Source organism: Pseudomonas sp. LSJ-87 (genome assembly GCF_032971465.1).
Taxonomy (GTDB): domain Bacteria; phylum Pseudomonadota; class Gammaproteobacteria; order Pseudomonadales; family Pseudomonadaceae; genus Aquipseudomonas; species Aquipseudomonas putida_Z.
This window is the reverse complement of sequence record NZ_JAWJYQ010000019.1, coordinates 170015-213150: the sequence shown is the minus strand read 5'-3', so window position 1 is coordinate 213150 and position 43136 is coordinate 170015. Positions and strand designations below refer to the sequence as shown.

At 64.9% G+C, this 43136-nt stretch carries 38 protein-coding genes and 1 riboswitch (1 of these 39 cut by a window edge); of the genes, 25 read left to right on the top strand and 13 right to left on the bottom strand.

Going from position 1 to position 43136, the window contains the following annotated elements:
• Positions 1-252: 252 nt before the first annotated feature.
• The 11 genes from RYH74_RS13285 (at position 253) to RYH74_RS13235 (ending at position 13676) form a co-directional block, all read left to right on the top strand.
• The gene (locus RYH74_RS13285; protein ID WP_317409529.1) at positions 253-1419 is read left to right on the top strand and encodes a DUF1624 domain-containing protein; all 1167 of its coding nucleotides are present in this window, start codon (positions 253-255) and stop codon (positions 1417-1419) included.
• A 28-nt stretch (positions 1420-1447) separates the two neighbouring features.
• A riboswitch (cobalamin riboswitch) is annotated at positions 1448-1646 on the top strand.
• Positions 1647-1756: 110 nt separating this feature from the next.
• Positions 1757-2767, top strand: a complete 1011-nt coding sequence (locus RYH74_RS13280; RefSeq protein ID WP_317409528.1) for an ABC transporter substrate-binding protein — start codon at positions 1757-1759, stop codon at positions 2765-2767.
• Entirely contained in the window at positions 2767-3783 is a 1017-nt protein-coding gene (locus RYH74_RS13275; protein WP_084785139.1) for a FecCD family ABC transporter permease, read from the top strand. The genes RYH74_RS13280 and RYH74_RS13275 overlap by 1 nt, the downstream gene beginning before the upstream one ends.
• Complete coding sequence (locus RYH74_RS13270; RefSeq protein WP_317409527.1) at positions 3780-4568, top strand: ABC transporter ATP-binding protein; 789 nt, start codon at positions 3780-3782, stop codon at positions 4566-4568. The genes RYH74_RS13275 and RYH74_RS13270 overlap by 4 nt, the downstream gene beginning before the upstream one ends.
• A 16-nt stretch (positions 4569-4584) precedes the next feature.
• Positions 4585-5925, top strand: coding sequence for an OprD family porin (locus tag RYH74_RS13265; protein ID WP_317409526.1), 1341 nt, complete (start codon positions 4585-4587; stop codon positions 5923-5925).
• 213 nt (positions 5926-6138) lie between these two features.
• Positions 6139-6618, top strand: coding sequence for a hypothetical protein (locus RYH74_RS13260; protein WP_085663195.1), 480 nt, complete (start codon positions 6139-6141; stop codon positions 6616-6618).
• 77 nt (positions 6619-6695) lie between these two features.
• The gene (locus RYH74_RS13255; protein ID WP_317409525.1) at positions 6696-8267 is read left to right on the top strand and encodes a diguanylate cyclase; all 1572 of its coding nucleotides are present in this window, start codon (positions 6696-6698) and stop codon (positions 8265-8267) included.
• A 264-nt stretch (positions 8268-8531) separates the two neighbouring features.
• Positions 8532-9308, top strand: a complete 777-nt coding sequence (locus tag RYH74_RS13250) for a ParA family protein (protein ID WP_025338510.1) — start codon at positions 8532-8534, stop codon at positions 9306-9308.
• Positions 9309-9443: 135 nt separating this feature from the next.
• Positions 9444-9854, top strand: a complete 411-nt coding sequence (locus RYH74_RS13245; protein ID WP_075044660.1) for a DUF2946 domain-containing protein — start codon at positions 9444-9446, stop codon at positions 9852-9854.
• Positions 9855-9924: 70 nt separating this feature from the next.
• Positions 9925-12075, top strand: coding sequence for a TonB-dependent receptor (locus RYH74_RS13240; protein ID WP_317409523.1), 2151 nt, complete (start codon positions 9925-9927; stop codon positions 12073-12075).
• Positions 12076-12338: 263 nt separating this feature from the next.
• A complete protein-coding gene (locus RYH74_RS13235; RefSeq protein ID WP_075044658.1) occupies positions 12339-13676 on the top strand; it encodes an MFS transporter in 1338 nt (445 codons plus the stop codon).
• A gap of 131 nt (positions 13677-13807) precedes the next feature.
• Here RYH74_RS13235 and RYH74_RS13230 read toward each other — a convergent pair whose 3' ends face one another.
• Genes RYH74_RS13230 through RYH74_RS13220 form a run of 3 tightly spaced genes read right to left on the bottom strand, consistent with a single transcriptional unit; the run spans position 13808 to position 19416 of the window.
• Positions 13808-16954 (bottom strand): CusA/CzcA family heavy metal efflux RND transporter, encoded by a 3147-nt coding sequence (locus RYH74_RS13230; protein WP_317409522.1) that lies wholly within the window; start codon positions 16952-16954, stop codon positions 13808-13810.
• Between the two features lie 16 nt (positions 16955-16970).
• The gene (locus RYH74_RS13225; RefSeq protein WP_075044656.1) at positions 16971-18170 is read right to left on the bottom strand and encodes an efflux RND transporter periplasmic adaptor subunit; all 1200 of its coding nucleotides are present in this window, start codon (positions 18168-18170) and stop codon (positions 16971-16973) included.
• Entirely contained in the window at positions 18163-19416 is a 1254-nt protein-coding gene (locus tag RYH74_RS13220) for a TolC family protein (RefSeq protein WP_084785137.1), read from the bottom strand. The genes RYH74_RS13225 and RYH74_RS13220 overlap by 8 nt, the downstream gene beginning before the upstream one ends.
• 282 nt (positions 19417-19698) lie before the next feature.
• Between RYH74_RS13220 and aroQ the strand changes: the two genes are divergently transcribed.
• Both aroQ and RYH74_RS13210 read left to right on the top strand, forming a co-directional pair.
• Positions 19699-20148: a type II 3-dehydroquinate dehydratase gene (aroQ, locus tag RYH74_RS13215; RefSeq protein ID WP_025338505.1), complete on the top strand. Its 450-nt coding sequence runs from the start codon at positions 19699-19701 to the stop codon at positions 20146-20148.
• A complete protein-coding gene (locus RYH74_RS13210; protein ID WP_075044654.1) occupies positions 20145-20993 on the top strand; it encodes a shikimate dehydrogenase in 849 nt (282 codons plus the stop codon). Before aroQ ends, RYH74_RS13210 begins: the two co-directional genes overlap by 4 nt.
• Before the next feature lie 119 nt (positions 20994-21112).
• Here the strand turns inward: RYH74_RS13210 and RYH74_RS13205 are convergent, their stop codons facing one another.
• Together RYH74_RS13205 and RYH74_RS13200 are read right to left on the bottom strand one after the other, a co-directional pair.
• Positions 21113-21649, bottom strand: coding sequence for a thioredoxin family protein (locus tag RYH74_RS13205; protein ID WP_075044653.1), 537 nt, complete (start codon positions 21647-21649; stop codon positions 21113-21115).
• Positions 21639-21914, bottom strand: coding sequence for a DUF2790 domain-containing protein (locus RYH74_RS13200; RefSeq protein WP_025338502.1), 276 nt, complete (start codon positions 21912-21914; stop codon positions 21639-21641). The genes RYH74_RS13205 and RYH74_RS13200 overlap by 11 nt, the downstream gene beginning before the upstream one ends.
• Positions 21915-22134: 220 nt before the next feature.
• Between RYH74_RS13200 and RYH74_RS13195 the strand changes: the two genes are divergently transcribed.
• The 4 genes from RYH74_RS13195 to RYH74_RS13180 all read left to right on the top strand — a co-directional run bounded on the left by RYH74_RS13195 (position 22135) and on the right by RYH74_RS13180 (position 25525).
• Positions 22135-22875, top strand: coding sequence for a response regulator (locus tag RYH74_RS13195; protein ID WP_003250463.1), 741 nt, complete (start codon positions 22135-22137; stop codon positions 22873-22875).
• Complete coding sequence (locus RYH74_RS13190; protein ID WP_075044652.1) at positions 22872-24158, top strand: sensor histidine kinase; 1287 nt, start codon at positions 22872-22874, stop codon at positions 24156-24158. Before RYH74_RS13195 ends, RYH74_RS13190 begins: the two co-directional genes overlap by 4 nt.
• A 246-nt stretch (positions 24159-24404) precedes the next feature.
• Entirely contained in the window at positions 24405-25022 is a 618-nt protein-coding gene (locus RYH74_RS13185; RefSeq protein WP_025338500.1) for a ferric reductase-like transmembrane domain-containing protein, read from the top strand.
• 14 nt (positions 25023-25036) lie between these two features.
• Positions 25037-25525 (top strand): DoxX family protein, encoded by a 489-nt coding sequence (locus RYH74_RS13180; RefSeq protein WP_075044651.1) that lies wholly within the window; start codon positions 25037-25039, stop codon positions 25523-25525.
• A 150-nt stretch (positions 25526-25675) separates the two neighbouring features.
• On the opposite strand, the gene RYH74_RS13175 is transcribed toward RYH74_RS13180, so the two are convergent.
• From RYH74_RS13175 to RYH74_RS13145, 7 genes are all read right to left on the bottom strand, one after another.
• Positions 25676-26374: a DUF2063 domain-containing protein gene (locus RYH74_RS13175; protein ID WP_075044650.1), complete on the bottom strand. Its 699-nt coding sequence runs from the start codon at positions 26372-26374 to the stop codon at positions 25676-25678.
• Complete coding sequence (locus tag RYH74_RS13170; protein ID WP_075044649.1) at positions 26367-27215, bottom strand: DUF692 domain-containing protein; 849 nt, start codon at positions 27213-27215, stop codon at positions 26367-26369. Before RYH74_RS13170 ends, RYH74_RS13175 begins: the two co-directional genes overlap by 8 nt.
• Before the next feature lie 76 nt (positions 27216-27291).
• Positions 27292-27783: a hypothetical protein gene (locus RYH74_RS13165; protein WP_084785136.1), complete on the bottom strand. Its 492-nt coding sequence runs from the start codon at positions 27781-27783 to the stop codon at positions 27292-27294.
• A 163-nt stretch (positions 27784-27946) separates the two neighbouring features.
• On the bottom strand, positions 27947-28501 hold the full coding sequence (locus RYH74_RS13160) for a DUF4174 domain-containing protein (protein WP_084785135.1): 555 nt from the start codon (positions 28499-28501) through the stop codon (positions 27947-27949).
• 199 nt (positions 28502-28700) lie between these two features.
• Complete coding sequence (locus RYH74_RS13155) at positions 28701-33242, bottom strand: NEL-type E3 ubiquitin ligase domain-containing protein (RefSeq protein ID WP_317409521.1); 4542 nt, start codon at positions 33240-33242, stop codon at positions 28701-28703.
• 27 nt (positions 33243-33269) lie between these two features.
• Positions 33270-35630 carry a DNA polymerase II gene (locus RYH74_RS13150; protein ID WP_317409520.1) on the bottom strand — a complete coding sequence of 787 codons (2361 nt, stop codon included), beginning with the start codon at positions 35628-35630 and terminating at the stop codon, positions 33270-33272.
• A 309-nt stretch (positions 35631-35939) separates the two neighbouring features.
• A complete protein-coding gene (locus RYH74_RS13145) occupies positions 35940-36860 on the bottom strand; it encodes a LysR substrate-binding domain-containing protein (RefSeq protein ID WP_075044647.1) in 921 nt (306 codons plus the stop codon).
• Between the two features lie 159 nt (positions 36861-37019).
• On the opposite strand from RYH74_RS13145, the gene RYH74_RS13140 reads away from it, so the two are divergent.
• The 8 genes from RYH74_RS13140 (at position 37020) to RYH74_RS13105 (ending at position 42836) form a co-directional block, all read left to right on the top strand.
• Positions 37020-37808: a YqcI/YcgG family protein gene (locus RYH74_RS13140; protein WP_025338492.1), complete on the top strand. Its 789-nt coding sequence runs from the start codon at positions 37020-37022 to the stop codon at positions 37806-37808.
• Between the two features lie 2 nt (positions 37809-37810).
• Positions 37811-38437, top strand: coding sequence for a LysE family translocator (locus RYH74_RS13135; RefSeq protein ID WP_025338491.1), 627 nt, complete (start codon positions 37811-37813; stop codon positions 38435-38437).
• 39 nt (positions 38438-38476) lie between these two features.
• On the top strand, positions 38477-39559 hold the full coding sequence (locus RYH74_RS13130; protein WP_075044646.1) for a hypothetical protein: 1083 nt from the start codon (positions 38477-38479) through the stop codon (positions 39557-39559).
• A gap of 138 nt (positions 39560-39697) precedes the next feature.
• Positions 39698-40393 carry a sel1 repeat family protein gene (locus RYH74_RS13125; protein WP_317409518.1) on the top strand — a complete coding sequence of 232 codons (696 nt, stop codon included), beginning with the start codon at positions 39698-39700 and terminating at the stop codon, positions 40391-40393.
• 309 nt (positions 40394-40702) lie between these two features.
• Complete coding sequence (locus RYH74_RS13120) at positions 40703-41395, top strand: AzlC family ABC transporter permease (RefSeq protein WP_013971958.1); 693 nt, start codon at positions 40703-40705, stop codon at positions 41393-41395.
• Positions 41392-41706, top strand: coding sequence for an AzlD domain-containing protein (locus RYH74_RS13115; protein ID WP_046615691.1), 315 nt, complete (start codon positions 41392-41394; stop codon positions 41704-41706). Before RYH74_RS13120 ends, RYH74_RS13115 begins: the two co-directional genes overlap by 4 nt.
• Entirely contained in the window at positions 41703-42536 is an 834-nt protein-coding gene (locus RYH74_RS13110; protein ID WP_025338486.1) for an AraC family transcriptional regulator, read from the top strand. Before RYH74_RS13115 ends, RYH74_RS13110 begins: the two co-directional genes overlap by 4 nt.
• Positions 42537-42608: 72 nt before the next feature.
• Positions 42609-42836 (top strand): hypothetical protein, encoded by a 228-nt coding sequence (locus tag RYH74_RS13105; RefSeq protein WP_003260451.1) that lies wholly within the window; start codon positions 42609-42611, stop codon positions 42834-42836.
• A gap of 127 nt (positions 42837-42963) precedes the next feature.
• Here RYH74_RS13105 and RYH74_RS13100 read toward each other — a convergent pair whose 3' ends face one another.
• Positions 42964-43136: the final stretch of a copper chaperone PCu(A)C gene (locus RYH74_RS13100; RefSeq protein ID WP_317409517.1), read on the bottom strand. The gene runs 310 nt beyond the window's last position; only the last 173 of its 483 coding nucleotides appear in the window; the start codon falls outside the window, past its right edge; the stop codon is at positions 42964-42966.

Here is a 43136-nt window from a genome sequence, read left to right as displayed (position 1 = left end):
GATGGGGATGCCACGGTCGTACTTTGCGACGGTGGATTACAGCTTCTGACCTGAACTGCCTGCACCGGCCTCTTCGCGGGTAAACCCGCTCCCACAGGGATATCACAGAATTCGAATACGGTGAGGTACCTGTGGGAGCGGGTTTACCCGCGAAGAGGCCGGCACAGGTAGCACAAAAACATCTACCGCCCCGTCACAATTTAGTTATAAGATAACGTTTCAGTTGACATCCATTCCTATCAGCGACCTCCCATGACAAGCGCCAGCGCCACCCCCACCCTGCTCAACCAGCGCCTGCAGAGCATCGATGCCCTGCGCGGCCTGGTGATCCTGTTCATGCTCCTGGACCATGTCCGCGAAACCTTCTTCCTGCACCGCCAGGTCAGCGACCCGATGGCCATCGATACCACCGAGCCTTCGCTGTTCTTCAGCCGTACCCTGGCCCACCTGTGCGCGCCGGTGTTCGTCATGCTGACCGGCCTGTCGGCCTGGCTGTACGGCGAGAAACACCAGGGCCGCGGCGATGTCTCGGCGTTCCTGTTCAAGCGCGGGCTGTTCCTGGTGGCGCTGGAATTCACCCTGGTCAACTTCGCCTGGACTTTCCAGCTGCCGCCCAGCGTCATCTACCTGCAGGTGATCTGGGCGATCGGCGTGAGCATGATCGCCCTGTCGCTGCTGGTCTGGCTGCCACGTGCCGCCCTGATCGCCCTGGGCGCAATCATCATCGCTGGCCACAATCTGCTCGATGGCCTGCACTTCGGCGCCGAATCCGCCCTGCATGTGCCATGGGCGATCCTGCATGACCGGGGTTGGCTGGAGTTCTCCGAAAACCTGCGCCTGCGCACCTCCTACCCGGTGCTGCCGTGGATCGGTGTCATCGCCCTGGGCTACGGCCTGGGCCCGTGGTTCGCCCGTGGCAGCGCGGCCGGCCAACGCCAGCATCGCCTGCTGCTGGCCGGGCTGATCGCGCTGCTGGGCTTTGTCGTGTTGCGCCTGGTCAACGGCTACGGCGAGGCGCCGTGGAGCGCTTACCCGACCGTCACGCAAACCCTGATGAGCTTCTTCAACATCACCAAGTACCCGCCGTCGCTGCTGTTCCTGGCCCTGACCCTGGGCTGTGGCCTGCTGTTGCTGCGCGCCTTCGAACGCGCCGGCCAGGCCCGCTGGATCAGTGCCCTGGCGGTGTTCGGCGCGGCACCGATGTTCTTCTACCTGCTGCACCTGTATGTGCTGAAGCTGCTGTACCTGGCCAGCGTGGCGCTGTTCGGCCGCAACCATGGCGACTACTTCGGCTTCGACGGCATCGCCGCGGTGTGGCTTGGGGCAGTGCTGCTGGCGGTTTCGCTGTACCTGCCGGTGCGCTGGTTCGCCCGCCTGAAGGCGCGGCGGCGCGACATCACCTGGCTGAAGTACTTCTGAAAAGCGTTTTCACCCGGCGGCACGATGGTCTACCATGCCGGCCGCCGGTTTCCACCACGGAATCAATAGGGAATCCCAGGCCCGCCAATTCGGGCCAAACGGAACTGCCCCCGCAACTGTAGGTGCCGAGCCTGCTCCATCGATGCCACTGGGCCACGAACCCGGGAAGGCCGGAGCCAGGCCATGACGCACCAGTCAGGAGACCTGCCGGCCTACATTCACCAACCGGCGGGGTGTCCGGGATTGGCCATCAGTGTTGCCCCTGCCGCCAGCGGGGGCTCGGCGATGCCTGTCCGTGCGTTCCTCACCCGAACTGTCCGATAGGAGATCGCCCAGCATGCTGCCCCGTTTTGCCACCCTGCTCGCCGGCCTCGGCCTCACCGGCCTGGCCCAGGCTGCTGCCACCCATTACCCGCTGACGGTCGACAACTGCGGCAAGCCGCAAACCTTCGCCCAGGCGCCGCAACGCACGGTCACCATTGGCCAGGCCGGAACCGAGATGCTCTACGCGCTGGGGCTGGGCGACAAACTGGCGGCCACCTCGCTGTGGTTCAACAACGTGCTGCCCGAGTACCAGGTGCAGAACGCCAAGGTGCCGCGCCTGGCCGACAACGAGCCCAGCTTCGAGGCGGTAGTGGGCAAGCGCCCGCAACTGGTGACGGTGCAGTTCGAATGGATGGTCGGTGCCCAGGGCGTGGTCGGCACCCGCGAGCAGTTCGATGAACTGGGCATCCCCACCTACCTGCTGCCGTCGGACTGCGAAGGCAAGGACAACCTGGTGGGCGCCGATGGCACCCGCCTGCAGGCGTTCCAGGTCGACACTATCTACAAGAGCGTCAGCCAGCAGGCGGCAATCTTCGATGTGCAGGACCGTGGCACGGCCCTGAATGCCGAGCTCAGAGGCCGCCTGGACAGTGCCAAGGCGCAACTGGCCGACAAGGACCTGTCCGCTACCTCGGCGCTGTTCTGGTTCTCCAGCGCCGACCTGCACATCGACCCCTACGTGGCGGGCCGCCAGGGGGTCGCCGACTTCATGCTGCGCACCCTCGGCGTGCGCAACGTGGTCGAGTCCAGCGAAGAATGGCCGACCGTAGGCTGGGAAACCCTGGCCAAGGCCAACCCCACCTGGCTGATCATTGCCCGCATGGACCGCCGCCGCTACCCCGCCGACGACTACCAGAAGAAGCTGGCATTCCTGCGTAGCGACCCGGTAACGCGCAACATGGACGCGGTGAAGCACGATCGCATCATCATCCTCGACGCCGACGCCATGCAGGCCGGCATTCGCTTGTTCAGCGGCCTGCAGACACTGGCCACCGCCTTCGCCAGCGGCAAAGCAGCCCAGTGATGATGCGCCTGTTACCCTGCATCGCCGTTGCCCTGGCCGCCCTGTTGGCGGCCCTGCTGGCCGGCACCGCCATCGGCGAAACCAACCTGTCGCCCGGCGTGGTCGGCCAGGTGCTGGCCAACCACCTGTGGCAGGCCGGCTACCCGGTCGACCCGATCGACGCCGGCATCGTCTGGAACTACCGCCTGCCCCGCACCCTGGTTGCTGCGGCCTGCGGTGCCGGCCTGGCCACCTGCGGCGTGATCCTCCAGGCACTGTTGCGCAACCCGTTGGCCGAGCCTTACCTGCTGGGGCTGTCTGCCGGCGCCTCGACCGGTGCGGTGCTGGTGGGCCTGCTGGGCTTCGGCAGCCTGGCGCTGAGCATGTCCGGCGGTGCCTTCATCGGCGCCCTGGCAGCGTTCGCTTTGGTGCTGGTGCTGGCCCGGGCAGCCGGCCCCAGCAGCAACAACGCCCAGGTGATCCTTGCCGGGATCGCCGGCTCGCAACTGTTCAACGCCCTTACCGCCTTCCTCATCACCATGTCGGCCACCGCCGAGCAGGCGCGCGGCATCCTGTTCTGGCTGCTGGGCAACCTCAGTGGCGTGCGTTGGCCTTCGGTGTGGCTGGCCGTGCCAGTTGTACTGTTCGGGCTGTTGGTGTGCCTGTGGCATCGCCGTGCCTTGGATGCCTTCACCTTCGGCGCCGACTCGGCGGCATCGCTGGGTATCCCGGTGCGGCGTACCCAGTTGCTGCTGATCAGCTGCGCGGCGCTGGTGACCGCCGTGATGGTGTCCATCGTCGGCGCCATCGGTTTTGTCGGGCTGGTGATCCCCCATGCCCTGCGCCTGCTGCTCGGCCCCGGGCACAGCCGCCTGCTGCCCGCCAGCGCACTGGGCGGGGCACTGTTCCTGATTGCCGCCGACATCCTGTCGCGCACCTTGATCCCGGGCCAGGTGATCCCCGTTGGCGTGGTCACCGCGCTGCTCGGCGCACCGGTCTTCGCGCTGATCCTGGTCAGCCGCCGGGGGCGCCCATGACGGTCATGACGGCGCTACAGCTGGCCCCCTTGAGTTGCCAGCACCTGGGGCTGCAACTGGCCGGCAACACCGTGCTCAGCGATATCGAACTGAGCGTTGTCGCGGGTGAAACCCTGGGCATCGTCGGCCCCAACGGCTCCGGCAAATCCTCGCTGCTGAAGGTGCTGGCCGGGCTGCGCAAGCCAGGCAGCGGCAGCGTGCAACTGCTGGGCGAACCGCTGGCACGGTTGCCCCGACGCCGTGTCGCCCAGGCCTTGGCGCTGGTCGAACAACAGGCCGACACCCTCGATGCGATCAGCGTGTTCGATGCCGTTGCCCTGGGCCGCACCCCCTGGCTGTCGGCGCTGGCGCCGTTCTCCCGGGAGGACCGCACGATCGTCGAGCAGGCCCTGGCCGACCTCGACGCCCTGCACCTGCGCACCCGCCTGTGGGGGTCGTTGTCCGGTGGCGAGCGCCAGCGCGTGCACATCGCCCGTGCCCTGGCACAGCGGCCGCAGGTGCTGCTGCTGGACGAGCCGACCAACCACCTGGATATCCAGCACCAGCTGAGCCTGTTGCAACAGGTGCAGGCCCTGCCGGTGACCACCCTGGTGGCCTTGCACGACCTCAATCAGGCGCTCACCTGCGACCGCGTCGCGGTGCTCGACAAGGGCCGCCTGGTCGCCCTCGGCAAACCGCTCGATGTGCTTACACCCGAGCGCCTGCTGAACACCTTCGGCGTGCACGCCCATTACCTCATCGACCCCTTCGACGGCGCGCACATCCTGCGTTTTCGCGCCCCCTGAACAGGAAGTTCTGCCCATGCCGCGCCCTGCCGTTTTGCTGCTCGCCAGCGCCCTGCTCGCGCCCCCTGCGCTGGCCGACTCCGCCCAGTCGCAAAGCAACGGCTTTGTCGAGGATGGCCGCTGGAGCCTGCTCAACCGCAGCGTATTCGACCAGCGCGACTACAAGCATGGCGGGCGCAACAGTGCCGGGCGCAACGCCTACAAGCCGCGCGATGAACGTAGCGGCAAGGCCGAGGAATGGGCCTATGGCCTGATGGGCACCTTCCGGTCCGGTTTCACCCAGGGGCTGATTGGTGTCGGGGTCGACGCCCACGCCTACCTGGGCGTGCAACTCGACAGCGGCGGCGGGCGCGTGGGCAAGGCACGCTTGCTCGGGGTGGATAACGAGGGGCACCCGAAGAACGAATACAGCCGTGCCGGCGCGGCGCTGAAACTGCGCATGTCCGATACCGTGCTGTCCTACGGTGAGCAACGGGTCAAGACCCCGGTGTTCAGCTCCTCCGACAGCCGCCTGCTGCCCGAGACCGCGACCGGGTTCTTCCTTGACAGCACCGAGTTCGACCACCTCAGGCTGGTGGCCGGGCACTTCAACGAAAACGCCGACCGCAATGCTTCCAGCCACGACCAGGGCTTCGTGGTGAACTACTCCAATGGCCCCCAGGGCAACAGCTTCGATTTGGCCGGCGTGGTGTGGAACCCCGGCGCCGCCTTCAGCGGCAGCCTGTACACCTCACGCTACCAGGACAGCTGGAACCAGCATTACCTGGGCAGCACCCTCAGCCATGCCCTGGATGAGCGACGCAGCCTCATCCTCGACCTCAACCTGTACCGCACGACCGACACCGGCAAGGCGCTGTCCGGGCACATCGACAACACCACCTGGAGCCTGGTCTCGCGATACGACCACGGGCCGCACGGTTTCAGCCTGGGCTGGCAGCAGGTGGACGGCAACACGCCATTCGACTACGTGACGCGAGGGGCGATCTTCATTGCCAACGCGGTGCAGATGTCGGACTTCAACGCGCCGAACGAGAAATCGTGGCAGGCGCGCTATGACCTGAACATGGGCGCCTACGGCGTACCGGGGTTGAACCTGACGGCGTTGTACGTGCGCGGGTTCGATATCGACGGCAGCCATGTCGACCCTGCGGGCGGGTATGCGTACCTGGGGTATGGCAAGGGGGGCAAGCATTGGGAGCGCGACCTGGAGGCACGGTATGTAGTGCAGAGCGGCAAGGCCAAGGGCACCGCGTTTTCGCTGCGGCATAACGTGCATCGGGGCAATACGGCGCAGGCGGAGCTGGATGGGGACCAGATACGGTTGGCGGTGGAATGGCCGTTGGGGGGTGGGTTCTGATGTTTCGCGTGACCTGAAAAATCCTGGGGCCGCTGCGCGCCCCTTTCGCGACACAAGGCCGCTCCCACAGGTGCAATGCACCTTCAGAAACCTGTGAGGGTCTTGTGGGAGCGGCCTTGTGTCGCGATGGGCCGCACAGCGGCCCCCAAAATCCATCAGGCAACCACAACTGCCGTATAATCGGCAGCACTCACTGCCCAACCAGGCCACGCCATGCCTCGCCTCCAGAAGTTGCTGCTGCCCCTGCTGCTGACTGCAGCCCTCACCGCCTGCGACCAGAAACCCTCCCGTGAAGAACAGATCCTGGCCCAGCTGCCGCTGCAGGATGCCTACACGCACAACATCGAGCGCATGGCCGCGCTGCTCGGCCGCACGCACCCGCAGCTGCCGCAGGCGACCATCCAGGGCGTGCTGCGCAAGCACCTGACCGTCGAGGACCAGCGCCAGGACCTGTTCCGCCTGTACAGCGAAAAGAACTTCAGCGATGCCGAGTTCGCCACCATCGTCGAGGCCACCCAGGACCCGGCCAAGGCCCGCGCCCTGGAAGACACCGAGGCCGGCAAGCGCCTGAGCGAGAAGCTCACCGCCCTGATGCGCGAATCGGCCCGCGACGCGAAGGTGCAGGCCCTGGCCGAGCAGCGCATGCAACAGGTGGAAGACGAACTGGACGCGCTGGAAAAGGCAGGCTCCTGAACGCGGTTCCCCACTGCGCTCATAAGGCGTAAGGTTGTTCCCATTTCGTAGCTGTTTTCGATCACCCGAGGTCAGGATTGCCACACGCCAAGCACGGACTGCGCCTGGATCTACGCACACTCATTCTGGTGCTTTGCGCCCTTACCGCCGTGGTCATGCTGTGCGCCAGCTACTTCGCCAGCTACCGGGTGCAACGCCAACTGCTGATCGACCATGCCCTGGAAGCCAACCGGGTGTATGCGATGAAGCTGGCAAGCATCACCGAGACCTTTATCGACAACGCCTTGCAGCAGCTGTCGTTCAGCGCTGGCGTGCAAGGCCGCCAGCTAGGTGACGCCGTCGCCCTGCAGGTGGAGGCCGAGCGTGTCCTGAGCCAGAGCATGGCCTTCAATTCCACCTTCGTGATCGATGCCAACGGGGTGCTGTTGGCGATTTCCCCCGCCCCTTTGCGGCACCTGGTCGGCAGCCACATGCATTCGCCCGGTGTCCAGGAGGCGCTGCAGGCGCGCCGCCCATTGGTGTCGACGCCCTACATATCGGCGGCCAAAAACCTGGTGGTGGCGCTGTCGCAACCCATTTTCGACAGCAATGGCCGCTACCTGGGGTATGTCGGCGGCAGCCTGTACCTGCGTGAACGCAACATCCTCAACAGCCTGCTGGGGGAGCATTTCTACAAGGATGGTTCCTACCTGTACGTGGTCGACCGCAACCGCCGTCTGCTGTATCACCCCGATAGCCAGCGCGTGGGGACGGTGGTTGAAGGCAATGAATTGATCGATCAGCTGGCGAGCCTGGGCAGTGGTACCCGGCAACTGACCAACAGCCTCGGCGTGGAAATGCTCGCCGGATACGCCACCGTGCCCAGCGCCGGTTGGGGCGTGGTGGCGCAGCAGCCGCTGACCCAGACAGTGACGCCGCTTAGCCACCTGATCCTCAACGTGGTCGGCACCTCCGCACCGTTGGCGCTGGTGGGCAGCGTGCTGCTGTGGTGGCTGGCCATGACCATCGCCCGGCCGCTGTGGCAGCTGGCCGCCGGCGCCCGCTCGATGGACCGGGCCGGCACTGCCGAGCGCCTGCATCGGGTACCGGCCTGGTACTTCGAGGCGGCCGAGCTGAAGCGCGCGCTGCTGTTTGGGCTGAACCTGCTGCATGAACGCATCGGCCGGCTCAACCGCGACGCCCAGACCGACCCGCTGACCGGCCTGGGCAACCGCCGCAGCCTGGAGTTCAACCTGTCGTTGCTGGAAGCCGAGGGCCGGGCATTTGCGGCCATCGTGCTGGATGTCGACCATTTCAAGCGGGTAAACGACCGCCACGGGCACGAGGTGGGTGACCAGGTACTGCGCCGGCTGGCGGAACTGATGCGCCGCTGTTGCCGCGAGGGTGACCTGCTGTGCCGCACCGGCGGCGAGGAGTTCCTGATGCTGCTGCCGGGGGCCGGCCTGGACGTTGCGGCAGTGGTGGCCGAGCGGCTGCGGGTGACGGTGCAGGATACGCCAGTGGAGCCGGTGGGGGCGGTGACCGTTTCGCTGGGGGTGGCGCGTTGGGATGGCGAGGCCGAGAGCGAACCGGGGGATGCGTTGAGCGAGGCTGACCGGGCGCTTTACCGGGCCAAGCAGGAGGGGCGTAATCGGGTGGTTGTTGCCTGAACGCCCTTGCTTGCCTGTTCCGGCCTCTTCGCGGGTAAACCCGCTCCCACAGGTACCCCGCAGCCCTCAAGGGCGGTGCATAACCTGTGGGAGCGGGTTCACCCGCGAAAGGGCCGGAACAGACACTACACAGCTCAAGGCAAACCGATTGCCACATGACGGAATGAACTTGGCAGGCCGTAACATTCCTTGTCATAAAACTGTCTTGTTCCAGTCATAGGATTGACCCCAACCTGACATTTTCACTTCATGGATGAGTATCTAATGCGTCGTGTGGTTTTCAATCAGAAAGGTGGCGTCGGAAAGTCCAGCATCGCCTGCAACCTTGCCGCCGCCAGTGCCGCCGAAGGCTACCGGACCTTGCTGGTCGACCTCGACCCGCAGGCCAATGCCACCTACTACCTGACCGGTCTGGTCAATGACGCCATTCCTTCCGGCATCGCCGATTTCTTCCGCCAGACCTTGTCGCCAGTCACCGCTGCCGGCAAGAAGCACCGGGTGGCTATCACCGAAACCCGCTACAGCAACCTGCACCTGGTGACCGCCAGCCCCGACCTCAGCGACCTGCAAGGCAAGCTGGAGAGCAAGTTCAAGATCAACAAGCTGCGCAAGCTGCTGGTGGAACTGGGCGAGGACTACGAGCGGATCTACATCGACACCCCGCCGGCGCTCAACTTCTATACCTTCAGCGCGCTGGTGGCGGCCGAGCGGCTGTTGATCCCGTTCGACTGCGACAGCTTTTCGCGCCAGGCCCTGCACTGCGTCATGGCCGAGGTCGAAGAACTGCGCCAGGACCACAACCCGGCGTTGCAGGTGGAAGGTGTGGTGGTCAACCAGTTCGCCGGGCGCACCGCACTGCACCAGACCCTGGTCGAGCAATTGCGCGGTGAAGGCATGCCGGTGCTGCCGGTGTACCTGAGCAGTTCGATCAAGATGCGTGAATCGCACCAGGCCTCGGTGCCGCTGGTGCACCTGGCGCCGCGGCACAAATTGGCGCTGGAGTTTGTTGATTTGCTGGATGTACTGGAGCGTGCGGCCTGATAGAACCCTGGGGGCGCTTTGCGCCCCTTTCGCGACACAAGGCCGCTCCTACAAGGCATCGCGTCAAATTGCAGCCCCAAAATATCAAGCCCGGACCACTACCCGACCATTCGTCCGGATGGTAGATTCGCCGCCATGAAAACCACCCGGCAAACCCGCACGCTGACCGCCTGGACGCTCTACGCCAGTGTCCTGTTCAGCCTGGTTCTGTGCGGCCTGCACCATGGCCAGATGGGTGGCCTGCGCCTGGCCGGCCTGGAAAGCGGTTTCTGCTCGATCAACAGCGAACACGGCGTTGCCATCGACCTGGATGGCGCCGGCGGTGATCAGCACATGGCCCAGCTCGACTGCCCGGTGTGCTCCTCGTTCGGCCTGGCCGTGCCGCTCAGCAGCAGCGGCTGGTCGTTCACCCCTACGCAAGCCGTGGCCACCTCGCCCATCGTGGTGCGCAGCTGGGCGCAACCGCCGCCGCGCTATCAACGCCCCGCCCTCAACCCCCGCGCCTCCCCCGTCGCTTTCCCCGCAGCCGTACTTCATTTCGCCTGACCTCAGCCGGGCGCGCCTGACTGCGCGCGCTCGCGGTCAGCCATGACCTTTGCGTGGAAGACACACCAACATGCTTCGCAAAACCTCCCTGGTGCTCCTCATGGGCACCTGCAACCTTGCCTGGGCGGATGCTGCCCCGGTGGAACTGAGCGCCACCACCATCGACGGTGAACGCGACGCCGCCAGCGGCGTGCAACTGGACGAGCCGATCCGCACCGGTTCGCGCCTGGGCCTCACCGCGCGGGAAACGCCGGCCTCGGTCAGTGTCTCGGACCGCCGCCTGATCGAGGAGCGCGGCGCCAAGGACAGCCAGGACGTGATCAACGCCATGACCGGTGTCAACGCCTCGGCCAACCCCGGTTTTGGCGGCTTCGTCGCCTACCGCGGCTTCACCCAGAACCAGGTTACCCAGTTGTACAACGGCATCAACCTGGGCTACAGCAGCGCCACCCGGCCAGTGGATGCCTGGGTGCTCGACCGCGTCGAACTGATCGGCGGGCCATCGTCGTTCCTGCATGGTGCGGGCGCGGTGGGCGGCTCGATCAACTACATCACCAAGTTGGCCAGCCGCGATCAGCAGACCATCGACGGCCGTATCCGCCATGGCAGCTTCGACGACAGCGAAGTGGCGTTCGGCATCAACCAGGCACTGGCCAGCAACCCCGCCGATGCCCGCCATTTCGTGCGCCTGGACTTCAGCCGCGGGCAGGGCAACGGCTACATCGACCGCAACGAACGGCAGACCGACAGCCTGGCCTTCTCGTTGCTGAGCGACCTCACGCCCAACCTCACCCACACCCTGGCCCTGGAGTACCAGGAAGACCGCGAAGACAGCCCTTACTGGGGCTCGCCGATCCTGCCCGGGCGCAGCACGATGAAGATCGACAAAAGCCGCCGCTTCGAAAACTACAACGTCGGCGACGGGCGCTACGAGCAGCGGGTACGCTGGCTACGCTCGATCCTCGACTACCAGCTCAGCGACAGCACCAGCGTGCAGAACACGCTGTACCACTACAACGCCCAGCGCGACTACCGCAACCTCGAACGCTACAGTTACACCAGCGATGGCAAGGTACAGCGCAGCAGCCCTTACCTGCAGCGCCACGACCAGAACCTGTTGGGCGACCGCATCGAGCTGCGCCACGACAACCAGCTGTTCGGCCTGGCCAGCCAGTGGTCGCTGGGGCTGGATTACTCGCGCATGCGCCAGACCCTCTACCCCACCTCGAGCAGCTGGAGCGATGTGGTCGATGCCGAGCACTTCGACCCCGGCAGCTTCGACGGCATCCCCGGGGTGAATGCCGGCCTGACCAAGCAACGCCGCCACGAGGTGACCAACCGCGCGGTGTTTGCCGAAAACCGCCTGCAACTCACCGAGCGCCTGGCCCTGCTGACCGCCCTGCGCTACGACTACCTCGACATGCAGGTGACCAACTACGGCGCGGTAACGCCAACCTCGCCGGCGTTCTTCGAACGGCGCTGGGAACCGCTTTCCGGGCGTATCGGCCTGACCTACGCGCTGACCCCCTCCGCCAGCGTCTATGCGCAGTACAGTACCTCTGCCGACTTGCCGGCCGGCTCGCTGGCGGCAGCGACCTATTCCAACGTCGGGCTGTTCGACCTGTCCAAGGGCGAGCAGTGGGAAGTGGGCAGCAAGTTCGACTTTCTCGACGGGCGCGGCGCAGCCACGCTGGCGTTGTACCAGATCGTGCGCAAGGACTTTGCCGTGCGCGACTCCAACGACGCCAACCTCACGGTCCAGGCCGGGCAGCAGACCTCACGCGGTGTCGAGTTGTCCGGGCGCCTGCAGGTGACGCCGAAGCTGCTGGCCGAGGCCAACTATGCCTATGTCGATGCGCAGTACGACGCGTTCAACGAGGCGGTCAACGGCGTGTCGGTATCGCGCAAGGGCAACGCACCGGTGAACGTACCGGCCAGCGTCGCCAACCTGTGGCTGACCTACAGCCTGACCCCGGCGTGGTCGGTGGGGGCAGACGGGCGCTACGTGGGCTCGGTGTATGCCGACAACGCCAACAGCCTCAAGGCCCCGGCGTACACCCTGTTCGGCGCGTTCGCCCGCTACCGGCTGGATGAACACACCACGCTCACTGGGCGGGTACGCAACCTGACCGACGAGGTGTATGCCAAGCAGGCCTACAACAGCCAGTACTACATGGGGCCGCCGCGTACCTTCGAGCTGGCGCTGGATATGCGCTTCTGAGCCCATGGCCCTATCGCCGGCAAGCCAGCTCCCACAGGTACTGCACAAGCCTTGAGTGCGGTGCAAATTCTGTGGGAGCTGGCTTGCCGGCGATAGGGCCATCAGGGGCAGCCCATCATGTTCGGTTGAATCAGGTATCCCGAGGTCGCCCTCGACAAAGCGCCTTCCAGCGCCCGGCTATCTACTGGCAAGCACAACAATGATGGCGCGGCCCGACCGCGCCACTTTCATCATGCCTGCCAATGGAACCGGAGAGCACTCGCATGCCCGCACCTCACGAGGTATCCCCCGCCACCCTGCGCCGGGTGATCGCCGCCTCGGCCATCGGCAATTTCGTCGAATGGTTCGACTTCGCCGTCTACGGCTTTCTCGCTACCCTGATCGCCAGCCAGTTCTTCGCCAGCGAAGACGCCAGCGTGGCCTTGCTCAAGACCTTTGCGGTATTCGCCGTGGCGTTCGCCCTGCGCCCGCTGGGCGGCATCGTGTTCGGCGCGCTGGGTGACCGCCTGGGGCGCAAGCGCATCCTGTCGCTGACCATCCTGCTGATGGCCGGCTCCACGACCCTCATCGGCCTGCTGCCGACCTACGCCAGCATCGGCCTGGCAGCCCCCGCGCTGCTGACCCTGGCGCGCTGCCTGCAGGGCTTTTCCGCCGGTGGCGAGTATGCCGGGGCCTGCGCCTACCTGATGGAGCATGCGCCCAACGACAAGCGCGCCTTCTATGGCAGCTTCGTGCCGGTGTCGACCTTTTCCGCCTTTGCCTGCGCGGCAGTGATTGCCTATGGCCTGGAAGCCAGCCTGTCGGCCGAGGCGATGAATGCCTGGGGCTGGCGCATCCCGTTCTTGATCGCCGCGCCGCTGGGGCTGGTCGGCCTGTACCTGCGCTGGCGCATGGAAGAAACCCCGGCGTTCCGCGAAGCCATCGCCCAGGGCAAGGAGCATGAACATTCGCCGCTCAAGGAAACCCTGCGCAACCATGGCCGAGCGATCCGCAACCTGGGGGCCTTCATCTCGCTGACCGCGCTGTCGTTCTACATGTTCACCACCTACTTCGCCACCTACCTGCAACTGGTCGGCAACCTGACCCGCGCGCAATCGCTGCTGGTAACCACCGTGGCCTTGCTGTTCGCCGCGGTCGGCTGCCCGCTGGCCGGGGCGTTCTCGGACCGCGTCGGGCGGCGCAAGACCATCGGCTTTACCTGCCTGTGGGTGATGCTGTGCGTGTTCCCGGCGTACTGGCTGGCCAGTTCCGGCTCGATGTCCGGTGCGCTGCTGGGGGTGATCCTGCTGGCGGTGGGGGCGTTGTGCAGTGGCGTGGTCACGGCGGCATTGCTGTCGGAAAGCTTCCCTACCCGCACCCGCTATACCGCTTCGGCAATTACCTACAACGTGGCCTATACGCTGTTTGGCGGTACCGCACCGCTGGTGGCGACCTGGCTGATCGGGCAGACCGGCAGCAGCCTGGCTCCGGCGTTCTACTTGGTGGTGATTGCACTGGTGGCGTTGGTGGGTGGGTTGGCGTTGCCGGAGACTTCGCGGATTTCGCTGCATGATGAGGCTAGGGGCGACGGTGCAAGGACTGGGGCTCGTCGTACTGTTTGAGAATTTGGGGCCGCTTTGCGGCCCATCGCCGGCAAGCCAGCTCCCACCTCGACCGCATCACCCTCAAGCCATGTGCAATCCCTGTGGGAGCTGGCTTGCCGGCGATGGGCTGCACAGCAGCCCCCTACTTCTCAGTTTTCCTGCACCTCTTCCCGCCGATACGCCCACTGATACAACGCAGGCAACACCAGCAAGGTCAGTGCGGTGGACGACAGAATCCCGCCAATCACCACGGTCGCCAGCGGCCTTTGCACCTCGGCCCCGGTCCCGGTCGCCAAGGCCATCGGGATGAACCCCAGCGACGCCACCAGTGCCGTCATCAGCACCGGCCGCAAGCGCGTCAGCGCGCCCTCCTCGACCGCTGCCCGCAGCGTGCGCCCTTCCTCCCGCAGGCCACGGATAAAGGCGATCATCACCAGCCCGTTGAGCACCGCCACCCCCGACAAGGCAATGAACCCCACGCCAGCGGAAATGGACAACGGAATATCCCGCAACCACAGCGCCAGCACCCCGCCGGTAAGGGCGAACGGGATGCCGGTGAACACCAGCAGGCCATCCCTGAGGTTGTTGAACATCATCAGCAACAGCGCCATGACCAGCAGCAAGGCCACCGGCACCACCACCTGCAGGCGCTCGGCCGCCGACTGCAGTTGCTCGAACTGGCCCCCCCAGCGGGTCCAGTAACCCGGCGGTATCTGTACCTGCTCGATCAGCGTCTGCTCGGCCTCCTCGACGAACGAACCCAGGTCGCGCCCGCGCACGTTGGCACTGACCACCACCACCCGCTTGCCATCCTCGCGGCTGACCTGGTTCGGCCCCAGCTGCAGGTTCAGCGTGGCGACCTGCGACAGCGGGATGAAGCCTATTTGCCCGGCACCCGCAGCAGCACTGGCCGGCACCGGAATCAGCAGGCTGCCCAACCCGTCGACATCGGTGCGCAGGGTTTCCGACAGGCGCACCACCATGTCGAAACGGCGGTCACCTTCGTACAACGTGCCGGCCGTGCGGCCACCCACGGCAATGGCAATGGCGTCCTGCACATCACCCACGTTGAGGCCATGGCGGGCCGCCTTGTCGCGGTCGATATCGATGGTCAGCACCGGCAGGCCGGTAGTCTGCTCGACCTTTACCTCGGACGCGCCCGGCACGCCTTGCAGGCTGCTGGCGATCTGCGCGGCTGTGCGGTTGAGCACGTCCATGTCATCACCGAAAAGCTTCACCGCCACATCGCTGCGCACCCCGGAAATCAGCTCGTTGAAGCGCAGCTGGATCGGCTGCGACAGCTCATAGTTGCTGCCCGGCACGCTGGCGGCGGCACGTTGTACCTCGGCGATCAGCTCATCACGCGGCTTGCCCGGGTCGCCCCATTGCTCACGCGGACGCAGCATCACATAGGCGTCGGAAATGTTCGGCGGCATCGGGTCGGAGGCGATCTCGGCGGTGCCGGTGCGGGCGAACACCCGCTGCACTTCCGGCACCTGGGCGATGATCGCCTGTTCCAGGCGCTGCTGCATGTCGACCGACTGCGACAGGCTGGTACCCGGCACCCGCAGGGCCTGCAGGGCGAAGTCGCCTTCGCTGAGGCTGGGGATGAACTCGCTGCCCATGCGGCTGGCCATAACCCCGGACAACAACACCAGGGTAGCGGCGCCAGCGAACGCCAGCTTGCGCCGGCCCAGCACCCAGGCCAGCACCGGGGCATAGCGCTGACGCGCCGTGCGCATTACCAGGCCTTCCTCTTCCTTGACCTTGCCGGTGACGAACAGGGCAATGGCCGCCGGCACGAAGGTAACCGAGAGGATCATGGCACCAAGCAGGGCGATGACCACTGTAAAGGCCATAGGGTGGAACATCTTGCCCTCCACCCCGGTCAGGGCAAAGATCGGCAGGTACACCACCATGATGATCAGCTGGCCATAGATCAGCGGCCGACGCGCCTCACGGGCGGCAGCGAACACTTCATGGAAGCGCTCGGTGCGGGTCAGCATGCGGCCATGGCGTTGCTGGGCGTGGGCCAGGCGGCGGATGGCGTTCTCCACGATCACCACCGCGCCGTCGACGATGATGCCGAAGTCCAGTGCGCCCAGGCTCATCAGGTTGGCGCTGACCTTGTTGCTGAACATGCCGGTGAAGGTGAACAGCATCGACAACGGAATGACCATGGCGGTGATCAGCGCCGCGCGGATGTTGCCCAGGAACAGGAACAACACAGCGATGACCAGAATGGCGCCTTCGACCAGGTTCTTCTTCACCGTGGCGATGGCCTTTTCCACCAGGTTGGTGCGGTCGTACACCGTCACCGCGACCACGCCCTTGGGCAGGTTGCGGTTGATCTCGACCAGCTTGGCGGCGACCGCCTGGGATACCGTGCGGCTGTTCTCGCCAATCAGCATGAACACCGTGCCCAGCACCACTTCCCGGCCGTTTTCGGTGGCCGCGCCCGAGCGCAGTTCTTCGCCCAGGCCGACCTGGGCAACATGGCTGACGCGGATTGGCGTGCCATCGACACTGGAGATGACGATGTTGGCGATATCCTCGGCCGAGGCCACCTGGCCTGGCGCGCGAATCAGCAACTGCTCGCCATTGCGCTCGATGTAACCGGCGCCGACGTTGGCGTTGTTGCGCTCCAGCGCCGCGATCAGGTCGTTGAGGGTGAGTTTGTAGGCCGCCAGGCGCTTGGGCTCCGGCGCAATCAGGTACTGCTTGGCATGGCCGCCGATGCTGTTGACCTCGGCCACCCCGGGCACGTTGCGCAGCTGCGGCTTGATGATCCAGTCCTGAATCACCCGCAAGTCGGTCGGGGTGTAGGGCGTGCCGTCTTCCTTCAGCGCGCCCTGCTCGGCTTCCACCGTCCACAGGAAGATTTCACCCAGCCCGGTGGAAATCGGCCCCATGCCCGCTTCGATGCCGTCGGGCAACTGCTCACGCGCCACTTGCAGGCGCTCGTTGACCAGTTGGCGGGCGAAGAACAGGTCGGTGCCGTCGTCGAAAATGACCGTGACCTGCGACAGACCCGAGCGCGACAGCGAGCGGGTCTGCTTGAGCCCGGGCAGGCCGGCCATGGCGGTCTCGATGGCGAAGGTGATGCGCTGCTCGGTCTCCAGCGGCGAATAGCCGGGTGCAGCGGTATTGATCTGCACCTGGACGTTGGTGATGTCCGGTACAGCGTCGATCGGCAGTTTCTGGTAGCTGTGGATACCCACCGCGGCCATCAGGACCACGGCCAGCATCACCACCAGGCGCTGCTCGATGGCGAATTGGATCAGGCGTTCGAACATGCAGACGTCCCCGTGATCAATGGCTGTGCTCGGCCGAGCCTTTGCCCAGCTCGGACTTGAGGACAAAGCTGCCGGCAGCGGCCACCTGGGTTCCGGCGGCAAGGCCGGTGGTGATTTCCACCTGGCCGGCGTCGCGGCGGCCGGTCTTCACCGGGCGGGCCTCGAAGCCTTCCGCGGTACGGGCAAACACCACGGTCTGCTCCTCCCAGGTTTGCAGTGCGCTTTGCGGTACCACGACAGCGGCGTTGAAGCGTTCGACGCTGACCGCGACATTGACGAACAGCCCGGGGCGCCAGGCGCCGTTGGGGTTGGCCAGCGTGGCGCGGACAGTGGCGGCACGGTTCTGCTCGCCGAGCAGGCTGCCGACGTAGTTGACCTTGCCCTCGACCTGGGCGCCCAGGTCCGGCGCGCTGATCGTCACATTGCGGCCGGTGGTCACCTTGTCCAGGTCGCGCGGGGCGACGGCGAAGGTGGCCCAGACCCGGCTCAGGTCAGACAGGGTGAAGGCATTGCTGGTCTCATCGACCACCTCGCCCACGGTCAGGTGCTTTTCCACCACCACTGCATCGAACGGCGCGCGCAGCTCATAGCGGTTGCCGGCGCCGGCCGGGCCCACGGCGGCGACCTTCTGCCGGGCGTTGGCCAAGGCAATCTCGGCTTCCTGCAACGCCTGGCGGGCCTGCAAGTAATCCTGCTCGGCACTGATGCGTTCCTGCCACAGCTGCTGTTCGCGCTGGAAGGTCAGGCGCGCCAGTTCCAGGCGGCGCTGGGCAGCCTGTTGTTCGCTGCGCAGGTCGGAAATCTGCTGGCTGGCAATTACCGCCAGCACCTGACCACGCTTTACCGCCTGGCCCAGCTCGGCTTGCACCGACTCGACCACACCGGGCACGCGTGGCACGACGTGGGCGGTGCGGTCCTCGTCGAAGCGGATTTCACCCGGGAAGCTGATGGCGGTGCCCAGTTCACGAGGGCCGGCATCGGCCAGTTGCACACCGGCAGCTTCGATCTGGGCGATGGACAGGTGCAGCTTGCCCTCTTCTTCTTCGTGGCCTTCGCCGGCCTGTTCCTCGCCGTGGCCGTGGCTGTCTTCGCCGTGGTCGTCGTGCCGGGCTTCAGTGCTCGACGCCTTGCCGAGGTTGCCGGTCCAGGCCAGGCCACCGAGGCCAAGCGCAGCAATGGCGGCAGTCAGAAGGGCTATCTTGCGTGGATTAGTCATTGTTGCTCCTGCTGTTAAATTTGTTGCTCAGCCCATCGAGGTCGCCATAGATCCGCTCGACCTGCGCCCGCGCGTCGGTTGCCGAGGCCAGCGCCTCGAGGTACAGCCCGCGCGCCTCGATCAGCGTGCGCTGGGCGTCGAGCACATCGAGAAAGGCGAACTTGCCCATTTCGAAACCGCGTGTGGCGGTGTCCACGGCCTGCTGGGCAGAAGGCAGGATGGTGCGGTCATAGGCCTGCACTTCCTGCATGGCCGTGGTCCACTGGCTGACGGCACTGCGGGTTTCACTGCGCAGGCGCAGCTCCACGGCGTTGCGCAGGTCACGCGCCTGGTCGGCACGGCGGGCCGCGGCCAGCACGTTGCCCTGGTTACGGTCGAACAGCGGCAAGGGCATCGACAGGCCCACCACATTGACCCGCTCGCGGTCTTCGCGGCTGTACTGGCTGCCAAGGCTGACGGTGAGGTTGGGAATGCGCAGGGCCTTTTCCGAACCCAGGGACGCTTCGCCGCGCTCGACCTGGGCGGCGGCCAGGCGCCATTCAGCCGTTTGCTCGACCTGGTCGAGCAGGGCGTCGGCGCTGGGCGCATCACCGGGGGACAGGTTGGCGGCCTGCAACTGGTCGAAGCTTGCCAGCGGGCTGCCGGTCAACCGTGCCAGGGCCTGGTAAGCCACACTGCGCTGGGTTTGCGCACGGCGCACTTCAGCCTGGGCCTGGGCCAACTGCACCTGGGCCCGGGTGGCCTCCACGGGCGATGACTGGCCAGCGGTCACCCGCCCCTGCACCACTCGCAGCCCACGCTCGGTCAACGCCTGCGATTGCTGCGCCAGCTCCAGCGCGGTCTGCGCGCGCAGGGCCGCGTGAAACGCCTGCACCACATCGGCGCGCAGGCCGTTGCGCTGGCGCTCCAGGTCCAGCTGGGCAATGGCCTGGCCGGCACCGGCCACGGCGATGCGTGCACCGCGCTTGCCGCCCAGCTCCAGCGGTTGGCTGAGGGTGACAGTGGTGGTGCTGGTGTCACGGCGAGTGTCCTCGACCTCCCAGGACAGCTCCGGGTTGGGGATCAGCCCGGCCTGGCGCCGCTCGCCATCGGCGATACCGATTTCCCGGCCGGCCGCGGCCAGCTCCGGGTTCTGGGCAAAGGCGGCGTCAAGCGCCTGTGGCAGGCTCAGGCTCTGGCTGGCCTGGGCGCTGGCGGCAACAGCCAGCAACAGGCAGAGCAAGGCGGTCTTGCGGGGGATGGGCACGAAACAGGTCCTCGTCAGCGAGCTTTGGCGAGGGACTGTAGAAAGCCGCGCTTATCGGGGCGGTGGCGGGAAAATTACAATTTTGTAATCAAGCTGCAGGCGACAAAGCTGGAGCCCTATGGAGTTCCTGTGGGAGCTGGCTTGCCGGCGATAGGGCCGGTACAGGCGATATCAAGTTCGATAATCGCCCACTTTTCCGGTACAGCGGTTTAGTCCGATTGACCAAACTAACCAGTCGGTACAAAACTAGACGCATCCAACAACAACAAAGCGATGCCCGTCATGAAGCCCCTCATTCTCGTGCTCAACGGCCCCAACCTGAACATGTTGGGCACCCGCGAGCCTGCCCAATATGGCCACGAAACCCTCGCCGACCTGGCTCAGGGCTGTGCCGATACCGCCCATGCCCACGGCCTGGAAATCGAATTCCGCCAAACCAACCACGAAGGCGAACTGATCGACTGGATCCATGCCGCCCGTGGCCGCTGCGCCGGCATCGTGATCAACCCCGGTGCCTGGACCCATACCTCGGTGGCCATCCGCGATGCCCTGGTGGCCAGCGAAGTGCCGGTAATCGAGGTGCACCTGTCCAACGTGCACAAGCGCGAACCGTTCCGTCACCTGTCGTTCGTATCATCCATCGCCGTCGGGGTCATCTGCGGCCTGGGCAGCCATGGCTACCGCATGGCCATCAGCCACTTCGCCGAAATGTTGCAGGAGCACAGCGCATGAGCCAGCAAGCCATCCTCGCCGGCCTGATCGGCCGTGGCATCCAGCTGTCGCGCACTCCTGCCCTGCACGAACACGAAGGTGATGCCCAGGCGCTGCGCTACCTGTACCGGCTGATCGATGCCGACCAGCTGCAACTGGACGACAGCGCCCTGCCCGGCCTGCTCGACGCCGCCCAGCATACCGGTTTCACCGGGCTCAACATCACCTACCCGTTCAAGCAGGCGATCCTGCCGTTGCTCGACGAACTGTCGGACGAAGCCCGCGGCATCGGCGCGGTGAACACCGTAGTGCTCAAGGACGGCAAGCGGGTCGGCCACAACACCGACTGCCTGGGCTTTGCCGAAGGCTTGCGCCGTGGCCTGCCTGATGTGGCACGGCGCCAGGTGGTGCAGATGGGTGCCGGTGGTGCCGGTTCGGCCGTGGCCCATGCCCTGCTGGGTGAAGGGGTCGAGCGGCTGGTGCTGTTCGAAGTGGACGCGGCCCGTGCGCAGGCCCTGGTGGACAACCTGAATGCCCATTTCGGTGCCGGGCGCGCCGTGGTCGGCAACGACCTGGTCACGGCCCTGGCCGAAGCGGACGGGCTGGTCAACACCACACCGGTGGGTATGGCCAAGCTGCCGGGCACACCGCTGCCGGTGGAGCTGCTGCATGCGCGCCTGTGGGTGGCGGAGATCATCTACTTCCCGCTGGAGACCGAACTGCTGCGCGCCGCCCGGGCGCTGGGCTGCCGCACCCTGGATGGCAGCAACATGGCCGTGTTCCAGGCGGTGAAGGCGTTCGAGCTGTTCAGCGGGCGCCAGGCGGATGCGGCGCGGATGCAGGCGCACTTCGCCAGTTTCACCTGACAGACAGGGGTTGGCTTCTTCGCGGGCTTGCCCGCTCCCACAGGTACTGCGCAGATTTCACTGATTACGCAAATCCCTGTGGGAGTGGGCAAGCCCGCGAAGAGGCCGGCACAGACAACTCACCCTTTCTCATCCAGCAACGCCTGTATCACCTGCTCCTGCCCACCATAATCCCCCTCGCCAAAGTGCACATGGCGCACCTGCCCCTTGCGGTCGACAAAGTAATGCGCCGGCCAGAACTGGTTGCCCCAGGCATTCCACACCTTGTAGTCGTTATCCACCGCCACCGGGTAACCAATCCCCAGGCTGGCCACCTTGTCACGCAAGGTGCCTACATCGTGCTCGTAGTCGTACTCCGGGGTGTGCACGCCGACCACCACCAGGCCCTGGTCGGCATAGCGCCGCGCCCATTCGTTCACGTGCGGCAGGCTGCGCCGGCAGTTGATGCAGTCCCAAGTCCAGAAGTCCACCAGCACCACCTTGCCCTTGAGCCCGGGGCCATCCAGCGGCGCCGAGTTCAGCCACTGGCTGGCGCCGGACAGCGACGGCATGGCACCGTAGCTGTCGCGGGCCATCAGGTGCCCGGCCAGGCCCAGGCCGGCCAGCGCCAGGGCAATACCGCCAACCTTCAACAACAAGCGGCGATCAATTCTCATGGCAACCGCCGGTGGCGTAGGTGCGGTACTGCACGCTCTGCTGCTGGCCCTTGGAGTCGAGGTAGTCCATGCGGGTGTTCACCAGGCCGCAGGCGTCGCTCTGGTCGTCCTGTATCGACAGCACTTTCTTCACATCCAGGTGGTCACCGTAGCGGTACTGCATGACCCCGGTATCGTCCATCGGCATCGTGGAGGCCTGGGCGGCAATGGCGCCAAAGCTGAGCACGGCGAACAGGCTGGCACGGGCGAAGGTAATGAAGTTCATGGCATCTCTCCTGTGTAACGCTTGAGGGTGGGGAGTTGTGCTCCCCGGTCGAGAGCCATTTCACGCCGGCCAGGTATCCCGTATGTGTCGCCCGAAGCTGTGATGTGCTTCCTCCTGTGTCTGTACACATGCCAGATACACTGCAATACAAACCCCCGCAGGCAAGCGCGATTGCGCTCGGTACACTGCGCCCATCCCCTCTTGCACAGGAACGCAGCGCATGGAACACGTCGATCACATCCTGATCGTCGACGACGACCGCGAAATCCGCGAACTGGTCGGCAACTACCTGAAGAAGAACGGCCTGCGCACCAGCATCGTCGCCGACGGCCGGCAGATGCGCGCCTTTCTCGAAGCCAACAGCGTCGACCTGATCGTCCTGGACATCATGATGCCCGGCGACGACGGCCTGCTGTTGTGCCGCGAGCTGCGCGCCGGCAAGCACCGCAACACCCCAGTGCTGATGCTGACCGCCCGCAACGACGAAACCGACCGTATCATCGGCCTGGAAATGGGCGCCGACGATTACCTGACCAAGCCGTTCTCGGCCCGCGAACTGCTGGCCCGTATCAACGCCGTGCTGCGCCGCACGCGCATGCTGCCGCCCAACCTCACCATCAGCGAAAGCAGCCGCCTGCTCGGCTTCGGCCAGTGGCGGCTGGACACCACCGCGCGCCACCTGCTCGACAGCGAAGGCACCCTGGTAGCCCTGAGCGGTGCCGAATACCGCCTGCTGCGGGTGTTTCTCGACCACCCGCAGCGGGTGCTCAGCCGTGAGCAGTTGCTCAACCTGACCCAGGGCCGCGAAGCCGACATCTTCGACCGCTCCATCGACCTGCTGGTCAGCCGCCTGCGCCAGCGCCTGGGTGACGACGCCCGCGAACCCAGCTGCATCAAGACCGTGCGCAGCGAGGGCTATGTGTTCTCGCTGCCGGTGCAACTGCTCGAGTCGCCATCATGAAGTGGCCACGTACCCTGGCCTCGCGCCTGGCACTGATCTTCTTCACCGGCCTGGTGCTGGCCTACGGCCTGTCGTTCGGCCTGCAGGCCTACGAGCGCTACATCAGCAGCCGCTCGATGATGCTCAGCACCCTGGAGCAGGACGTGGCCACCTCGGTGGCCATCCTCGACCGCCTGCCCGCGGCCGAGCGCGCCGCCTGGCTGCCGCGCCTGGAGCGGCGTACCTACCGCTACCGGCTGGACCAGGGCCTGGCGGGCGAAGCCATGCCGACCAGTGACCCACCCATGGCCGCCGACTCTATCGTCAAGGCCATTGGCGCCGACTATCGCCTTTCCTTCCAGGAAATCCCCGGCCCGAATGCGCACTTCCAGGCACACTTGACACTGGCCGATGGCGCACCGCTGACCATCGACGTAACCCCATCGCCGGTCCCGGTGGCACGTTGGCTGCCCGTGGTGTTGCTGATCCAGCTGGCCGTGCTGTTGCTGTGCACCTGGCTGGCGGTACGCCTGGCGATCGGCCCGCTGACCCGCCTGGCCCGTGCGGTGGACAACCTCGACCCGGACAAGCCTGGCGTGCAGCTGGATGAAAGCGGCCCGCGCGAGGTGCGCTACGCCGCCGTGGCCTTCAACGCCCTGCAGGCGCGCATCGCTGCCTACCTCAAGGAACGCATGCAGTTGCTGGCGGCCATTTCCCACGACCTGCAAACACCGATCACGCGCATGAAGCTGCGTGTCGAAGTGATGGACGAAGGGGTGGAAAAGGACAAGCTGTGGAGCGACCTGGGTGAAATGGAACACCTGGTGCGCGAAGGCGTGGCCTATGCCCGCAGCATGGACACCAGCACCGAGGCCCCGTGCCGGGTCAACCTCGATGCCTTTCTCGACAGCCTGGTGTTCGACTACCAGGACAGTGGCGCCCAGGTCGAGCGCCATGGCAGCAGCGGCAGCCTGCTGGAAACCCGCCCGCATGCCCTGCGCCGGGTGCTGGTGAACCTGGTGGACAACGCCCTCAAGTTTGCCGGTGCTGCCGAACTGGAGGTGTGCCGCGAGGGCGACAAGACGTTGATCCGCGTGCTCGACAACGGGCCAGGCATACCCGGCGGCGAACTGGATGAAGTGCTCAAGCCGTTCTATCGCGTGGAAGGTTCACGCAACCGCAGCACCGGCGGCACCGGGCTGGGGTTGGCGATTGCCCATCAGCTGATCCAGGCCATGGGCGGCCGGCTGACCCTGAGCAACCGCGCAAGCGGCGGGCTGTGCGCGCAGATCGAGCTCAAATGACAGTTTGTGGGAGCGGCCTTGCGTCGCGATAGGGCTGCGCAGCAGCCCCAGGTTTTCAGCTTCGTCGCATGAATTGCCGGGGCCGCTTTGCGGCCCTTTCGCGACGCAAGGCCGCTCCCACAAAAAGCAGGTGGAGCTTGAAGTATCAGTACACTCCGATACACAACCCCACCACCGCCGACACACTGCAGATACCCCACCCCGACACACTCCCGGTCACACAACCACACCCCGGGAGCCTTCCTGATGAAACCCCTCACCCTTCCCTCCGGCTGGAAGCTGTTCGCCACGCTCGCCGGCCTGACCTTGGCGATGACCGCCGTGGTCCTGGCCAGCCAACCTGATCCGGACGGCCTGCGCAGCGCGATCCGTGCCACCGCGCGCAGCTCCTTCGCGCTATTCCTGCTGGCCTTCCTGGCCTCGTCGCTGGTGACCTTGCTGCCTGGCACCAGCAGCCGCCGCATCCTCCAGGAACGGCGCTATCTGGGGTTGGCATTCGCCTTTTCCCACACCGTGCACGGCGTACTGATCTACCGCTATGCCCAGCAATTCCCCGAGCTGTTCTGGGCCGGCCGCACGCTCACTTCCAGCCTGCCCGGCACCCTCGGCTACCTGTTCCTGCTGCTGCTCACCATCACCTCGTTCAAGGCCCCGATGCGCCTGTTGGGTGGCCGTGCCTGGCAGGCCCTGCACAGCACCGGCATGTGGGTACTGGCCGCGGTGTTCTGCCTGTCGTTCTACAAACGCATCCCCATGGGCGGCTGGTACCCGCTGGCGTTCGCCCTGATGTTCAGCGCCATCGCCGTCAAGCTCACCGCCAAGCTGGCCCGCCAGCAACGCCGTAACGCCCGTGCCCTTTCCTGAAGAGAGAAACCAGCATGACCACCTTGACCCGCACCCTGACCACCTTCGACCGTTTCGGTACCTGGAGCGCCGACCTGCCGTTGCGGCTGTTCCTGGCCTGGGAATTTTTCGAATCCGGCTGGGAGAAATTCAATGGCAGCAACTGGTTCGCTGACCTGCAAGCGAACTTCCCGTTCCCCTTCAACCTGCTGCCTGCAGAGCTGAACTGGCAGCTGTCGATGTGGGCAGAGCTGATCCTGCCGTTACTGCTGTTGCTGGGACTGGGTACCCGGCTGGCCTCGTTGGGGCTGATGGTGGTGACCGTGGTGGCGATTGCTGCGGTACATTGGCCGGCGCACTGGTCGAACCTGGCCGAGCTGGCCCAAGGGTATGCGATTACCGACCAGGGCTTTGGCAACTTCAAGTTGCCGCTGATCTACCTGGTGGCGTTGCTGCCACTGCTGCTGAAAGGGGCTGGGCGGTTGAGCCTGGATCATTGGCTCAGAGGGCGGTTCTGCAGGTGATATTGCCGGGGCTGCGTTGCAGCCCATCGCCGCGGTTCGTCGCCACGACAAGCCAGCTCCCACAGGTACTGCGCAAGATTCTGGGCATGCGCTGTACCTGTGGGAGCTGGCTTGCCGGCGATGGGGCGCAAAGCGCCCCAATACCACGATTCAACATGTACCGATGATGACCCCCTGCTCGCGCAATCCCTCCAGCAACGCCAACCCCTCTTCCACAGCACCGCCCAACGCCTGCAACCGAGCCCGCCCACTGCCCTGTTCCAGCGCCAGCAACCGGTACGCCAGCGGCGCCAGGCGCGCGAAGCGCACCTTCAACCCCGCATCGCGATAAACCAGCAACAAGGTCGGCGCCTCTGGCGCGACCGCTGGCTGGTAATCCGCCCCGATCCGCTCCACCGGCCAGCGATAGGCCAACACGCGTGCCACACACGACAACAGTGGTTCCCCTTCCAGCAGGTCGCCTGCCGGGTCATGGGCCGGGTCCTCGGCATCGCTCAGATACAACTGCGCCTCGACCCACTCATAGTGCGCCAGCTCCAGCTGCCAGGGCGCATCCAGCTCGATGCCTTGCAGGTAATCGACGAACGCTTGGGCAATCTCGGTGAACAACGGTGTCTGGCTGCGATAGTTGGCATAGAAATCTCGCACTCGGGCATGCCAGCGCGGTTCGCCCAACGCCTGGCGCATCACCGGAAAACTGCCGGCCAGCAAACCTTCGATAGCACCATAGAACAGCTCGCGGTAAACCTTCAGACGCCGGGCTTCCACGCCCGGCGGCGGCGCATGGCGCTGCGGGTCACGCAGGTGCCGGGCCAAGGTGTACTGCTGCTCACGCAAGGTCTCATTCATTTGCATGCCCTCCCGCAGCACGCTGCACAGTGCGGATGCGCGCCGCCTCGGCGAGCAGTTCGGCCAGCGGCGGATAGTTGAAATCACGCTCGAGCACGGTCGGTTGCACACCGAAGCGCGCACAGGCGACCGCGTACAGCGCCCACACATCCTCCTTCACCGCAGCCCCATGGGTGTCTACCTTGAGGTCCGGCGCTTCATCGTAATGGCCAGCGACGTGCATGCCGGATACCCGCGCCTGGGGCAAGCCCGCCAGGAATTCGCGGGCGTCATAGCCGTGATTGCAGGCATTGACGAAGACGTTGTTGACGTCCAGCAGCAGGTCGCAGTCGGCCTCATCGAGTACCGCGCGGATGAAGTCGAGTTCACTCATCGCCTGGTACGGTGCGGCGTAGTAGCTGATGTTTTCCACGGCAATGCGCCGCTCCAGGTATTCCTGGGCCTGGCGAATCCGCGCGGCCACATGGCGCACCGCTTCGTCGGTGAATGGAATGGGCATCAGGTCATACAGGTGCCCGTCATCACTGCAGTAGCTCAGGTGCTCGCTGTACAGGCGCACCTGGTGGCGGTCGAGAAACTGGCGGGTCTGGCCAAGGAAATGGCGGTCCAGCGGCTCGCTGCCACCCAGCGACAACGACAGCCCGTGGCAGGTAATGGCAAAACGCTCGGCCAACTGCGCCAGGCCCTTGCCGTAGGCACCGCCCACGGCAACCCAGTTTTCCGGTGCGCACTCCAGGAAATCCACGGCGCCAGCCTCCATGGCCAGCAGTTCCGGCAGCAGGCCGCGGCGCAGGCCTAGCCCGGTCTGTAAAGGTACAGGGGACAAAGATGTGGGGTGCATGAACAGGTCTCCGCAACAGGCACAACGCCCCACCTGACCAGCAGGAGGGGCGTTGCGCGGTTCATGGGGCAGAAAGTCAGGACTTGCCGGTCAGGTGGCTGAACAAGCCTTCGGGCATGGCCTTGCCATTAGCCTGGTAGATCGCCTTGAGGTGATCCGCCGCCTCCTGTTCGGAGATGAAGCCATCATGGTTGCTGTCGATCTTGTCGAAGTCGCCGGCACGGTCCTTGGCCACCGCCAGGAACTCGTCGCGCGAGACCTTGCCGTCGTGGTTGCTGTCGGTCTTGGCGAACGAGGCATCACCACACTTGCCCTCGCCACACTTGCCTTCGGCACCGGCCTTGGCGCTTGCACCGCACTTGCCCTCACCGCATTTGCCTTCGCCCTGGGTGGCCTTTGCACTGCCACCACATTTGCCTTCACCACACTTGCCCTCGCTGGCCACCTTGGCCGAAGCCAGCTGGTAACCCTGGGCCAACGGCTCGACGGCAAAGGCGCTGCTGCTCAATGCCATGCTGCCGATCAGGGCAGCGCCGAGCAGGCCGAGGGTGTTTCGTACTTGAGTCATGGTGTCGCTCCACTGTGGTTGGAATGTGGAGCCATTAGGCCGTTGCGGTATGTCGTGGATGTATCGCGCGGGGTGCGGTTTTGTATGGGAATGGGTCTGCGGCGTGGGCAGATACAGTGGGATACACAACGGCCCCAAGGTGCCTCGGGGCCGACGTGCAGGGTCAGTCTTCCAGCGGCTTGGGTGGCGCGGCCGGCTTGGCGGGTTTGGCAGGCTTGCTGTCCTTGGCCTTGGGTTCCGGTGCCGTCGCTGCCACAGGCTCCGGTGCCGTCACGGCTTTTTCGCTGGCAGGCAGATCATCGACCGCCTTGAGGATCACCTGCGGGTCGATGGCCTCGCCCTCCTCGTCGTCCTTGAGCATGTGCCGCTCACCGTCCTTGCCCACCAGGATCACCTTGGTGCCTTTGCTGGCACCCAGCTTCAACTCGCGGATCAGGGCCATGGTGGTCTGCTGCTCGAGGTTCTTGTCCTCACGCTTGCCCATCATGTTGGCAACGCTGTACACCACCAGGTTGCGCTCTTTGAAGGCGGCCTGGGTGGCCGGGTCCTTGAGGGCCTCGTTCAACCCACGCAAGGTCGGGTCGGCGCTGCTGGGCGCAATGACGACCAAGGGCCTGGCCTTGCCCAGTTCCTTGGCCAGCGGCGCGTCACTGTCGGCGGCAAACACAGGGCCGACGAGCGCGAGCAAGGTGGCGAGGGTCAGTGACCGGACGAGCATGCGTATCTCCTTATTCTCTCGATAAACCAGAAGACTACAGATCAGGGCGAAAGATCCGACGAGCGAGCGTAAACCAGCAAAAGACCTCCATGTTTGAATGAACAGTAACCGGCGGTTACCAAGTGCGCTCGTTCCCCGTCCCGAGCCCGAAAAAGTACCCCTATCACTTGTAGCTTGAGCATAGTCCAATGCGCCCTTGTCATGCCGGCCGTTGCAGAGCCTCGATGGTCAGTTGAAGCTCGGTCTTCTCGGTCCAAAGCCTGATTTCCGCCATCAACCTGGCGGCGTCCTCGGCATTCGCATCCTCCGCCAACTGGTTCTGAAAACTTGCCGGCACTTCCAGTTCGCGCACGTAGCGTTTCTCGAGATATTTTCTCCAGAACGGTTGCTGGACCATCCACACTGCCACCGAGTGGTCTGTCTCGTTACGCCTGACCTGATCAGCCGCGCGCATCACCGAAGCGTCATCCAGGTTCGGGATGCCCGCGTGTAGCATGCTCCGTGCGTTGCCAGGCAGGCCCAGGTCCTCGCGCAAGCGGATCGAGTAGGCCAGCGCCCATTCGACCGACTCAATGCTCGCACCTGCAGCCTCAGCCTCGCGCATGGCGATGAAGTCAACCTCCTGTTGCCTCCACAACTGCCGCGCCAGATTCACCAGGGCTCGTTCCTGGCTACCAGAAGGGGCGGCCTGCTCGGCTTCCCACACAAGGCATCGGATTTCAAGCTGCTGGAAGACAACCGTGGCATTGTCGGCGCAGTTTTCAACCAGCGCATGGGCGAAAATTTCATTGGCCAATGCTGCTGAGCTGTCCACCTTTTCCATCATGGTCAAAACGCGTGTAGCCAGCATTTCCCCATATCGAGGATGGGTGAAGTCTTGCGAGCGCGTAAGCTGTTTCAGCAGTTGCATGAAGTTCGTCGCCCCATCCATTTGCTCAACAGTGGCCCACAGGTTACCCAGGTCTTCGCGTCTATCACCGTCCAGGCGGTCCACCCAGCGAAATTTGTGAGGGACCGAACTGTCCTCCGGAATGTTCCAGGCCTCCTGCACATCTTCAGCCTGGTGCAGCAGCACAGGATTGCCTGACAGCGCAACGTAGCCGTCCCGCCACAACGGGGACTGGATGAAGTTGGGAGGCAACAGCGTGATGAAGTTGTTGGAAGCATCGAGCATGTACAACGTCTGACAATCCGTGATGCCCTCGGGCAGCAATACCAACCCGGCATTGCGCAAACGCAGTTCGGCCAACTGGTTCATCTGCGCCACAGAAAAGGTCATGTTCAAGCGATTGTCCGAAAGGTTCAGGTAACGTAACCGGCTGCATTGCGCCAGCAATTGAGCCTGGGGCTCGTCCAGAGAGATGCGATTGCCGGACAAGTCGAGTATGCGCAAGTCACTGAGCAACGACAGGCTCGCTGGCAGACGTTGCAACTGGTTGTAGCTCAGTTCCAGGGACGTCAGATTGGGGAATGAGAGCAGGAACTGCTCTGGTACCTCTTTCAGCAACAGGCTGCGCAGGGAAAGTTCGGTAACGTGCGGGAAGCTGAAGAGTGGGCCCAGTTCAGGCAATGAGCACAGGTCATACGCGCTGTACTGCCAAGTTAAAGCCAGACGTTGATGCTCAGGTGTAACTTGAGCGGGCACCCGTTCCCGCCAGCATTGCATGATTGCTTTGCGAAACCGCTTGCGCTCGGGTCGTTCACCGTTCAGCAACCCTCGCCGCTCCCAGCTTTTCAAGTGGTCGCTCAACCGGCGGGCCTGCTCTTCGAGCACACCGAGCTCAGTGTCGGTATCACGCCCCGAAGCATGCAACGTGGTCAGCCAGGCTTCGATCTGTTCATCACTGTAGGCCGGGTAAAGGTCGCGCAGACGCGTCTCGAACGCCCGGGGTCGAGACGCAGGCCGGGCAAAGCGCCCCAGGCCGCCGCCCAGCGGGTAGCCGACCCTGCCATCCTCCAGGCGCAGTGGCGCCAGCATCCATGGCTGTCGAGGGTTTTTGCCCAACACCTGGGCGAGTACTTTGCTGTTCCCGGGCATTTGCCGGGCCAACACTGCTCTCAAACCCGGGGCGTAGGGTTCAGTGATACCGAGTGCAGCACGATCGGCCGGGGCAAACGCAGCCGCCAAGGTCTCGAACAGCTCGCCGGGGCCACTCAGCTCGAGGCCTAGCGCATCTTCAAGCTCGAACTGCCCGTTGTCATGCACAAGCCTGTAGTTCCGCCCGTCGCCAGCAGTAGTCATTATCGGCTGCGGGCTATCACCATCGTACAGCCGCCAGCGCGGCCTGGCCTCCCTGACATCCAGCGTCTCCAGCAGCGTCAGCGCGACCTTGGCCTGGTCCAGGGTCTGGGGCGTATCGATGAACAGCGCCTCGCAGGCACGCGCAACACGTATGCGCAGGACGCTCAGCCTGGCCCTTTCGACCAGCCGAAACGGCACCGTGCCGCTGACCAGTGCCTGAAACTCCGCACCTTCTGCAGACAGCTCACCCAGCAGCTCGCGCGCCGCTCGCCGATGCAGGCTCGGGAATGCCCTGCGCAACGTTGCCACCGCCGCATCGTCTGGCTCCTGCTGCCCGTCATACACCTGTTGAAACAGCTGGCGCCGCCTTGCCGAGACCTGCGCCGCCAATGCTGGCCCGCCCTGCTCGGTGACACCAGGCAGGGCACGAGCCTTCGCCAGCAACGGCGCGTCCTGCGGCACCCGCCCGAGTTTCAGATCGTCCAGCAGGGTTTGCAGCCGGCGGTCGATCAGCAGGCGCTCTACGGTATCGACCAGCTCGGCCTCAGGTGGCCGGCCGTACACATGCAACGCCCGTAGATGGTCAGCATCCAGGGCATGGACGGCCATGGCCTGGTCAATCTGTTCATCATCCAGGCGAGCGAAACGCTCACCAAGGCGGCGGAACATACGGTGCTTGTCTGTCCAGCTGGCCGGTTGCTCTGTCCACACCCGCCAGGCACCGGCGTCATTGTGACGCAACAAAGGTCCATGACCACCTCGTGGTGCCAGTTGCCACTCTTCATCTGCGCGCTGGACGATTTCGTAGTTGTGGCCGTCCATGGTCATCCAGCTTCTGCCCAGGGCACGGTAGATGCCCATTGCATCGGCCACTTCCCCAGCGGGAAGTGCGGCGCTGCGAAACGGCACCAGGTCTCCATTCCAGAGCTTTTCGCTGCCGTCTTCCAGGCGCGCTGGCACCCACTGGTCCAATGCGGCCCAGGCCCGGCTCACTTCCCGCCATACCACAGCGGTGACACCGATCATGGCCAGGTCTTTGATCACGCTGAGCACATGCTCCATTGCGGCGCTGGTATCGCCCTCGCGCCAGTCCTCCACCGCCTGGAACAGCTCGCCCAGCAGGTCCCAGACCATTACCGCCAGCAGCAGTACATTGAGTGCGCGGATGAACACGCCCGCCAAGCTGGCCAGTGTCCAACCCTCGACAACCAACCTTTGTTGATGGGCTCCCTGGGCCTTGCGATCCAGCTCTGACACCGGCGTGGCAATAAGCGCGGCATCGTCCTTGATGTGGGCAATGCGCGCGGCGGCAAGGTGGGCGAACAACGGCAGCGGGTAGTCCCGCATGTGCTGGTCCATTTCCCGGGTCGCCCAATCGGCGACGCCCACCAGCTCCTTGGCAACCCTGGAGAAGAACTGCTGGCTGTCGCGCCGGCGTACGAAACGTTTGAAGAAATCCTGATAGTGCCTGTCTCGCAGACGCTTGCCCAAGACCTCGCGGGTGAAGCTTTCCAGGTCGGGGCTTGCGGTCCAGGGACCATGGGGGTCATCGGGAATGTAGACAATGATCTTGCGGCTGACTTTGTCATGAAACACATCGAGTATCACGATCTGTTGCAAATCGCAGCCGAACGCCTTGAGTTGCCGGGCCACCACTTTCGACTCGTACAACGTGCCAGGTCTGCCGTGCTTGCACAGCTCTAGCACCAGGTCCAGTTCGGCAGCACTCAGGACTCCATCGCCTTTAGCCTTGCACGCATCGATCAGCATGACCGAGCTGTACAGCTGGGCAAGCGTCGAAGCCATGCTGCGCCAGCCGCTTGCCTGGCTGCTCGGCGCTTTGAGCACGCTGTCCAGGTGCTGTTGATAGCGCTTGCCCAGATCCAGCTGGCGGCACAAGCGTGCGAAGGCTGGCGCGGTTGGTGAGGCGAGCCGTCGCGACAGGCTGTCGACGATGCAGTTGTCCTTGTGCTGCTCGTTCCGCCCCTCGCCCGGCGTGAAGTTGTCCAGTGCCGCCTCGATCAGCGGTACGTCGAAATAGTCCTTTTCCACCACCGGATAGCGCCCCCACACGGTGCCCTGGCTGGGAGCGGTGTAGGTGTACCAGCGCCTGAAATACAGGCCATCGACATTTTCCCTGATGCCGAATTCTTCCTGCATGGCGTGTTGTAGCAGCGGCTTGACGAAACGGTCGATGCCCTGGATGCGCGCAAGCTCCTTTTCCAGCCACTGTCGACAGGCCAGGCTGTCTTTCAACGCGTCGCGCAATGCAGCATGCTGCGATTCATACAAACCGTTGGCCGGGATGTTCTGCTCGGTCGGCGAGACGATTCGCAACCGGCGAATCCATCTGGGCAGTCGCTTGACGATGAGGTTGTCCTGATAGGCCTGCTCCATGGCCAGCGTATCGGCGGTTGGCGGTTGCTGCTTGGTGGGTGTAGTCACGTTGTTGCGCCTCGGGCTGATCAAAAGGCCCGACACTAGACGCAGGCTTGCCAAGCGATTAGCTAGATAGCTACCACCTCTTCAGAACAGCGCCAGCTGCTGGCCGGTCAACCCTTCGAAACTGTCGCCAACGAAAGGCAGGATGGCATCGGCCACCGGCTGCAGCTGCCGCGTCAGGTAATGCTCGTAGTCCACCGGTGCTTGCAGGTTTTCCAGGGGTTCGGGGCCCGCCAGGGTGATCAGATAGCTGATCCAGCCGCCGCGCTGGTATTGCAACGGGCGGCCAAGGCGGCGGTTGTAGTCATCGGCCAGCCGGGCCGCACGCACGTGCGGCGGCACATTGCGCTGGTAATCGGCTAGCGGCCGGCGCAAACGCTTGCGGTACACCATCAGCTCATTCAGCTCGCCCGCCAGGGTGCGCCGTACATAATCGCGCACATACGCCTGGTAAGGCTCCCCGCGGAATATCCGGCCATAAAGCTCCTGCTGGAACTCCCGGGCCAGCGGCGACCAGTCGGTACGCACCGACTCCAGGCCCTTGTAGACCATCTGCTCGCTGCCATCGGCCCGCTGCACCAGCCCGGCGTAGCGCTTCTTGCTGCCTTCGTCCGTGCCGCGGATGGTGGGCATCAGGAAGCGCCGGTAATGCACCTCGAACTGCAGCTCCAGCGCGCTTTCCAGGGTCATCTGCTCGCGCAGGTGTTCGCGCCACCACTGGTTGACCTGGGCCACCAGCTCACGGCCGATGCGTGCTGCAGCCTCCTCGCCGTGGGCGCCCTTGAGCCAGACGAAGGTGGAGTCGGTATCGCCGTAGATCACCTCGTAGCCCCTGGCTTCGATCAGCGCACGGGTCTGGCGCATGATCTGGTGGCCGCGCATGGTGATCGAGGAAGCCAGGCGCGGGTCGAAGAAGCGGCAGCCGCTCGAACCCAACACTCCGTAGAAGGCATTCATGATGATCTTCAGCGCCTGCGAAAGCGGCGCGTTGCCCTCGCGCTTGGCTGCTTCCCGGCCCTGCCATACCCGCTCGACGATGGCCGGCAGGCAATGCTCGCTACGGGAGAAACGCCCACCCCGGAAGCCTTCCACCGAGTGTTCATCGTCGGGCAGGCGCAAGCCTTCGACCAGCCCCACCGGGTCGATCAGGAAGGTACGTATGATCGACGGGTACAGGCTCTTGTAGTCCAGCACCAGCACCGAGTCGTACAGGCCCGGGCGCGAATCCATGACGAAGCCACCGGGGCTGGCTTCGTCGGGGCGGCTGCCGAGGTTGGGGGCGACAAAGCCCAGGCGGTGCATCTGCGGGATGTACAAGTGGCAGAACGCGGCCACCGAACCACCGCTGCGGTCCACCGCAAGGCCGGTAACCGAAGACCGCTCCAGCAGGAATTCGAGCAGGCGGGTGTGGGCAAAGATGCGCGTCACCAGCTCGCAATCCTTGAGGTTGTAGCGCGCCAACGCCGGCTTGTCCTCAGCGAAGCGGCGGTTGATTTCATCCATGCGCTGGTACGGCGTGTCGATGGCCTTGCCTTCTCCGAGCAAGGTCTGGGCGACACTTTCAAGGCTGAACGACGGGAAGCTCCAGGTCGCCGAGCGCAGCGCCTCGATGCCGTCGATCAGCAGCCGCCCCGGGGCATCAGCGAACACGTGGCCACCACCGGCATGGCTGCGCAAGGTCATCGGCGCGCCATTGCGCCCCAGTGCCAGCGGTACCTGCAGCAGCTTGGCGTGCTCGTGCAGCAGGCGCAGGTCGAACTGGATCAGATTCCAGCCGATGATTGCATCCGGGTCGTGCTCGGCCATCCACTGGTTGAGGCAGGCCAGTATGTCGGCGCGGTCGGCGCAGTAGTGCAGGTCGAAGTCGAGGTCATCAGCCGTGCCGTTGGTCGGCCCGAGCATGTACACCTGGCGTTGGCCACAGCCTTCCAGGGCAATGCTGTACAACTCGCCCCGCTCGCTGGTCTCGATGTCCAGCGACACCAGGCGCAGCGGCGGGCGATAACCCGGCAGGGGCTTGAGCTGGGCATCGCAGAGCACGCCTTGGGCATCCGGTTGGCCGGTGAACTGCACCGGGGCGGTGATGAAGCGCTCCATCAGGTAGCGCTCGGGCGGGCGAATATCGGCTTCGAACACATCGATACCGGCCGTGCGCAGGCGTTGCTCCAGCTGCATCAGTTGCCGGTGCTGGCGGCAGTACAGGCCCAGCACCGGGCGCTGGTCAAAGTCCTTCAGCTGCAGCGGCCGCAACTCGACACCGGCTTCGTTGGCCAGCAGCACCCGCGCGTGTGCTTCCTGCGCCTGGGGGATGAATGCCACCGATACCTGTGGCGCCAGGCGCAGTTGTCGTGGCCCCTGGTCGGTGGCCAGCCAGAATTCCACGCAGGTGCCTTCGGGCGTGTCATGCCAATGTCGGGTCAGGACAAAGCCCTGCTGCAACTCCACCGCGTCGACCTCTGAATCGTTTGTTGTGCTGATTGCGGCGATTCTACCGCTGACGCACCGTCGCAGCGCATTTTTGTAGGAGAACGTCCAACCCATGGGGGTGCGCTGTCGCGCAGGTAACACCAATTGGCAAACGCGACGCGGCCCCTGTGGGAGCGGGCATGCCCGCGAAGAATCCGACTCGATGGATGGCACCGGCTGCGCCGGTGTTCGCGGGCACGCCCGCTCCCACAGAGACCCTGCTAAATCAATCAGTTACTTGCAATTCCCTAAGGCGCTCCACCGCCGGGCGTTTGCTCGAACGCGTATTCAACCGTACAGGTAATTGATGTCCTTGCAGGCCAGCGGTGGCACCTGGCCAAGCAGGAACTCGCGCAGCTTGTGCATCTGCCGCGCCTTGGGGCTGGCCTTGAGCCAGGTCATGTAATAGCCGTCGCCGGTGGCCACCGCGTGCTTGAACGGCGTTACCAGGCGCCCGGCCAACAGGTCGGCGCTGGCCAGCACCAGGTCGACCACCGAAATACCCAGGCCTTGCTGTGCGGCCGAGATGCCCTGGTCGAGGGTATCGAACACTTGCCCGTGGTCGATGCTGATGTCCAGCGCGTCCATGCGAGCCAGCCAGCGCCGCCAGTCTCGTCGGTCAGGGGACGGGTGCAGGAATTCGCACTGGGCCAGGTCGGCAAGGTCCGGTTGTGCCTGGGCCATGTAATCCGGGTGGCACACCGGGATCAGCCATTCATCGAACAGCTTGAAACTCTCGATATCGGCGGGAAAACGCCCGTTGGCCAGGAGGATCGCACAGTCGTAGGGCTCGGAATAGAAGTCCACGCTGTCGATGTCCATCCACACGCTGGACAGCTGCACGCTGCAGTTGTCCTCGACCTTCTTGAACGCATCCAGCGCCCGCAGCAGCCAGCGCACGGTGAGCGTGGACGGCGCCTTCAGACGCAGGCCGTAGCGGTCCTGGCGCAGCAGGGCGCAGGCATTTTCGATGATCTTGAAGCCAACCTTCAGCTCCTGCGCCAGCAGGCGCCCGTGCTCGGTCAGGGCCAGCTTCGGCCCGCGGCGTTCGAACAGGTCGCAGCCGAACATGGCTTCGAGGGTCTTGATGTGGTGGCTGACGGCGCCTTGAGTCAGGGCCAGCTCTTCCGCGGCACGGGTAAATGAGCCATAGCGAGAGGCCACCTCAAAGGCACGCAGCGCGTGCAAAGCCTGAATCCGTTCCGACATGGCGACGCCCCGAGCATGAGTAAGACTAATAGTAGGTCATAGTTCCACGCGTTTTACAACGCCAAGGACGTCTCGGAAAATGCGGGTAAATAATAAACATAACCAAGATCCTGCCTGCATGTGACTTGAACGTTCATCAAATTTACGCCTGGGGAAATCATGTCGACGGGTTATGGAACTTGCTATCGCCTGGATGCGCTAGAGCTGGCCGCTGACCATGTGCGCAACGCGCGACATTGGACCTACAAAGCCGTAGAACATTTTCGCAGTGTCCTCGCCAACCCCGAGTTTCCCTGCCTGTTCGGCCGCAAGGCGGTAAACGGCGCAACCTGCCACATCCTCTTCGCCCGCGCCGGGCAGCTGGCCGATGACATCGCCATGGGCCTGGCCGACTACGTGCGCACCGTCACACCTATCCCACCCAAGCAGCGTATCGGCAGCCCACTGGTGGTGTTTCTCGAAACTGCCGCCGACTACACCCTGGCCGAGCAACAGGCGCTGGCCTGGAAGGTGTTGCGTGGCGTGCACGCGCGCGACCCGCATCCCTGGCCGCAGGGCATCCCGACCGACCCCGACGACAACGCCTGGTCGTTCTGCTTTGCCGGCATGCCGCTGTTCATCAACATGAACTTCCCCGGCCACCAGCAGATGAAAAGCCGCAACCTGGGGCCACACATCACCTTCGTCATCAACCCGCGGGCGAACTTCGACGAAGTGGCCAACGTCAACACCGAAAGCGGCCATCGTATCCGCGAACGCATCCGCGAGCGCGTGCACCACTACAACGACGGCGTCATGCCCGACACCCTTGGCTTCTTCGGCGATGCCGACAACTACGAGTGGAAGCAGTACCAACTGCAGGAGGCAGGGTCGCTCAACCCGTCCCGCTGCCCGTTCCACGCCCATGCCGTACAGCCGGCAACACCCGACATACTGATCGAGACCTGACCGTGAATACCGCACTCACCGCTACCTACGCCCTTACTGTCCTGCTACTGATCGCCACCCCCGGCCCGGTGGTGGCACTGATCGTCAACACCGCGGCCGCCTCCGGCTCACGCAAGGCCATGTTCACTGCTGTCGGCACCAACTGGGCATCACTGGTGCTGATCGGCGCGGCGGCCTGGATCATCCTCACCAGCGCCGCCATCGACAAGGCCTGGCTCAGCGCCATGAGCCTGCTGGGTTGCCTGTTCATCGGCTACATTGCCGTCGGCACGCTGCGGGACGCCCTGCAGGCGCCGGCAGCCGAGGCACCGGGCGAGCTCGCCAAGCCTGGCCGCGGCGGGCTGCTGCAAGGTTTCATGGTGGGCATTTCCAACCCGAAGGACATCATCTTCTTCATCGCCTTCTTCCCGCAGTTCATCCAGATCACCGAGTCGTTCGGCAAGAGCATGGTGGTGCTGTCGATGCTGTGGGTGGCCATCGATTTTGCCGTGCTCAGCCTGTACATCTTCGCCATCGGCAAGATCGCCTCGCAGCGCAGCAACCGCATGATCAGCCTGGCCTCGGGGGTCGCCCTGCTGCTGATCGCCGCCGGCGGCCTGCTGTACAACGTCAAGGAGCTGGCGGCCTGAACGTGACGCAAGGTGCCCGCTGCAACAGAAGGAGAACCCATGACTGCGACTGACACGACCCCGTCGCCTTCGCCGTTGCAACAGGACTACCAGCGCTTTCTGCTGCTGGGCAGCCGGCGTGCCCCGCACACCGTGCATGTGCACGAAACCGGCTACCGCTCCGGCACCATCAACACCGATGCCCTGGGCCTGCGCTACAGCCATTGCGCCGGCAAGCGCTTTTCGGCAGCCGAGCGCGGTGGTGCGTCACGCATCAACCTGCTGGTCGGCGGCTCCACCGCCCTGGGTATCGGTGCCAGCTCCGACGAACACACGGTGGCCTCGCACCTGTCGATGCTGACTGGCGAAGTCTGGCTGAGCCTGGCTGGCTGCGGGCTCAATGCCAGCCAGGAGCTGCTGATGTTCCTGACCCACCAGCACCGCCTTGGCCAGCTCGGCCATGTGGTGGTGCTCAGCGGCCTCAACACCCTGGCCCACGAAGCCCTCTGCGAAGTCCTCGCCAGCCTGAGCGACCCGCGGCACGCCAAGGCCTACCAGGATTTTCTCAACAGTTTCAGCGAAGGCATGCAGCCCACGGCGGCGCCCCGCCGGCAATCGCTTTGGCGGCGCATCGGCCAGGCGTTGGCCGCGCCCTCGGTCGCAACACCTGCCACCTGGCCGCTGTCACCCCCGGAAAAGCGCCTGGCCCGTGCCGCCGACAGCATTGGCCGGACCTTGCGCCAATGGGACCGGCTGCTGGCAGACAGCCATTCCACCCTCACCTTCATCCTGCAGCCGTTGCTGCCCTGGTGCCGGGATAGCCTGCCCGCTGGCGAACAGGCCATGCTGGACGCGCTGCAACGACGACCGGCGAATTTCGACCGGCTGCTGGACGGCGCTTTCGACAGCCAGTTGCACTCGGCCTTCTTCCGTCGCATCAAGAGCCAGGCCGACCCGGTGCCCTGCTATGACATGAACTGCATGCTCAGCAGCTCGCCGGTGTTCGGCGCCGACCTGTTCATCGACCGCCTGCACTTGAACGACCTGGGCAACAATGCCCTGGCCAAGGTCATTACCGCCAAGCTTGGCCTGGCCCAGGAAAAACATGCCCAGCGCAAGGTCACGCCGATCAAGCTCGTCTGACAGTTGCCAGGTGGTCTTCCGGCCAGGCCCCTTGGGTGGCTAGAATAGGCCGTCGTTCCGATCTGCCCGAGGCGCACGCTTGACCGCCATGAACATCGAAGCCATCCATCAGTACCTGGCACCCCATGGGGCTTGCCTGTGAGCCGCATGCTTCGCTTGCCCCCACTGTTGATCGCCCTGATGCCGCTGGCCGCGCACGCGCTGGAAGTGCGCATCGATCCTCATGCCGACCTGCTCTACCGCCAGGCCTTGCCCCTGCTGGAGCAGGCCGACAGCCAGGACGACGGCGCCAGCACACTGCGCACGGCCATCGGCGGCGACCCGGAGCTCAGCCGCCAGGGACAGGCCATGGCCCACACCCTGCCGACAGCCGTCGCCTTGCTGAAAAAGTCCGTGGAGCTGGGCCACCCGGTCGCACAGTACCGTCTGGCGCTGTACTACATGACCTACCTGCCCGCCGCGCAAATCCCGGATGCCGCCTGCCCGCTGCTCGAAGCCAGCCTCAGACAGGGCTTTGCCGCACCGGCGCCGGCCATCGCCACCTGGTGCCCGCCTTATAACGTCAGCAACGAGTACCGTACTGCGCTGGAGGCCATCCCCAACATGGCTACCGTGTATGCGCCCTACTACCCGCAACCGGCCACGCGCCTGGCCTGCAACCGCAACCGGCCACAAGGCCTGGAAATGCAGTGGGGGCGCCAGCGTGACTACCAGGCCGAGGTCTACCGCCTGCTCGGCGACCTTGACCCGCAGCACCGCCAGAGCCTGCTGCAGAAGGCCGTGGATACCAACGGCTGCGTGACAGCGCAGCAGCACCTGACCAGCCGTCCCTGACCATCAGCAGTCGCGATCCTTTGTGGGAGATGGCCCAGCCCTTGGGCTGCGCTGGCGCGTAGAGAACTCAATTCGCAAGCGCGACGCGGCCTGTGTGGGAGCGGGCGTGCCCGCGAAGCATCCAACGCGGTGCATGGCACCGGCTGCGCCGGTGTTCGCGGGCATGCCCGCTCCCACAGTGACCGCGTGTGCGTTGAAATTTTGAGCAAGACAGTTGCCCCCACAAGGTGGAGACCAGCAAGATCGTTCAAGCCATCCCCCGCCCCGTCTGGCATGCTGGCCTGCCAACGTACACGCACTGCAGCCACCATGCCCCACATCGCCCGCCAAGCCTTTCTCCACGGCGCCATCGCCATCCTCCCGTTGTCCCTGGCCGTCGCCCCCTGGGGCCTGCTGGCCGGCTCCATGGCCATCGAGGCCAACCTCAGCGCCTGGGAGGGGCAAGGGCTGTCGGCCATCGTCTTCGCCGGTGCCGCGCAACTGGTGGCGATCGGCATGCTCAAGGGCGGCGCCAACCTGGCGTCGATCCTGCTGACCACCCTGCTGCTGACCTCGCAGCACCTGCTGTATGGCCTGACGATGCGCCCGGTGCTGTCCAGCCAGCCGCTGCGCTGGCGGCTGGGCCTGGGCTTCCTGCTCACCGACGAGTTCTTCGCCCTGACCAGCCAGTACGACCAGCAGCAGTTCAACCGCTGGTACGCCCTGGGCGTGGGCCTGACCTTCTACGTCGCCTGGAACCTGTTCACCCTGGCCGGCATCCTGCTGGGGCAGAACATTCCGCACCTGGACCAGCTCGGCCTGGACTTTTCCATTGTCGCCACCTTCGTCGCCCTGATCGCGCCGCTGGTGCGCAACCTGGCCACGCTGGTGTGCGTGGCGGTGTCGCTGTTCTGTTCGGTGCTGTTCAGCTACTGGCACTGGGAAACCGCCCTGGTGGCCGCAGGCCTGCTGGGCATGAGCGCCGGTTTCGTCTGCCAGAAATTCGCCGGAGCCCGCGCATGACCTGGGTCCTGATTCTTGCCATGGGCGCCATCGTGTTCCTCAACCGCTATGCGTTCCTGGAGCCGCGCCTGCCCTTGCGCCTGAGCTCCAACGCCCGGCAGTTCCTCGGTTTCGCCGTGCCGGGCATGCTCACCGCAATCTGCGGCCCGATCATCTTCATGCCCGAGCACCAGTTGAACCTGAGCCTGCTCAACCCCTACCTGCTGGGTTCGCTGGTGGCCATCGCCCTGGTGCTGTTGACCCGCAGCGTGTTGCTGAGCATGCTGGTGAGCATGTTGATCTTCTTCCTCCTGCGCAGCTGGCTGGCATGAGCACGCCCCTGCGCGAGCAGACACACCTCTGGCAGGCGCCGGCACTGGGCGACGTCGAGATGCTGCACGCGCGCTATTTCCAGCAGCGTTTCGCCCCGCATGTGCATGAAGGCTATGTATTCACCGTGATCGAGTCGGGCGCCCAGCGCTTCTGGCATCGCGGCAGCGAGCACCTGGCGCCGGTCGGCAGCATGGTGCTGATCAACCCCGACGAGCTGCACACCGGGGCCACCGCCCACGAAGCGGGCTGGCGCTACCGAGGGTTCTACCCGGAACATGAACGGGTAACCGGGGTGCTCGACGAACTGGAACTGGGCCGCCACGGCATGCCCAGCTTCAAGGACAGCGTGATCCACGACCCGGCCCTGGCGCTTGCCTTCAGCCAGTTGCACCAGCTGTCCGAAGCCGGCGCCAGCGCCCTGCAGCAGCAGACCGCCTGGCGCCAGGCGGTGCTGGCCCTGGTGCAACGGCACGGGCAATGCGCCGAACCTGCCGCCCCTGGCCACGAACCGCTGGCAGTGGCCCGCGCCCGTGAGCTGCTGGAAAGCCAACTGGCCGACCCGCCTTCGCTCGAGGCCCTGGCGGCGGCGGTCAACTTGTCACCATTCCATTTCGCCCGGGTGTTCCGCCAGGCCACCGGCCTGCCGCCACATGCCTGGTTGAAGCAGCGGCGCCTGGCCCGTGCGCGGGAAATGCTCAAGCGTGGCTGGGCTGCCTCGGAGGTGGCGTTCGACCTGGGCTTTGCCGACCAGAGCCATTTGAGCCGGCAGTTCAAGCAGGCCTATGGGGTAACGCCAGGGGCTTATCGCAGCGCCTGCCTGCAGGGCTGAGCTGCGACAGCCGGCCTCAGGCAGGCCGGCCAGCCACTGCTACACTGACAAGGCTGAATGGAGGATCCTGCCATGTCCGAAAGAGAGCTCACCACCCTCCTGTCGCTGATGAACCAGCGCCAGGCCTGCCTGAGCAGTGCCTGCAAGGAGATAGCCGACTGGATCGACCGGCAGGGCGACGTGCCCGCCGCCGGCAAGATCCGCGCAAGTCTCAAGGCCCTGGAGGCCGATGAGGCCCAGGTCCGCAAGACCTTGACCTCGCTGACCCTCGACAGGCCGCTGCCCAAGTTTCGCAGCTGATTGAACCGGGGGCTGCCTGGCAGCCCATCGCGACACAAGGCCGCTCCCACAGGGGATACGCGTTCTCCTGTGGGAGCGGCCTTGTGTCGCGATGGGGCGCAAAGCGCCCCCAAAGGGTTCAGCCTGATCAGTGCTTCATGTGCATGTGATCATGCGCACCGCCCGCCTCGGCGTTGAGCGCACGCACTTCGGCCTGCACGTCCAGGGTTTCCTTGGCCCCCTTGGCATCTTCGATGGTCAGGGTCAGCGGCACTTTCTCGCCTTCCTTCACCTGGTTGTTCAGGCCCATCAGCATCACAT

What these genes read in the sequence shown, in the direction of transcription:
- RYH74_RS13165 (WP_084785136.1), bottom strand. Translation starts at nt 27,783, where the DNA reads ATGACTCAAGTACGAAACACCCTCGGCCTGCTCGGCGCTGCCCTGATC.
- RYH74_RS13105 (WP_003260451.1), top strand. Translation starts at nt 42,609, where the DNA reads ATGTCCGAAAGAGAGCTCACCACCCTCCTGTCGCTGATGAACCAGCGC.
- RYH74_RS13250 (WP_025338510.1), top strand. Translation starts at nt 8,532, where the DNA reads ATGCGTCGTGTGGTTTTCAATCAGAAAGGTGGCGTCGGAAAGTCCAGC.
- RYH74_RS13145 (WP_075044647.1), bottom strand. Translation starts at nt 36,860, where the DNA reads ATGTCGGAACGGATTCAGGCTTTGCACGCGCTGCGTGCCTTTGAGGTG.
- RYH74_RS13245 (WP_075044660.1), top strand. Translation starts at nt 9,444, where the DNA reads ATGAAAACCACCCGGCAAACCCGCACGCTGACCGCCTGGACGCTCTAC.
- RYH74_RS13235 (WP_075044658.1), top strand. Translation starts at nt 12,339, where the DNA reads ATGCCCGCACCTCACGAGGTATCCCCCGCCACCCTGCGCCGGGTGATC.
- RYH74_RS13160 (WP_084785135.1), bottom strand. Translation starts at nt 28,501, where the DNA reads ATGCTCGTCCGGTCACTGACCCTCGCCACCTTGCTCGCGCTCGTCGGC.
- RYH74_RS13190 (WP_075044652.1), top strand. Translation starts at nt 22,872, where the DNA reads ATGAAGTGGCCACGTACCCTGGCCTCGCGCCTGGCACTGATCTTCTTC.
- RYH74_RS13230 (WP_317409522.1), bottom strand. Translation starts at nt 16,954, where the DNA reads ATGTTCGAACGCCTGATCCAATTCGCCATCGAGCAGCGCCTGGTGGTG.
- RYH74_RS13200 (WP_025338502.1), bottom strand. Translation starts at nt 21,914, where the DNA reads ATGAACTTCATTACCTTCGCCCGTGCCAGCCTGTTCGCCGTGCTCAGC.
- RYH74_RS13180 (WP_075044651.1), top strand. Translation starts at nt 25,037, where the DNA reads ATGACCACCTTGACCCGCACCCTGACCACCTTCGACCGTTTCGGTACC.
- RYH74_RS13240 (WP_317409523.1), top strand. Translation starts at nt 9,925, where the DNA reads ATGCTTCGCAAAACCTCCCTGGTGCTCCTCATGGGCACCTGCAACCTT.
- RYH74_RS13110 (WP_025338486.1), top strand. Translation starts at nt 41,703, where the DNA reads ATGAGCACGCCCCTGCGCGAGCAGACACACCTCTGGCAGGCGCCGGCA.
- RYH74_RS13265 (WP_317409526.1), top strand. Translation starts at nt 4,585, where the DNA reads ATGCCGCGCCCTGCCGTTTTGCTGCTCGCCAGCGCCCTGCTCGCGCCC.
- RYH74_RS13275 (WP_084785139.1), top strand. Translation starts at nt 2,767, where the DNA reads ATGATGCGCCTGTTACCCTGCATCGCCGTTGCCCTGGCCGCCCTGTTG.
- RYH74_RS13260 (WP_085663195.1), top strand. Translation starts at nt 6,139, where the DNA reads ATGCCTCGCCTCCAGAAGTTGCTGCTGCCCCTGCTGCTGACTGCAGCC.
- RYH74_RS13140 (WP_025338492.1), top strand. Translation starts at nt 37,020, where the DNA reads ATGTCGACGGGTTATGGAACTTGCTATCGCCTGGATGCGCTAGAGCTG.
- RYH74_RS13130 (WP_075044646.1), top strand. Translation starts at nt 38,477, where the DNA reads ATGACTGCGACTGACACGACCCCGTCGCCTTCGCCGTTGCAACAGGAC.
- RYH74_RS13210 (WP_075044654.1), top strand. Translation starts at nt 20,145, where the DNA reads ATGAGCCAGCAAGCCATCCTCGCCGGCCTGATCGGCCGTGGCATCCAG.
- RYH74_RS13280 (WP_317409528.1), top strand. Translation starts at nt 1,757, where the DNA reads ATGCTGCCCCGTTTTGCCACCCTGCTCGCCGGCCTCGGCCTCACCGGC.
- RYH74_RS13225 (WP_075044656.1), bottom strand. Translation starts at nt 18,170, where the DNA reads ATGACTAATCCACGCAAGATAGCCCTTCTGACTGCCGCCATTGCTGCG.
- RYH74_RS13170 (WP_075044649.1), bottom strand. Translation starts at nt 27,215, where the DNA reads ATGCACCCCACATCTTTGTCCCCTGTACCTTTACAGACCGGGCTAGGC.
- RYH74_RS13115 (WP_046615691.1), top strand. Translation starts at nt 41,392, where the DNA reads ATGACCTGGGTCCTGATTCTTGCCATGGGCGCCATCGTGTTCCTCAAC.
- RYH74_RS13175 (WP_075044650.1), bottom strand. Translation starts at nt 26,374, where the DNA reads ATGAATGAGACCTTGCGTGAGCAGCAGTACACCTTGGCCCGGCACCTG.
- RYH74_RS13120 (WP_013971958.1), top strand. Translation starts at nt 40,703, where the DNA reads ATGCCCCACATCGCCCGCCAAGCCTTTCTCCACGGCGCCATCGCCATC.
- RYH74_RS13285 (WP_317409529.1), top strand. Translation starts at nt 253, where the DNA reads ATGACAAGCGCCAGCGCCACCCCCACCCTGCTCAACCAGCGCCTGCAG.
- aroQ (WP_025338505.1), top strand. Translation starts at nt 19,699, where the DNA reads ATGAAGCCCCTCATTCTCGTGCTCAACGGCCCCAACCTGAACATGTTG.
- RYH74_RS13195 (WP_003250463.1), top strand. Translation starts at nt 22,135, where the DNA reads ATGGAACACGTCGATCACATCCTGATCGTCGACGACGACCGCGAAATC.
- RYH74_RS13185 (WP_025338500.1), top strand. Translation starts at nt 24,405, where the DNA reads ATGAAACCCCTCACCCTTCCCTCCGGCTGGAAGCTGTTCGCCACGCTC.
- RYH74_RS13205 (WP_075044653.1), bottom strand. Translation starts at nt 21,649, where the DNA reads ATGAGAATTGATCGCCGCTTGTTGTTGAAGGTTGGCGGTATTGCCCTG.
- RYH74_RS13270 (WP_317409527.1), top strand. Translation starts at nt 3,780, where the DNA reads ATGACGGTCATGACGGCGCTACAGCTGGCCCCCTTGAGTTGCCAGCAC.